Source organism: Dyella sp. 01N448 (genome assembly GCF_056399225.1).
This window is the reverse complement of record NZ_JBFTQX010000008.1, coordinates 56575-114245: the sequence shown is the minus strand read 5'-3', so window position 1 is coordinate 114245 and position 57671 is coordinate 56575. Positions and strand designations below refer to the sequence as shown.

The following is a 57671-nucleotide window of genomic DNA, read 5'->3' as shown; positions in this document are numbered from 1 at the left end:
GCACGTAGACGCGGTCTTCCAGCAACTCGGTATGCAGTTCGGCGGCCAGATCGCCTTCGCTGTCCGGACGCGGTTCCAGCAGGCGGCGCATCCAGGCGATCTTCGCCTCGAACTCGCTGTCGCCGGCGCCGCCTTCCTTGTAGCGCCAGTGCGCGGCCACGCCAAGCTCGTTGATGCGGTGCATCTCGTGCGTGCGGATCTGCACTTCCAGCGTCTTGCCGCGCGGCCCGATCACCGCCGTATGCAGCGAGCGATAGTCGTTGCCCTTGGGGCGCGCGATGTAATCGTCGAACTCGCCCGGCAGGTGCGGCCACAGCGTATGCACCACGCCGAGCGCGCCGTAGCAATCGCCAACCGAATCCACCAGCACGCGAATGGCGCGGATGTCGTAGAGATCGGAGAACTCCAGCGCCTTACGCTGCATCTTCTTCCAGATCGAATAGATGTGTTTCGGCCGGCCGGCGAGTTCGGCGCGGATGCCGGCCGCCGCCAGCGAGCCCTGCAAGGCATCCAGCGATTCTCGGATGAAGTCTTCGCGATCGACGCGACGTTCGTCCAATAGCCGCGCAATGCGCTTGTAGGTTTCCGGTTGCAGGTAGCGGAAGCCCAGATCCTCCAGCTCCCACTTCAACTGCCAGATACCGAGGCGATTGGCCAGCGGTGCGTGGATGTCCTGCGTGAGGCGCGCCAGCTCCTGGCGCTCGTTGTCCGGCAGGCTGCTCGCCGCGCGCATGTGCGCCAGCTGGCGTGCCAGCAGGATGAACACCACGCGCAAGTCACGGATGATCGCCAGCAACAGGCGGCGCAGCCCTTCGGCGCCACGGTCGGTGCCGTGCTGGGCATGCAGCGCCCATACTTTTTCCGCGGCGAGCTGGCCGCTGACCAGCCGTTGCAGCTCGGGCGGCAGCCCGGCCTCGCGCAAGGCCCACAGGGCCGGATCGATCCGCGACACCTCGAACCAGAGGGCGGCGGCCTGGGTCTGGGCATCGCAGCCCAGCATGGCCAGCAGCTCCAGCACGTCGACGCATTCGGCCTGGTTCATGGGCAGCACCGCGCACGTGTCCAGCGCCTCGCCCAGCACGGGCGGCACGCTGCCGGCGCGTTCGTGCCACTCGGCGAGACCCGAGCTTGCATGGAGGACGGCTTGAACCATGCGGCTATTCTAGGGACGCTCTGGTCTATTGCACATGGGCGGCATGACTCCAGAGCGTGCGCAGGGTGCGAGGTGTGTCGCGGCCCAGGCTGGTTGCCTGGGCAAGACGCGCATCGCGCCCTGCGCACGCTCTGGAGATCACCCGGAGGGCCGTCTCTGTCTGCCCGCAGCTGTGCGTCGCGCCGACTCGACAGGCCACCAGCCTGCCTTCGTCGTCGCAACACCCATCTGCGGGCAGACAGAGACGGTGACGCCCATGTGCAATAGACCAGAGCGTCCCTAGTGCAGTCACCCTGGTTGCCCGGCGCCTGCATGAACCGGCGATTCATGCCGTGTATGCTGCGCCAGCAACGCTTCACCCCTTGCCCCTAGAGGACTACCCCATGCGTCTGGCCCGTTCGCTGCTGTTGCTGATGAGTGTCGCTCTCGCCGTTCCCGCCGTCGCTTTCGCTGCCGACCAGTACGTACCGCTGCAGCAGCGCATGTCGCCGGAGGAATTCAAGGCGGCGGGCCTGGACAAACTGTCGCCGGATGAACTGAGCAACCTCGACAACTGGCTGAGCGGACACGGCAAGGTCGTGACCAAGGTGGTCGACCAGAGCGGCAAGCCGGTGTTCTACCCCACCACCGAAAAAGCCGGCCCAGTGCAGGCGCATGTGCAGGGTTCGTTCACGGGCTTTACCGGCCATACCCAGGTCACCCTCGACAACAACCAGGTGTGGCAGCAGAGCGACAGCACCCGCGTGTCCTGCATGTCCAGCGAGAATCCGAAGATCGCCATCCGCCGCTCGCTGATGGGCAACTGGATGGCGGCGGTGGACGGTTGCAATGACACTGCGCCGATGAGTCGCGTGAAGTAAATCTCGCCTGTAGGAGCGCACCCTGCGCGCGATTGGCGTGGCGATGTTCACGCGTCGCGCACAGGGTGCGCTCCCACAAATGATGACTCAGGCGAGGTTTTCCAGCGCGCGCATCAGGCGCTTGGCCGAGACCGGCTCGGCCGTCTTCAACTCCTGCGCGAACAGCGACACGCGCCACTCTTCGATCAGCCAGCGCAGTTCGTCCAGCGCTTCGGTACCGGCGGCGCGATGCTTGAGGTAATCGCGCCAGAACGGCAGCACCTGCAACAGGCGTTGCTGATCCTTGGCCGGATCCTGGCGCAGGCGCTCGGCACGCAAACGCATGGCCTTGAGATAGCGCGGATAGTGCGCCAGCCGTGATGTCGGTAGATCACGCAGGAAGCCGGGCGTGAGCAGCGCATCAAGCTGTTCGCGCAGATCGTCGTAGCTGGCCCGCGCAAAACCCATCAGCGGTGGTTGCAGCCAGGGTTTCAGATCAGCCTGCGCCTCGATGATGGGCTCGGCCAACTTCAATCGCTCGACGGCTGCGCCAAACAGTTCGCGGGCTGCCTGCGTGTGCAACGCCTCGAACGCCCCGGCTGTGCGCACATTGAGCTGGTAGCGTGACAGCAGGTCCTGCAAGCCGCCTTCGACCAGATCCTCGCGCAGGCCGTCCACGCCGCCGATTGGCGCGTATTTCAATGCGAGCGGATTGCCGACCGGCAGGCGACGACGCGCCTGTTTCATGTCGGTGGCCAAGGCGTTGCGCAACAGGCGAATCACGCCTTGCACGTGCGCTTCGCGTGCCTCGTCGCTGCGCTCGAACACGCGCAGCGCCACCGCGTCGCCCAGGTCGACCAGCGCCGGGAATGCGAGCAGGCCACCGGTCGAGCGCACCTGCTGTGGAATTTCTTCGAAGTCCCAGCTGGCGATGTCTTCACGGGTGAGCTCGATATCGGTCTTGCGCGAGAACGCCTCGCGCGCCTGGCCTTCCCATTGCGCGCGGATGGCGGCGAGGTCGCGCCCGGTCGCCAGCGTCTTGCCGTTTTCGTCGTGCAGGCGATAGCGCATGCGGAAGTGCGCAGGCAGCATCACCTGTTCGAATTCGGGGGCCGATATATCGACGCCGGTGGCGCGCTTGAGGAACACAGCAAGCGCCTTGGTCAGCAACTCGTCGCGCGGCGCTTCGGCTTCCACGAAGGCGCGTGCGAAATCCGGTGCCGGCACGAAGTTCCGTCGCAAGGCTTTGGGCAGTCCTCGTATCAGCTCGGCGATTTTTTCAGCGAGCAGACCCGGTACCAGCCACTCGCAACGCGCGGCGGGCAAGGCGTTCAACATGGCCAGCGGCAGATGCAGGGTGACGCCATCTGCATCGTCACCCGGGACGAATCGGTATTCGAGACGGTATTTCTGTGGCGGCAAATCCAACGACGCAGGGAATGCCTTGGGATCAAGGCCCGCACCACCGCTCATCACATCATCAAGCGACCAGCGCAGTGCAGCCTGTTCAGCCGGACGCGCCTTGCGATACCACGCATCCAATGCCCGACTGTCGGCGATGTCCTGCGGCAGCTTGCCCTCGAAGAAGCTGACCAGCTCGTCTTCATGGCGCAGCAAGCCTTCGCGGCGTTGCTTGGCCTCGATGCCGCGCGCATCTTCCAACACCCGCTGGTTGGCGCGGATGAAGTCAGCGCGCGCGTCGATATCGCAACGGGCCAGGGCTTCGCGCAGGAAGATCTGGTGCGCGAGCGCGGGATCCTGTTTCTGGAAGGTGACCGGCCGACGCTCGACCAGGGTGAGCCCAAACAAACTCACCTGCTCGTACGCGACCACGTGGCCGCGCTTGCGCGACCAGTGCGCGTCACGGCAGGACGCGCGCAACAGATGCGCGGCCTGCTGTTCGATCCATAGCGGCTCGACGCGTGCGCACATCATGCCCCACACGCGACCGCCGACATCGAGGATTTGTCCCGCGAAGATCCAGTTGGGCGGCACTTTCGAGAGTGACGAACCAGGGAACACCTGGAAGCGGCGTTCGCGCGTGCTGCGATAGACGCCCTTCTCGTCCTTGTGGCCCACCTGGGTGGGCAGGCCGGCGAGCAGGCTGCGATGGATGGCTTCGTACTGCTTCGCGGCCTCGTCGTCGCCCTTGCTCCCTCTCCCCTCCGGGGAGAGGGTTGGGGTGAGGGGCGGGTGCTCGCCCGACCCTTTCCTGTCACTTTTCTTTTCTACGGCAACAGCCGTCGCCTTTGTCGCGCCGCGCAAGGTTGGCCCCTCACCCCGGCCGGGAGAGGGAGAAGTGATGGCTTCTCGCGACGTCACTGCATCCAGCTTCCACCCCAGCTCCTGCACCACCAGCAACAACTGCCGGTGCAGCTCGCGCCATTCGCGCATGCGCATGAAGCTGAGGAAGTGCCGCGTACACCAGTCGCGCAGTTTGGACTGCGTGAGGTCTTCGTGCGCCTTGCCGTAGTCGCGCCACAGATTGAGCACACCAACGAAATCGGATTTCGGATCCGAAAATGCCGCATGCGCCGCATCGGCCTGCTGGCGCGCATCCGCCGGCCGCTCTCGGGGATCCTGGATGCTGAGGAAGGACACGATGGCGAGCACTTCGCGCAGGCTGTGCAACTGCTGCGCCTCCACCAGCATGCGCGCCAGCTGCACGTCGATCGGCAGCTTGGCGACGGTGCGGCCGGTGGGCGTCAGTCGCCGCGCATCGTCGATGGCGGAAATTTCCGCCAGGCGACGATAGCCGTCCGCCACTACGCGCGGATCGGGCGCTTCGAGGAACGGAAAGTCCTCCACTTCGCCCAGCTGCAGCGCCAGCATGCGCAGGATGACGTTGGCCAGCGAGGAGCGCAGCAATTCGGGATCGGTGTAGGCGGCGCGGCTCTCGAAATCGGCCTCGTCGTACAACCGGTAGCAAGTGCCGGGACCCACGCGACCGCAACGACCTTTTCGCTGGTCGGCGGCGGCCCGCGAAATCGGCTCCACGTGCAGGCGCTCTAGCTGGCTGCGCTGACTGTAACGCTTGACGCGCGCCTGGCCCGTGTCGATCACAAAGCGGATGCGGGGCACGGTGAGCGATGTTTCGGCGACGTTGGTGGCCAGCACCACGCGGCGCTTGATGCCCGGCTTGAAGACGCGATCCTGATCGCCCGCCGACAGACGCGCGTACAGCGGCATCACTTCGGTCTCGCGGTACTGGCGTCGCGAGAGCAGCAAATGCGCGTCGCGGATTTCGCGCTCGCCGGGCAGGAAGATCAACACGTCGCCGCGCGGGTCGTCATGGGTGATCTCATCGAGCACGGCGGCCACATGGTCGGCGCCACCCTGCTGCAGATCGCCCGCCCGCTGGCCACGCCGTGCGGCCACCTCGTCGACGGAGCGCCAGCGCACTTCCACCGGATAGGCGCGCCCTTCCACCGACACGATGGGCGCGCCGCTGAAGTGTTCCGCGAAACGTTCGGTATCGATGGTGGCCGAGGTGACGATGATCTTCAGCGACGGACGCTTCACCGCCAGTCGCTTCAGATATCCCAGCAGGAAATCGATGTTGAGGCTGCGTTCGTGCGCCTCGTCGATGATGATGGTGTCGTACGCGCTCAGCCACGGGTCGCCCTGCGTTTCCGCAAGCAGGATGCCGTCGGTCATGAACTTGACCAGGGTGCGATCGGACACCTGGTCGTTGAAGCGCACCTGGAAACCGACCTGCTCGCCCAGCGGGGTCGCCAGCTCTTCGGCCACGCGGCGAGCCACCGAGCGCGCTGCCAGCCGGCGCGGCTGGGTACAGCCGATCATGCCCGCTTCGCCACGTCCCGCCGCCAGGCAGAGCTTGGGCAATTGGGTGGTCTTGCCCGAACCCGTTTCGCCGGCGATCACCACCACTTGGTGCTTGCGGATCAGCTCGACGATTTCCTCGGCGCGCGCGGTGATCGGCAGCGATTCATCCAGCCGGATCGCCGGCTTGGCATCCGCACGCGCCTTGCGGCGGGCAACGGAAGCGTCGATATCGCGGGCAAGCGCAGCCAGCTTTTTCTCGTCGAACCGGCGCGACAGCTCGCGCCACCGGCTTAGCAGGCGGCCTTGGTCGCGGGTCGATACGTCGTCGAGCGCCTGGCGCAACGGACGCAGTCGCGCGTCGGTGGAGGCGGCGTTGGATGCGGTCGGGGTCATCGGACCGCAGATGATAGCCGCAGAGGGGCTAGTGCGGGACCGCTCAAAAGAACACAGCCGTCCTGCCGGTACCGGCTCGCACAGGGCGACGGACTGCGGCAGCTTGCCGCGCAAACCTCGATATGCGCCGGCGGCGACGCCAACTCCTTGCAGTAGGCCGTTCAAACAGGGTGATAGGTCAGACCTATCGCCAGCATCAGAAGGATTCATTTCCCCAACAGGTACCGGCTCACTAACCTGAGTCCAGCTTCCCTCCCATCACCCTCTCAAGGAGCACGACATGGCCATTTCCATCGGTATCGCCAAGAAGGACCGGGAACAGATTGGTGAGCAGCTGTCCAAGCTGCTGGCCGATACGTATTCGCTGTATCTGAAGACGCACAGCTTCCACTGGAACATCACCGGCCCGCAGTTCAACAGCCTGCACACCATGTTCGAGACGCAGTACAACGAACTTTGGCTGGCCGCCGACGAAGTGGCCGAGCGCATCCGCACGCTGGATGTATTCGCGCCGGGCTCTTATAGCCAGTTCGGCAAGCTCACCTCGATCAAGGAAGAAGCCGGCGTGCCGGACTGGAAGGAGATGGTGAGCCAGCTGGTTGATGGCCACGAGATCGCCGCCCACACCGCACGGCAAGTGATCAAGGTGGCCGATGGCGCAGGCGATGAAGGCACGGCCGATATCGTCACCGGTCGCCTGAAGGAACACGAGAAAACCGCCTGGATGCTGCGCTCGCTGCTGAAGTAAGCCGCCTCGACACCCTCGCTTTCAAAGCGAGGGTGTGTCGCGGTCCGCAGGCATCACGCTCAGGGCCGCGCCTCCAGCACGATGTTGAACGGCGTCTCCGCAGCACGCCGGAAGCGCTGGAAGCCGCCGCCGTCCACCACCACTTCGCGCAATTTCGCTTCACCCGCCTGGGCGCCCAGGGCGGGGCCGTGCCGCGCCAGCGACACCGGCACGCAGATCTGCGCCGATGCGCCGAAATAGACACGCCCCACTGGGTTGAGGTTGTCCTGCACGTGGTTGCCGGCGAACGGCTCGACGATCATGCAGTTGCCATCGGCCTTGAGCGCATCGCGCGCGTGCTTGGCGACACCTACCGGGTCGCCCATGTCGTGCAGGCAGTCGAAGAAGGCGATCAGGTCGAAATCCTTGCCTTTGTAGCCGGTGGCGTCGGCCACTTCGAATGAGGCGTTGACCACTCCCGCTTCGGCGGCACGTTCACGCGCTACGTCGATGGATGGTGCGTGATAGTCATAGCCCACGAACTGCGAGGTGGGAAAGGACTTGGCCATCAGAATGGTGCTTGCCCCATGTCCACAACCGACGTCGGCGGCCCGTCCGCCCTTACGCAATTTGTCCACTACGCCATCGAGGGCCGGCAGCCAGGCGCCGATCAGGTTGGCGTTGTAGCCGGCCCGGAAAAAGCGCTCGGTGCCATGGAACAGGCAGGGATGATGCTCGCCCCACTCCATGCCCTCACCATTGCGGAAGTGTTCCAGGGTGCGGCTCTTGGCATGGAACAGCGCCTCCACGATGGAATAAGCGCCTGGCACATCCACCGGACCGTGCGGGTCGGCCAGGCACAAGGCCTGCTCCTCGTTCAAGCCGTAGCGGCCGGAGGCTTCGTCGAATTCCACATAGCCGCCCGCGGCCTGGTTGCCCAGCCACTCGCGCACGTAGCGCTCGTAGGTGCCGGTGCGCTCGGCCAGCTCCGTCGGGGTCAGGCGTTCTTTCGCCAGCGCCTTGTAGAAGCCCAGCTCGTCGCCGATCTGGATCAGCGTGGCACTGATGGCGGCCCCCAGATCGCCAACGGCTCGTCCCAGGAAAGCGTGAAGTCTTTGTTCATCGATCGCCATGACAGTGCTCCGCGACACCGCCCTTGAGGGCAGTGGAGTAGGATGGAACTTCCTGGATACGCTGGCCGTGGCGAATGCGCCTGTCCCATACCGGACAGCGCGAAAGGACTAGGCCGGTGGCAGGAGCACGACATGCCACGCCCGTTGGGACACCTATCCGCAGGGGAATCGCAGGCGCCGTTGGCACCTGGCGCGGGTGTGCGCGTAGCCCTGTTGCAGCAGTTGCTCGACCAGCTGCTGATCGGCGTGATCCTGGTGGACGCGCAGGCCCAGCCCTCCTTTCTCAACCACCAGGCCCACGACCTGCTGGCGCGACGTGACGGCCTGCTGGTGGGCCCTGCCGGCCTGAAGGCGGCCAGCGCGGCGGACACGCGGCGGCTGCGGCACGCCATCGCCCTGACCGCCGCATCCGTGCGCAGCGACGGGCGCCCCTCGCGGCCCCATTACCTGGCTCTGCGGCGCCGCTCCCGTCGTGCCGCGCCCTGGCTGCTGCGTTTGTCGCCCCTGCCGGGCCCGCCGCCGGAAGTGGTGGTGCTCGTCACAACCCCTGAACATCTACGGCCGTTGCCGCCAGAAGCGCTGGCGGTGGCGTTCGGCCTGACCCCGCGTGAGGCGGCCCTGGCCGGCATGCTGGCCGATGGTCACGAGCTGCGCGACTGCGCCCGCCTGTTGGCCATGGCCGAGGGCACGGCGCGCAACCACCTCAAGCATGTCTTTGAAAAAACCGTCCAGCACAGCCAGGCCACTCTGGTCGCAGCACTGTGCCGGATGGCTGTTCCGTGCCGATGACAGCAGCCGGCCCAACCGCGGCCTGAGCTTACGCTGACCATCCCGGTCCATTTCGATTGAGACAAAAGCCCCGCATGGTTAAGCTTCCAATGCTTTTCGGCCTCGTGTGAGGCAGCCACGGGGATCGTTTTGAGCGCCAGTACGAGTCTGTTTTCATATTCCAAGTACCTCGCGTTGCGCTCGAGCGGCCGCCAGGCGGCAGTGCGTGGCGCAGCGCCTGCCTGGCTGGCAGGTCAAGCCGCGCGCTGCCGCCTGGCGGCCGCTCGAGCGCAACCCTTCGGGCCGGGTCTGTTTGCCCCCAGGGCCGCGTCATCACTCAGTCGTGTATCGACATACACTCCTTCGTTCTTCCTCGCCCTGCGGGCAAACAGCTCCCGGCGCGAGGCACTTGGAATATGAAAACAGACTCGACCAACCACGACAGCAAGCACCCCCTGCTCGCAGCCATATTGCTTGCCCTGATCGTGGCGGCCATGAACATCGGCCTCTGGTGGTGGAGCAACCTGCCGCACGGCCCGGAAAACTGGAATGGCCCGATCGGTGGCTTTGCCCTGTCCGCTTTCCAGCGCTACCAGAATCCGCTGAAGAACGATTTCCCGTCGGACGAGGAGATCGACAGCGACCTGAAGCTGCTCAAGCGCTACACATCGCGCATCCGCACGTATTCGACGCTGCAGAATCCACAGGTCTATCGCCTGGCGGAGAAGGACGGCCTGCAGGTCATGGCCGGCGCGTGGATCGACCGGCGCCTGGACAACAACGAAAACGAAGTCGAGACGCTGATTGCGCAGGCGCGTCGCTACCCCAACTCGATCAACCGCGTGATCGTGGGCAACGAGGTGCTGTTTCGCAACGATGTCCCGCCGGAACAGCTGATGGCGTATGCCGACCGCGTGCGTGCGGCGATCCATCAGCCGGTATCCATCGCCGAGCCGGAACATATCTGGATCAAATATCCGGAGCTGGTTGAGCACGTCGACTTCATCACGGTGCACCTGTTCCCTTATTGGAACGGAATCGACCGCAGCGCTGCCGTGGGCGCCGCCCTGGGCAGCTATGACAACCTGCACAAGCTGTACCCCAACAAGCCGATCGTGATCGGCGAAATCGGCTGGCCCTCCAACGGCGATCGCTACAAGTACGCCGACCCGTCGGTGTCCAATGAAGCGATCTTCCTGCGCACGTGGTTCAACGAAGCGAAGAAACGCAACATCGACTACTACGTGATGGAAGCGTTCGACCAGCCCTGGAAAGAAGCGCTGTCGGGTCGCACCGAAGCGTACTGGGGCATGTTCAACGCCGATCGCCAGCCCAAGTTCCCGTTCACCGGACCGGTGACCGAGGACACCGCGTGGCCGTGGAAGGCGCTGGGCGCCAGCCTGCTCGCGCTGGTTCCTATGATCTGGTTCGCCCGCCGCTATAGCCGTTTCAAGCTCACCGGCCGGTTCTTCTTCTGCGCGCTGATCCAGCTGGCCTGCGGCCTGGTCACCTGGTCGGCCACGCTGCCGTTCAATTTCTATCTGAGCTGGATCGACTGGACCATGCTGGTGCTGTTGTTCCCGGCCCAGATCGCGATCCTCGCCATCCTGCTGATCAACGGCTTTGAGTTCACCGAAGTGCTGTGGCGCCGCGGCTGGGTGCGTCATGCGGGACTGCTGCCGCCCGATCCGGTGGAGAAGCAGCCGTTCGTGTCGATCCACCTGGCCTGCTACAACGAGCCGCCGGAAATGGTGTTCGTCACGCTCGATTCGCTGGCCGAGCTCAAATACGAGAACTACGAAGTCCTGGTGATCGACAACAACACCAAGGACCCGGCGATCTGGAAGCCGGTGCAGGAATACTGCGAAAAGCTCGGCAGCAAGTTCCGCTTCTTCCATCTGGAACCGTGGCCGGGCTTCAAGGCCGGCGCGCTGAATTTCGGCCTGAAGGAAACCGATCCTCGTGCAGACGTGGTGGCAGTGATCGATGCCGACTACGTGGTGCGCGAAGACTGGCTCTCCTCGCTCACCGGTTACTTCCACGACCCCAAGGTGGCCGTGGTGCAGTGCCCGCAGGCGCATCGCGACTATGAGCACAACCGCTTCCGCCGCATGACCGCGTGGGAATACGACGGCTTCTTCCGCATCGGCATGCACCATCGCAACGAGCGCAACGCGATCATCCAGCACGGCACCATGACCATGGTGCGCCGCTCGGCGCTGGAAGGCACCGGCGGCTGGTCCGAATGGACCATCTGCGAAGACGCGGAGCTTGGCTTGCGCCTGATGCATGCCGGCTACGAGCTGGTCTACGTCGACGAACTGATGGGCAAGGGCCTCACCCCGGCGGACTTCAAGGCGTACAAGAGCCAGCGTTACCGCTGGGCTTTCGGCGCCATGCAGATCCTCAAGGGCCGCTGGAACTGGATGACCCAGAAGGGTCCGCTCAGCGCGGGCCAGCGCTTCCACTTCCTGACCGGCTGGTTCAGCTGGTTTGCCGATGCGCTGCACCTGATCTTCACCATGATGGCGATCTTCTGGACCGCGGGCATGGTGGCCTTCCCCACCATCTTCAACTTGCCGATGCAGTTGTTCCTGATCCCGGTGATCGGCTTCTTCTTTGCCAAGGCGATCTTCGGCATCGTGCTGTACCGCGTGCGCGTACCCTGCAGCTGGTACGACACCTTGATGGCGTCGCTGGCCAGCATGAGCCTGTCGCACGCGATCGCGCGCGGCATCCTGCATGGCCTGACGCGGGAGAAGACCTCGTTCGTGGTGACGGCCAAGAGCCGCCGCCTGGGCGGCAGCAATTTCGCCGCGTTTGCGCCGGTGCGCGAGGAATTCCTCATGGCCATCGCGCTGGTCGGCTGTATCGTCGGCATGGGCATGCGCTTTGGCACGCACTACGTCGAAGGCACGTTGTGGATGTTCATCCTCGCGGCACAGGCGATTCCGTACGTATCGGCGGTGATTGGCGCGTGGATTGCGCACAAGGCGGGCGACAAGGCGGGTTGATCTACCCGACTGTCGCCCGGTGCGCAGCTGGCTCACGAATGGAATGCGGGTATGTCGACGATACGTTGGTTCGAAACGCAAACGGCATGGATTGACGCGGCTCAACGCGCGCAGGCCGATATCGCGCGTGAAGTCGGGCTGCTGGGCGAACAGCGTTCGTACCCGGGTTATTGCATCGCCTGCGACGGCCAGACCACCTTCCGTCTCGACGCTGCGCGTGCAACCCATCCCAACCTGCGGGAAAACCTGTGCTGCGTCCGCTGCCGCCTGAATACCCGGCAGCGCCTGATGCTTGCGGCCATGCTCGCCGACGGCGGCAAGCAAGGCCATGCCGGCACCCAGGGTGCGTTGCTCGAGAAGACCACGCGACTGTATGCGCAGTCCCACGCGCGCATGCCTTGGCTGCGTGGATCGGAGTTTCTCGGCGAAGATCGCCAATCAGGCCGTCACTACTGGTGGTCCACTCGCTGGTGGCGATGGCGCTATACACGGCACGAATCGATCACCTCGCTTTCCTACGGGAACGCTACGCTGGACTTCCTGGCGCATAGCGATGTGCTGGAGCATGTCTACGACACCGCGGCGGCGCTGCGCGAGTCGGCTCGCGTGCTGAAGCCCGGCGGCGTCATGCTGTTCACGGTTCCGTTTTTCATCGGCAACGCCCGGTCGATACTCCGCGGTCGCCCGAATGCATCCGGTGACATCGAGCACCTGCAGCCGCCGGAGTACCATGGCGACGGACTCAACCGCGGTGGCATCTACACTTTCCACAACTTCGGGTGGGACATCCTCGATCAGATTCGCGACGCCGGCTTCAGCCGTGCGGAAGCTGGGTTCTGTTACGCCCCGCGCGAAGGATTCCATGTCGATGATGCGAGTTCGGCCGAATCGTGGAAGATGCTGCCGAATATTCTCAAAGCTACTCGATAGCAAGGTTCTTGATTCATCGCAGACATTCCAGCTGCTAGATAATCACGGCAAGTCTGCCCTCCAATAACGGATGGGGTGGCGAGGACGGATCCGGAAGCATGCATATAGTCCAACGCCTTGCCGCGCTACTTCTATGCATACCGATGCTGGCGCACGCAGGTGTCCAGCTGGTGGTGGATGGCGTGGACGATCCGTTGAAGCTGGCGGTGAGTTCGGGCGTCGATCTTTCGCAGTACGCCAATCGCGACGTGACCGAGGCGCAGGTGCGCCGCCTGTACGAACAGTCGCTGGACCAGGCCAAGACGGCCTTGGAGCCGTATGGCTACTACGAGGCCAAGGTGCAGGGGCAACTCGATCCGGTGGGCACCGACTGGCGCGTGACGCTGCATGTCACCCCCGGATCGCCCGTCACCGTCACCGAGGTGGATCTCAAACTCGACGCCACGGCATCGAAAATCCCGGCGATTCGACGGGCGCAACGCGCCATCGAAAACCTCAAGGGCCGGACGCTGAACCATGGCGAGTATGACTCCGCTCGCGATGCGCTGAGCGGCGCGCTCACCGCCAACGGCTTCCTCGATGCGCGCCTGACCACGCATCGGGTGGACGTCAATCGCGCTGAGCGCAGCGCCGTCGTCCATCTCGCCTGGGAGGCGGGCCAGCGCTACAAGTTTGGCGACGTCCATTTCGAAGGCTCGCAGTTCAAGGAGGGCTTCCTGCAGCGCTACGTGCCCTTCAAGTCAGGCGAATATTTTGCGCAGGACAAGCTGTTGCAGCTGCAGCAGGCGCTCAACGGCGCGGATTATTTCTCGGTCGTGAACGTGCTGCCCGACGTGGACGACAAGAAAAACGGCGTGGTCGATGTGAAGGTGGAACTCTCGCCGGCCAAGCGCACGGTCTACACCGGCGGCCCCTTCATCGGCACGGACACGGGCTTTGGCGTGCGCGCAGGCATGGAGCGGCGCTGGGTGAACGCCAGCGGCCACAAGTGGAAGAACGAGCTGATCCTCGCGCAGAAACTCAAGACGCTGTCGACGTTGTACACGGTGCCCCTGCCCGGCCCCAACCAGCGCAGCTTCAACTACGGCGCCACCTACCGCGACTCCAATACCGACACGTCCAAATCCAAGACGCTGGAACTGGTGGCCAACGAGACGCGCGAGTGGCATGGATGGGTGCGCACCATCGGCATTCATGCGCTGGACGGCACCTTCACCGTGGGCCAGAAACCCGGCGAAGCGGACAACGTGGAGGGGCTGGAACACGGCCAGAGCAACCTGTTTTATCCGGAGGTGTCGCTGTCGCGCAAATCGGGCGACAACCCGATCTTTGTGCGCAATGGCTGGTCGCTGGTGTTGACGGCACGCTCCACGGTGGGCTCGCTGCTCTCCGACGCGAGCTTCAGCCAGGTCACGGCCGACGGCAAATGGATTACCTCGTTCTGGGGCAACAACCGCTTCATCGTGCGCGGTTCGGCCGGCGCCACCTGGACCAATAATTTCGACGACTTGCCGCCGCAGCTGCGTTTCTTCGCGGGCGGCGACCGTTCGGTGCGCGGCTACAGCTATCAGAGCATCGGCCCCAAGAATTCGTTTGGCCGCGTGATCGGTGGCGAGAACCTGCTGGTCGGCAGCACCGAGGTGGAGCACTACTTCACGCGCCAATGGGGCATGGCTGCGTTCGTCGATGCGGGCAACGCATTCACCGGCACGGATTATCGCCCCAAGATCGGCGCAGGCCTGGGCGTACGCTGGCTCTCCCCGGTGGGTATGATCCGGGTGGACCTGGGTACGCCGGTGCACAACCCGGATGAGCACGGTGTGGAACTGCACGTCGTGATCGGCCCGGATCTGTGAGCAGCGATGTGATGACTGAGACGACCGCCTCCGCTCCCGCGCCTCGCCCACGCCGCCACTGGCTGCGCTGGACGCTGCTGTCCGTGCTCGCGTTGGTGCTGGTGCTGCTTGCGTTCATCGCATGGGTGATCGGCACAGCGCCGGGCCTGCGCTTCGCCTTGGCGCGTGCGGAAGGCTTCACGGATGGCCAGCTCACTGTGCAATCGGCACAGGGCCGTCTCGTCGGGCCGCTTGATCTGGTGGGCTTGCGTTATGCCGATGGCAAAGGGCTCGACGTCAAGGTCGCCAAGGCGCACCTGGATCTGCGCGTGCCTGCTCTCTCCCGCAAACGGCTGCATGTGCTCGATCTCGACGCCGACGGTGTCGAGGTGGCGCTGCCTCCCAGTGAACCCCAATCGCCCGAGAGCCAGAGCAGCTCATGGTGGAAGCCGCCGTTCGATATGCTGCTCGATCGTGCGCACATCGGCTCAGTGAAGATCACGCAGGCGGGACAACCGTTGTTCGCCTCTGATTCGCTCGACGTCGCGGGCAGCTGGACCGGCAGTCGCGGCATCGAACTTCGCCAGCTCAAGCTGCGCGCGCCCGAAGGCCATGCGGATCTGACCGGCCGCCTGGTGGTGGGCAGCAAATACCAGGGCGACAGCAAGGCGAGCTTTGCCTGGACCGTGAGCGGCACCGAATATGCCGGTGAACTGATCGCAAGCGGCGACGGCAAGCAGGCGCACGCCGATCTGCAACTCACGCAGCCCACGGCTGTGCGATTTCAATTGGCGCTGGCGCAAGGCGGCGACTATGCATGGACGGCGACGCTCGATGCGCCGCGCTTCGATCCCAAGCCTTTGCTCGGCGAGAGCTCGCTCACCGGCCTCGCCGTAGCGCTCACCGGCAAGGGCGACCGCCGCAGCGGCACGCTCACCGGCCAACTGGGCCTCAACGACTACCAGCTGCACTTGCAGCCGCTTACCGCGCGCTTCAGCGACGATCTCAACACCTTGACGATCGAACAGCTGGGCATCACCTCGCCGCAGTTCAAGGGTGGCGTCGGTGTGCATGGCGTCGCGCAGCTGGCGGCCAAACCACTGGCAGCCGACCTCACCGTCGAGTGGAAGGACGTGGTGCTGCCCGAGCAGATGGCCGGCCAGACACTGCTGAGCCATGGCAGCCTCACGGCCAAGGGCACTACCGAACAATTCCACGCGGAAAGCACCCTGGCCATCGGCCCGGCAGGCAAGCTGGCCGATGTCACACTCGTGCTCGACGGCACGCCGCAACTCATCAACCTGCATGCGCTCACGGTCAAACAGCCGCAAGGCGATCTGCAGGCCAAGGGAACGCTGAATCTGCAACCGACGTTCGGCTGGCAGATGGAAGCGATCGCCCACCGTTTCGACCCGGGTCATGTGCTGGCGAAATGGAACGGCTCGCTGGATTTCGACATCGCCTCGCAAGGCACGCTGCCGCAGGACCATCCCGACGTCACACTCGAGATCAAGAAATTCGATGGTCGTCTGCGCGATCGCACCGTGCACGGCGACGGCAAGCTGCACCTGCCGCCCGAAGGCGTGATCGACGGCCAGCTGCATCTGATCTCCGGCGGCAGCGATGCGCGGATCGACGCGAAGCCGGGCAACACCAACGACATCACGATCAAGCTGGCGGTCGCCTCGCTGGGCGATTGGCTGCCCGAGTCTGCCGGACGTCTCCAGGGCACCATCCAAGTGCGCGGCAAGCATCCCAGGCTCGCGGTCGAAGCCAATCTGCAAGGCAGCGCACTCAGTTATGCGGGCCAACAGGTCAACGCGTTGCGGCTGGTCGCCAACGTGCCCGACATCAGTCATCCCGGCGGCAAGCTCGATCTGCAGACCAGTGGCGTGAACGCCGGCGGCCTCGCCTTCACCCAAGTCAACGTACGCGGCGATGGCACGGCCGAACGCCACAGCCTCACGCTCACCGCGCATGGCTCGCCGCTGTCGACGGATCTGGCGCTAAGTGGCAGCCTCAGGGGCTCGGCATGGAATGGCACGCTTTCCACGCTCAATGTGGATTTTGCCGGCCTGCCGCCGTGGCGACTGCAGCAGTCGACGCAGCTCTCCTATAACGATGGTGCGCTCAATCTTTCCGAGCTTTGCCTCACCGCAGGCGAACCTCTGCTGTGTGCCGCCGCCAAACAGGACAAGGCCGGCAATCTCGATGCGAGCTATCGACTGCACGGTCTGCCCATCGCGCTGATCATGAGCGCGGTGAGCACCAGCAAGCAGCCCATGCGCGTGGAAGGCACACTCGAGGGCAGCGGCAGTCTGCGCCGCAATACAGCGGGCGCCCTGACGGGCAACGCGTCGATTACTTCGCCGCGCGGCTCCGTAGCCTATGCCGATCGCGCCGACCAGCCGCTGGTGACCTACGACAACCTCGCGCTTAACGCGCAGCTCAGCCCCGCGAGCCAGCAGCTGGTGTTGCATGCGGGCCTGACCAACAACGGACGCATCGACGGCCAGGTGAATATCACGGGTGCGCAGCAATCGCTCGGTGGCCATGTCGGCATCCATGTGAGCAATCTCAAGCTGCTGGAAATCTTCACCACCGAGGTCGTCAATCCCAAGGGCGCCATGAATGGCGACTTCAATCTCGCAGACACGCTGGCGCAGCCGGCCATCAGCGGACAGGCCAACCTCACCGACTTCTCCGCGGAAATTCCCGGCATGGGCCTCAAGCTCAACCAGGGACGCATCGCCATCGGCACGACGGATGCGCGACATTTCCGCATCGACGGCACGCTGCATTCGGGCGACGGCAGCGTCGTGCTCGCAGGCACGGCGGCACTGGGCGCCGATGCGCAGAGCGTGCTGTCGGTAAAGGGCAGCAACTTCAAGGCAGTCGACCTCCCCGCCGCCAAGGTGGCGATATCACCCGATCTGGCCGTGCGCCACGACGACAAAGGTCTGGACATCACCGGCAACGTGACGCTCGACAGCGCCGACGTGAATCTCGACAAATTACCCGGCGCGGGAGCCACCAAAGCGTCGCCCGACGTGGTCGTGGTGGACGAGAAGCAGCAGGAGCAAACGGCAAGCCAGATGCCGATATCCGCCACCGTCACCGTGAACCTGGGCAAAAAGGCCCACCTCGTCGGCATGGGCCTCGATGGCACTTTGCGCGGCCAGCTCGTGGTCAGCGAACGACCCGGCCGCGCCACCACCGGCCAGGGTCAGATCGACGTGGCAGGCACCTATAAGGCCTACGGCCAGAACCTGCAGATCGCCCGCGGTCAGCTGCTGTTTGCGAGCACGCCCATCGATAACCCGGGCCTCAATATCCGCGCCGTCCGCAAGCTCAATCCCAACGCCACCATCGACGACGGCCAGCAGGTGGGCCTCAACATCGCGGGCACTGCGCAACGACCCGTGCTCACGGTGTTCTCGCAGCCGCCGATGGAACAGTCCGACGCCCTCTCCTACCTGATCACCGGCAAGCCGCTGTCCCAGGTGAAGGGTGGTGAAGGCAATATGGTGGGTGCGGCGGCGCAAGCGCTGGGCTCGGCCACGGGCAACCTGCTGGCCAAGAGCATCGGCTCGCGCCTGGGCGTGGACGACATCGGCGTCAGCAGCAATGACGCACTCAACGGCGGGTCTGCATTTACCGTGGGCAAGTACCTCTCGCCGCGCCTCTACATCAGTTATGGCGTGGGCTTGTTCGACCCCGGCCAGGTCATCACGTTGCGCTACCACTTCAACAGCCGCTGGAATTTCGAAGCGCAAACCGCGACTGACTTCAATCGCGCCTCCCTGAACTACCGCATCGAGCGCTGACACTCGCTTGCAGGAGCACACCCGTGCGCGACTGCGGCGTAGTGATGTGCAAGGTCGCGCACGCGTGCGCTCCTGCAAGGAGGCGACGCGCCCTGCCCCTAGCCCAAAAGTCATGCCCCCAACAGGGAGATGACGGACTATCGTTACCGCTTTCCCGCTCAGGAGACCGCTCATGCGCCAGCTTCGTTGGATTTTCACGGCCGCAGCGATGACCACCACCTGCGCCATGGCGGCCACCGCCACCCCGCCGGCGCCGGCTCATGCCGCCGCTCGCAGCGCCAGCGGCATCGACCTGGCCGGCATCGACCACAGCGTGCAGCCGGGCAACGATTTCGATAACTACGCCAATGGCAACTGGAAGAAGACCGCTGAGATTCCGGCGGATCGCTCCAGCACCGGCAACTTCCCGGAAGTGTTCCAGAAGACCGAGAAGCGCAATGCCGAGCTGATCCAGGCGGCAGGCAAGGGCAATCCGGCTGCGGGCAGCAACACGCGCAAGATCGCCGATTACTACGCTGCGTTCATGGACGAGGCCGGCATCGAGAAGCGCGGTCTCGAACCGCTGCAGCCCGAGCTGCATCAGATCGACGCGATCCAAAGCAAGGCCGATCTCGCCCGCGTGCTGGGCGATGGCCTGCGCGCCGACGTGGACCCGGTGAACGCCACCAATTTCCAGACGGAGCACTTGTTCGGTCTGTTCGTATCGCACGGCCTGCAGGACGCCACGCGCAATATCCCATACCTGCTGCAAGGCGGCCTTGGCATGCCTACGCGCGACTACTACCTGTCCGACGACAAGGCGATGGTGGAAACGCGCGGCAAATATCAGGCGTATATCGCTGCGCTGCTGAAGCAGGCAAACATCGCCGATGCCGACGCAAAGGCCAAGGCCATCCTCGAGCTGGAAACCAAGATCGCCAAGGCGCAGGTCGACATGGTCGACAGCCAGGACATCCACAAGGCCAATAACCCGTGGGCGATGGACGCGTTCGCCAGGAACGCGCCGGGCCTGGATTGGAATGCTTATTTCAAGGCTGCGGGCCTGGATCAGCAGAAGACCGTCGACGTGTGGCAGGTGCCGGCCATCAAGGCGCTTTCCGCGCTGACGGCCAGCGAGCCGTTGCAGACCTGGAAGGACTACCTGACCTTCCACGCGCTCAACCAAAGCGCCTCGTTGCTGCCCAAGGCGTATGCCGACCTCAGCTTCGGCTTCTACGGCCAGACCCTGTCCGGCACGCCCCAGCAACGCGATCGCTGGAAGCGCGGCGTGGCCAGCACCAATGTCGCGCTCGGCGATGCGGTCGGCCAGATTTACGTGAAGGAGTATTTCCCGGCCTCGTCCAAGCAGCAGGTCGAGCAGATGGTGAAGAACATCCTCGCCGCGTTCAACGAGCGCGTGGATCATCTGGACTGGATGACGCCGGCGACGCGCGAGAAAGCCAAAGCCAAGATCGCCAGCATCCGCGTGAGCGTGGGCTATCCGGAACATTGGCGTGACTACAGCAAGCTCGATATTCGTGCCGACGACGCGCTGGGCAACAAGCAGCGCGCCGAGAAATACGAGTACGATCATCAAGTCGCCAAGTTGGGCCAGCCGGTGGATCGCGGCGAGTGGTGGATGACCCCGCAGATGGTCAACGCGGTCAACCTGCCGCTGCAGAATGCATTGAATTTCCCGGCCGCGATACTCGAAGCGCCGTTCTTCGATCCGAAGGTCGACGCCGCCGCCAACTATGGCTCCATTGGCGCCGTGATCGGTCACGAAATCAGCCACAGCTTCGACAACCTTGGCGCCGAGTTCGATGCGCAGGGCAACCTCGCCAACTGGTGGACGCCGGAAGATCAGGCGCACTTCAAGGCTGCAGGCCAGAAACTTGTCGAGCAGTACAACGCGTATGAAGCACTGCCGGGCCTGCACATCAATGGCCAGCAGACGCTGGGCGAAAACATCGCGGACGTGTCCGGACTTACGATTGCCTACGTGGCGTATCACAAGTCGCTCGGCGGCAAGCCGGCGCCCGTGGTTGACGGCCTTACCGGTGACCAGCGCTTCTTCCTGGCCTTTGCCCAGACCTGGCGCGAGAAGATCCGCGATGCCGCGATGCGCCAGCGAGTGATCGGCAACGAACATGCGCCGGGCCGCTTCCGTGCGCAGGTCGTGCGCAATCTGGACGGCTGGTACGACGCGTTCCAGCCCAAGCCGGGCGAAACACTGTACCTGGCGCCGGCCGATCGCGTGAAGATCTGGTAACGCGCCTGCTGGGATAAAAACCTGGGCCACGTCTTGCGAAAGACGTGGCCTTTTCGTTCAAGCCACCCGCGCAGCCGTGCTGCGTGGCGTAAGCAAACCCAGCACGATGGCTACGATAAACAGCGCCGGCACGTCACCCAGCAGATGCCCCATATGCATGGGATGCATGAACGACTGCGCCGCCATGATCGCGCCGTGCGCGACGCTGGACCACACGGCGAACCAGATCAGGCTGAGATTGGCCAAGGGATCGCGGGCCGCGCGTATCAGGAACACTCCGAGCGTCGCGTAGACGCCCACGATCATCAGCGGGTAGTCGGAATAACCCTCGTGCCACACCCAGCCCGAAGGCCACAGTTGCATCAGCGGATAGATGAGCAGGAAGACGACGCCCAGCAAGACCAGGACGATGCGAAGAAGCTTGAGACGTTGTAAGTCGCTCACGGCTCACCTCAGCTGCTTTTGGCGAGGGAGGCAGTCTATGCCCGGGCGCCGGCTGGTGATGTCGGACGAACGGTCTAGATCTTCGCGTAGGGCCGGTGCGCGGGATGCTTCGGCAAGGCTAGTCGCGGTCAGAGCGTTCGCGTCATGAACACGCTGAAGGAATCGTCCACGTAATCACCGAACGGGCCACAGAGCGTGAAGCCAAAGCGCGCATACAACTGTCGTGCCGGCTCGAACGCGGCGGGCGAACCCGTTTCCAGGCTCAAGCGGCGATAGCCACGGCGCGAGGCCTCCTTGAGGATGTGCCTGAGCACACATGCCGCCACGCCCTTGCGACGATGGCGCCTGGACGTGCGCATGGATTTGATTTCGGCATGCTCGTCGTCAAGCTTGCGGATGGCACCGCAACCTACCAGCTCAGCCCCTTCCCACACGGTCCAGAAGGTGATCTGTGGCGCGCGCAGCCTGTCCAGGTCGAGCGCATGGATGCTTTCGGGTGGCGACCACTTCGCCATGTCGTCGAGGTGTTCCTGCAGCAATGCGCCGATCTCCGGGCCACGCAGGTCATCGATGCGGATATCGAACGTCATCGCCAGGGCTTCCTCAGTGAATACCCAGACCTTCGATGCCGATGATGTCATGGGCATCGAAACCGGCCATCTCGGCAAAGTGTCGACCTCGGTCGGCGTAATCGTGGAACTGGTCGAAGCTGGGTGCGCCAGGAGAAAGCAGGATGGTACCGCCGTCAGGCGTCACTGCCCGGGCGCGCTGGACCGCGTCTGGCAGACCTGGCGCTTCTTCCACGGCGATACCTGCTTCACGCAATGCCTGCGCAATACGCGGGCCGTTGGCGCCCTGGGCGACAATGGCGTGCGGTGCATGCGTTCTCGCAGCGACGACAAAATCACTCCAGTCCAGGCCACGATCATGGCCACCCACGATGACCGTCACGGCGCGGCCTTCCAGACTGTTCAACGCCGCGAGCGTGGCCTGGGGCGTGGTGCTGATGGAATCGTTGACCCACTGGAAACCGTCGTGCTCACCCAGCGGCTGCAAGCGATGTGGCAAGGGCCTGAACGTTGCGAGTGAGGGCGCGGCCTTGAGTGCATCAAAACCCATGAACTCCAGCGCAGCGAGCGCGGCGCAGGCGTTGAGCGCATTGTGTTCGCCGGGTGCGCGCAGGTTGGCGATCTCAAACACCGGTTCGGCACCGTGGCGAATGAAGCCACCGGCGACATGCCACCCTTGCGCGTCGCCAAACACGATGCGGTGCGGATGTTGCGCCGTGCGCTCCAACAGCGATGGCTGCGTGGCGTTGACCAGCAGCTGTTTCGACACGCCGGCAAGCTTGAGCTTGTCTTCGATGTAGCGCTCGCGCGAGCCATGCCAGTCGAGGTGTTCCTCGTAAAGGCTGGTGATGACGCCAAGCTCGACCGGCCCTGCTTCCCCGGTCTGAAAACTGGAAAGCTCGATGGCCCAGAGCTCGGCCGACTCATCGAGCAGTTCGAGCAACGGCATGCCGATGTTGCCGGCCAGCGCCGTGCGCACGCCAAGACTGCGGGCAAGATGCGCGAGCAAAGCGGTGGTGGTGCTTTTGCCCTTGGTGCCGGTGACGGCAACAACGCGTGCCGTGGGCTTTTCGGCAAACCACAGGGCCGTACCCGACGTCACGCGGATACCCGCCTCATGGGCGGCCAGCAGCGCCGGCTTGTAGGCCGAAATGCCAGGCGACTTCACCACCACGTCGAACCTGGCGAGCGCCGTGGCATCCGGTTCCTGCCCGTGCACCGTGAGCGTGGCATCGAACGCTTTGGCCGCGGTGATTTCCGCATCGCTGCAGAACAGCGTGAGCGCAAGCTCGGGCAAACGCGCACGAATGGCTGCGATGGCCGCCTTGCCCTCCCGTCCGAAGCCCCAGATCGCCACTCGCTTGTTGGCAAGATCGGCGATGCGCAGCGGCGGCAAGGTGGTCACGCGAAGAACGCCAACGCCGGCAGGAGACGCTTGGGAATGCGCTGTTCGCCGGACGGCTGCAGCCAGGGTTCCAGCGCCAGTTCGCTCACGTCGAGCTGCGGCAGGATTTCGCGGATGAAACGTGCGACTAGGGCGTCTTCCTGCCATTCCGAACGCTGGCTCAACGCCAGCATCGCTGCGCGTGCTTCCGCACCCTCGCCCACGCACTCGAACGGCTTGTGGTCCTGGTATTCCAGCAGCGCATCGAAACCCGGCGCGAGGTTTTCATCGTCCAGCAGATTGCGCCCGAAGATGGACAGCAGACGCGGCTTGGGCAGGAACGGCGCCAGCGCCAGGAACACGAAGTGGCACTTCGGACACTGACCGCACCAGCGATCCGCCGGCTTGGGGCCAAGGATCTTGAAGTTGCGGTTGCAGCTGGAAAACACGTCGAAATAGGGCGTGAGCTTGGCGAACGCGCGCGTCACCGCCAGCTCGGAATACGGCCGCAGCAGCGAGCAATAGTCGAGATCGGCCGCCACGTGCTGGTGCAGCCAGTCGCCGAGCAACTGCTCGAACGCATAGCCCTTGCTCCACTGGTGATTCACCTGCTGGCCGTCGTACTCCAGCGTGGCAGCCGAGGCGGAGCGCTCATTGGCGAACGCGATGCTGTCGAAGCCATAGAGGATGGCCGCCACGGCGAGGATCGCGGAGTTCACCGCCGTCACCGGGATATGGCCGTTCCACGCACCCAGGCGATTGAGTTCGAACAGGCCCGGCGCGAGTTCGCGCTGGATATTGAGCATGGGCAGGCCGGTGCGTTCGGCGCACGCGGCGATCAAGGGCGAATTGCCGACCCATACGGCCGTGGCGTCACCACCGATGGATTTGATCGCTTCCACGGCAACAAGTGAGTCTTTGCCGCCGCCGATCGGCACCAGGGTGCGATGCGGCAGGCCCAGCGCCTTGGCTTCCGGCTGCTTCGCGCCGCCGCGGGGGAAGTTGATGCGACCACGCAGATCCAACCCGTTGCGATAGGCAAACTCGGCCAGTCCATGCAGATAAAGCGCGTCGAGCAGGTCCGCCGTGCTGTCGTCCAGCGGGCCACCCGCGACCTCGATGCGCGGCGGCACGCCGGCCTTGTAGTAGCTGACGCCCGCGATGAGATGCAGCATCTTCAGCGCCTGCTCGAAGGCGGCCTGATGGTTCGCGGGAATGGCTGGCGCATTCGGGAAGCGCACGCGCTCGACCAGTTCGTCACCGTGATCGAACGCATACACCAGCTCGGCTACGCCGTCGGCATAGCTGCAGCGCAGGTAGCGGAATACCTGGGTCAGGCGAGGATTGATGTTGGTGGTCACGCCTCAGTCTCCATTGCATGCTCCCTCGCCCCTCCGGGGAGAGGGTTGGGGTGAGGGGCCGGGGCTGGCCAAAGCCTCGAAAATGACCTCAAGCACGCTTTCAGTGTTCGTCAGTACTTCATTGTTCCAGAAACGCAGCACGCGGTAGCCCTCTTCCCCAAGCTTTCGTGTTCGCGCTTCGTCATAAATCAGCTGATCGCCATGTTGGCCGCCGTCGAGCTCCACGATCAGGCCCGCATCCGGACAGACAAAATCAACGACGTATGGTCCGATCTCGTTCTGGCGGCGGAATTTCCAGCCTTGCAGGCGGCGATTTCGCAGGTGATACCAGAGCAACTGCTCGGCGTCTGTCTGACCGACGCGCAGGCTGCGTGCTCCATCTACGTTTAAACGCTTCATCCGTGAGCGTCCGTGATTGGAAAGTCACCGCGAGCACCCGCCCCTCACCCCAGCCCTCTCCCCTCCGGAGAGAGGGAGAAGTGTGGGACCGAGGGTTACTCGAGGATGATCTCCTCCGCCTCATCCCGCAGGTTATACGGCGAGGACATCACCTTGCCGTACGCCCCCGCTTGCGCCACCAGCACCACGTCGCCTTCCTGCGGCTCGGGCAGGCGGCGGTCGGTGCCGAGTACGTCGCCGCTCTCGCAGATCGGGCCGACCACCTGGAACAAGGCCGTGGCCGGCTCGTCCAGCCGCGTGAGGTTGACGATCTCGTGCCAGGCCTCGTACAGCGCCGGACGGATCAGGCTGTTCATGCCGGTATCGACACCGAGATAACGGATCTGGCCATGGCCCTTGCCCTTGGTCTGGGTGACCTTGGTGATCAGCACGCCCGCGTCGGCGACAAGGTAACGACCCGGCTCCATCCACAGTTTGTAATGTGGATAAGCGGCCTTTACGTCGCGCAGCACCTTGTCGAGCGCGGCGATATCCAAGCGCGCCTCTCCCGGATGGGACGGCACGCCAAGGCCGCCGCCGATATCCAGGAAGGTGACGCTGCCGATGCGCTCGGCCAGGCTCGCCAGCTGGCCGTACACCTCGCCCCAATGGCCATCGTCGAGGATGCCCGAGCCCAGATGCGCATGCAGGCCGCGCACGATGGCACCATGCGTATCGGCAAGACGAAGGAACGCATCGAGCTGCTCCACCGGCAAACCGAACTTGCTGCCACTGCCGCCCGTGCGCACTTTCTCGTGATGACCCAGGCCGCGGCCCAGATCAAGACGCAGCACCACTTCGCGACCGCGGAAAAGCTCGCCCCAGTTTTCCAGCTGATAGAGCGAGTCCAGCGACAGCGTGGCGCGCGTGGTGAGCGCCCACTCGTAGTCTTCGCGCGGCGCGAAGTTGGGCGTGAACAGCAGCGGCGCCGTTTCCGGCACCACCGCCATCACCGCCTTCAATTCGCCCGGTGACACGCATTCGAAGCCGAAACCCTCTTCGGCAAGCGCCTTCAGAATGGTCGGATGCGTATTGGCTTTGACCGCGTAATGCAGGCGATCCACCGCACCCAGCGTCTTCAGCTCGCGCGCCTGCTGGCGCACCGTCGGCAAGTGGTAGACGTAGCGCGGCGTCGCGCCCGCACCGATCTTGAGCAGCTCAGCGCGACGCTCCTCGCGCCACCACGAAGCCGCCGGCGGCAACACGTCGCCCGTGCCATACAACGCCTGCCAGCTCGGGCCGAACAAGGCACTGTCGTCGGTACGCAAGGCGCCCGCGGTGATCAGCAGTTCGTGCAGATGCGGCAGCAATTCGTCGACGACGTTTTCATCCACCACAAAGGTGAGATTCAAGTTGTTGGACGACTGCGAGATCATGTGCACGCGCAGCTGACCAAACTCCGCCAGCACGCTGGACAGCGTATGCAGCATCGAACGCATGCCGCGACCCACCAGGGTAATCGCCGCGCACGGCGCAATCACCTTCACGCGGCAGACCTTGGCCAGATCGCTGGCCAGGGCGGCGAGCGCATCGGAATCGAGCAGATTTTCCGTAGGGTCCAGCGACACGGTGACGTTGGTCTCGGCCGAACCAATCATGTCCACCGACAGACCGTGCTGCTTGAACTGCGCGAACACGTCGGCAAGAAAGCCGACCTGCTGCCACATGCCGACCGACTCCATCGACACCAGGGTGATGCCTTTGCGTGCGCTGATGGCCTTGACGCTGGGTGCATGCTCGCGCACCTCGGGGCCGATCAAGGTGCCTTCCAGTTCCGGGCGATTGGTGTCCTTGATCAGCAAAGGCACACGCGGCTCGCGCAACGGCGACAGGCAGCGCGGATGCAGCACCTTGGCGCCGGTGGAAGCGATTTCCTGGGCTTCTTCGTAATCCAGGCGCTGCAACAGGCGCGCGCTGGGAACCTGGCGTGGATTGGCGGTGAACATGCCGGCCACGTCGGTCCAGATTTCCACTCGCTGCGCTTTCAGCAGCGCACCGAAGTACGAGGCCGACGTATCGGATCCACCGCGGCCGAGCAGCACCGTGCGGCCCTGCGCCTCGCGCGCGATGAAACCCTGGGTGATAAACACCTCGCCCAGCTCGGCAAGTCGCGCATTGAGCGCCGGATCGGGCCGCGTTTCCACCATTGCCGAGAGCAGTTTGGTGCGCTCGTTCTGGTTGGGCAGCGCAATGGCGGCAAGGCAATCGCGCGCGTCGACCCATTGCGTGTCCAGACCGCTATGGCTGAGAAACGCCGAGCCCAGCGCGCTGGACATCAGCTCGCCATGCGCCTGCACGCGTGCCGACCAGGCCAGCTCGCCCAGCAGCGACGGGCCGTCTTCGGCCAGCTGCGCCAGTTCGGCGAGTCGGGCGCCGAGGGTGTCCGGAACCGCCAGCTGCATGTGATCGAGCAGGTCGTAGTGACGCTGTGCGATCGCCTTGGCAGCCTCGATGCGTTTGCCCTTGTCTTCCTGTGCGCACAGTTGTTTGAGTGCGTCGGTGATGCCGGAGAGTGCCGAAACGACAACCAGCACACGTGCGCCTTCGGCGCGACGGCTGGCTACCAGCTCCAGAATATTCTGCCAGCGCGGCAGGGTGGCGACACTGGTGCCGCCAAACTTCATCACGATCCAGGGAGCGTCGTTGGTGAGCGACGCGGGGCTTTGCGGGTTCACGGTTACCTTCGGTGGTGGTGGGGAAGACAATCTGGTGAGTGTTGCGCCGCAGCAGGAGGAATGCAACCTCTCGAAACAGTAGGCGTTTGGATGGCTAAATGCGGAGATGATTGGAAGTGCCGCAGTCAGCTCCCTCTCCCCTCCGGGGAGAGGGTTGGGGCGAGGGGCCAATCTAGCCTCAGTTTCTAGCCGAGCGAGAGCTCACGTTAGCAACGTTCGGGCAAGCACCCGCCCCTCATCCCGGCCTTCTCCCCGACGGGGAGAAGGAGAAGTGTGGTGTTACGCAACGACCACGGGAATCTTGCCAATGCGCCCCTGCCACTCCTTCGGCCCCGTCTGATGCACGGACGTACCAGCGGAATCCACGGCCACGGTCACCGGCATGTCCTCAACGGTGAACTCGTAGATCGCTTCCATACCCAGGTCAGCGAAGCCGACCACGCGCGATGCCTTGATCGCCTTGGACACCAGATAAGCGGCGCCGCCCACGGCCATCAAATACACCGACTGGTGCTGCTTGATCGCCTCGATCGCAGCCGGGCCACGCTCGGCCTTGCCGACCATGCCCAAGAGTCCGGTCTGGGCCAGCACCTGCTCAGTGAACTTGTCCATGCGCGTGGCGGTGGTCGGGCCGGCCGGGCCCACCACTTCGTCGCGCACCGGATCGACCGGGCCCACGTAGTAAATGAATCGATTCTTGAAATCGACCGGCAGCGGCTCGCCCTTGTTGAGCATGTCGACCATGCGCTTGTGCGCGGCGTCGCGGCCGGTCAGCAGCTTGCCGTTGAGCAGCAGCACTTCGCCCGGCTTCCAGCTGGCAACTTCTTCGCGGGTGACCGTATCCAGATTCACGCGGCGACCCTTGCTCGAGTCGTAGGTCAGCTTGGGCCAGTCTTCCAGCGACGGCGGATCGAGCGCGACCGGGCCCGAGCCATCCAGGGTGAAATGCGCATGGCGCGTGGCGGCGCAGTTGGGGATCAACGCCACCGGCAGGTTTGCCGCGTGGGTCGGGTAATCCTTGATCTTGATATCGAGCACGGTGGTCAGACCACCCAGGCCTTGCGCGCCGATGCCCAGCGCATTGACCTTCTCGTACAGCTCCACGCGCAGTTCCTCGATGCGGTTCTGCGGGCCGCGCGCGATCAGCTCCTGGATGTCGATGTGTTCCATCAACGATTCCTTCGCCAGCAACATCGCCTTCTCGGCGGTGCCGCCGATGCCGATGCCCAGCATGCCCGGCGGGCACCAGCCGGCGCCCATGGTCGGCACGGTCTTGAGCACCCAGTCCACGATGGAATCGGACGGATTGAGCATGGCGAACTTGGACTTGGCCTCGGAACCGCCGCCCTTGGCCGCGACGATCACCTCGACGGTGTCGCCAGGCACGATGGAGACGTTGATCACCGCCGGCGTGTTGTCCTTGGTGTTGCTGCGCTTGCCGGCCGGATCGGCCAGCACGCTGGCGCGCAGCTTGTTGTCCGGATCGTTATAGGCGCGGCGCACGCCCTCGTTCACCATGTCGTCAAGCGACATCGTGGCGTCCCAGCGCACATTCATGCCCACTTTCAGAAACACCGTGACGATGCCGGTGTCCTGGCACAGCGGGCGATGGCCTTCGGCGGCCATGCGCGAGTTGATCAGGATCTGGGCCATCGCGTCTTTGGCGGCCGGCGACTCTTCGCGCTCATAGGCAGCGGCGAGGTTCTTGATGTAGTCGACGGGGTGGTAGTAGCTGATGTACTGCAGGGCGTCGGCGACGGACTGGATCAAATCGTCTTGCTTGATGGTGGTCATGGCGGCTGCTTCGACTCCGGGGGATCAGGGCGCCGAAAACAGGGATGTCCGCGACGCACAACCCTTCTATTGTGCCGCAAATGGCTCCTGGGCTTGAAAAATACCCGCAAGCCGTTCTTTTTCCGGTCAAATGCTCGGCCAAAGGGCCAGCCGACTAGGCCATAGGTTGTAGGCGCAATAACTTGCGGTCGCAAATCAAGCAACTGCCTCGTTGTCGAAATTTATTACGCACCGGCGTTCACTTCCAGGATGCCCTGGTCAGCGCTAGCTTCGCCGCACCAGCGCGAGTGTCACTCCAGGGGGCGGGCTGGGATTTTGGGGAAAGCGATTACGTCCGTTTTACGGCCTCGCTGAAGGGCGCGGCGGCGCGCAGGGGCGTCGTCGATGCGCAGCGTCGGCTGTATCTACCCTGGAGAAACAACATGCTCTCGACGTTGCATCGCAAGTCGCTCGCGGTCTCTCTCGGCCTTCTGCTCTTCGGTGGCGCTACTTCGGTAGCGATGGCTGCCGGCAGTTCGTCACCGGCCGATCTCGGCCCAAGCAACACCAGCCAGAAAGTGAACGTTACGCTCGTACTGGGCCTTCGAAACCAGGCGGCGCTGGAGAGTCTGGTTTACAGCACGGTGACCCAGGGTAACCCCTCGTACCACCGCTTCCTCACCACCGATCAGTTTGCCGACCGCTTCGGCGCCTCGGCCAGCGACATCGCCAAGGTGCAGGCGTTCGTCAAGCAGCAGGGGCTCACGCAAGTGGAACTGCTGCCCAATCATCTCGCCATCAAGGTGAGCGGCACGGTCGGCCAATTCAATAAAGCCTTCCAGACGTCCATCCACGATTACCAGAGCGCGGATGGCACGACCTTCCATCGGCCGAGCAATCAACCCACCCTGCCCTCGTCGCTGTCGGGCACGCTGATTGTTGCATCGGGCCTGAGCACCGAGGCACGTTATCGCTCGCATCGCGTGTCGGCCTTCGAGCCCGTCGCGCCCGCTTCGGCATCGACGATGAGCCCGGCGGCCAGAACCGCTGCGGCGGCGCCTGCTGCGCCGCCCTGCACCGGCAATCCCACCGCCACCTGCACGCCCGGTGAGTTCACCGTGGGCGATGTAGCCAATCGCTACAACATCAATCCGCTCTACAAGGCGGGCGTGAACGGCAAGGGCTCGACCATCGGCATCGCCACGCTGGCGGATTTCCTGCCGGCCGACGCGTATAGCTACTGGAGCGCCATCGGCTTGTCGGTCAAGCCCAACCGCATCACCCAGGTGCATGTGGACGGCGGCGGACCGCTGAGCGGCCCGGCCGGTTCCGGCGAAACGTCGCTTGACGTAGAGCAATCCGGCGGCCTCGCACCGTGGGCAGACATCATCGTCTATGACGCGCCCAATACCGATGCCGGTTTCTTCGACGTGTTCAATCAGGCGGTGTCCGACAACAAGGTCGACAGTCTGTCGGTAAGCTGGGGTTCGCCGGAAATCCTGTATTTCCCGCAGACCGAAGGCGGCGTGGATTTCACTGATGAGCTGCGCGCCTTCCATCAGGTGTTTCTGGAAGCCGCGGTGCAAGGCATCTCGATGTTCGCCACCTCGGGCGACTCCGGCGCCTATGACACCGTACGCGGCTTTGGCGGCTCGCTGACCGATCCGGTACCGCCGCCGCTGACGGCGGACGCCCCGGGATCCGATCCGTTCATCACCACCGCGGGCGGCACCACGGTGCCCTTCAGTTACAGCTTCCGCGGCGGTCCGGTCGAATCGATCACCAAGGAAGGTGTCTGGGGCTGGGATTACATCCAGACCTATTTCAAGAAGAACCTGGGCCTCAACGTTGCCGTGTTCTCGGTGGGCGGTGGTGGCGGCGTGAGCGTGTTCTGGCCGGTGCCGCTGTACCAGGCGTTCACGCCCGGGATCAAGAAGAGCGAGAAAAACCAGCGCTGGCTGTTCCCTGAGTTCGGCATCGATTACACGCTGCCGGCCAACTACAAGGGCCGCAATGAGCCGGACATCTCGCTCAACGCCGACCCGGAAACCGGCTACAGCCTGGTCTCCTCGCTGGATGGCCCGGGCCTGCTCACCGGCTCAGGCGGCACCAGCTTCGTCGCACCGCAGCTCAACGGCATCAGCGCGCTGCTCAAGCAGGCCACGCGCGGTCGCCAGGGCTTGTGGAACCCGCAGATTTATCCGCTGCAGAACATCTTCGGCTACGGCGCTTTCTCGCCGTTCAACGACATCAAGTCCGGAGACAACTGGTTCTACAAGGGCGTGGGCGGGTATGAACCCGGTGCCGGCATCGGCACGCTCAACGTGACCAACCTGGCGCTGTTCATGACGGTGTTCTAAGCACCAGCGCCTGATCGTCGACGAAGGGCCGGCCTGTGCCGGCCCTTCTCTTTACTGCCCGGCCGGCCTGTGCCGGCCCTTCTCTTTTGCCGGCCCGACGGACGTCGAGGGCTTGCCGATACCGGCCCCAGTTGCGATGCTCGCTGCACTTTCCCGCAGCGAAGCCTTCATGACCGACACCTCGACGTCCGGCGGTTACGTCCGCCGCCTCCGACCGTGGGACGCGGCCATGATCGTGGTCGGCGGCATCATCGGCGGCGGTATCTTCCTCAATCCGTACGTCGTGGCGATGCGCACATCGTCCGGTCTGTCGCTGCTGCTGATGTGGATCGGCGCCGGCTTGCTGACCCTGATCGGCGCACTCTGCTATGCGGAACTCGGAGCGCGTCGTCCTCATGCGGGCGGCAGCTACGTGTACCTGCGCGAAGCGTTTGGCCCGCTGGCCGGTTTCCTGTTCGGCTGGAGCATGTTGCTGGTGATCTATTCCGGATCGACCGCAGCGGTGGCCACCATCTTTGCCAGCTACGCAGCCTCCCTGTTCGGCCTGCCCGCCAGCGCCGCCACCAGTCTGGCCATCGGCGCGCTGGTCTTTGTGGCACTGATCAACCTGTTCGGCCTGCGCCTGGGTGCCCAGGTGCAGAACCTGTTTACTTTGCTCAAGCTGCTGGCCGTGGCGGTGCTGGTGGTTTGCGGCCTGTTCCTGGCCGGCGTGAGCGGCCACGGCATGCTGGCCACCGACCCGCAAACGGCCGACGTGGGTTTCATGGGCGCCGCGCTGCCGGTGCTGTTTGCCTATTCCGGATTCACCTATCTCAACAACCTGGCCGGTGAGGTCAGCGAGCCGCAACGCACCCTGCCACGCGCCCTGTTCATCGGCATGCTGCTGGTGATCGCGGCTTATGCCCTGGTCAACCTCGCCTATCTCGCGGTGCTCGGCCACGCCGGCCTCGCCGCCAGCCGCGCGCCCGCGGCCGATGTGATGCAGCGGGTCTTTGGCACGGCAGGGGCAAAACTGATCGCGGTGGGCGTGGCGATTTCCGCGCTGGGCTTCTGCAATATCACCCTGGTGGCGGGTGCCCGCGTGCTGCAGGTGATGGGCGAAGACGGCCTGTTCTTCCGCAGCGTGGCCCGCCTGCATCCGAAGCACCACACGCCCAATGTCGCGCTGTTGCTGCTCTCTGGCTGGGCCATCGTGCTGGTGTGGTCCGGCAGTTACGGCCAACTGCTCGATTACGCGACCTTTGGCGACTGGCTCGCCTGCGCCTTTGGCGTCGGCACCTTGTTCTGGTATCGCCGCCGGGAAGGCGATCAAGCCAGCTTCCGCGTACCCGGTTACCCGCTGCTGCCGCTGATCTTCATCGCCACCATCGGCCTGGTGATGGTGCAAAGCCTGCGTAGCAGCCCCCTGAACACGGGCATCGGCCTGCTGATCATGGCCGCCGGCATCCCGGTCTACCTGGTCTGGCGACGCCTGTTCAGCCGGGTTACCTCCTAAGCATCGCGCTCCGATGCCACAATAAGTAGATATCCAAGGAGTTCTGTACCGATGGCGCAGTCGCAAGACCAGTTACCGACACCCGGAACAAGCAACACCATCGTGGCCGAGAAGGTGCGCGAGGGAGTCGATCTGGAGATCAATGGCAGGAGCTATCGCCACACCGGTGACGATCAGATGCCCCTGCTGTGGTATCTGCGCGACGTGCTGCGCCTTACCGGCACCAAGTACAGCGGCGAGCACGGCGAAGGCGGCTACGACCTGGTGCTGGTCGACGGCAAGCTCGCCTCGGCCACCACCCTGCCCGTGGCCAAACTGGCCGGCAAGGCCGTGACCACCGTCGAGGGACTGGCCGCGGCCGACGGCAAACTTCATCCGCTGCAGCAGGCCTTCGTCGACGAAGACGCCATTGGCTGTGGCTATTGCACCCCGGGTTGGCTGATGGCTTCGATCGATTTGCTGACGCGCCATCCGCAACCGAGCGACAACGACATCGACCAGTTGCCCAATCTTTGCCGCTGCGGCTGCCAGACCCACGTGCGCCTCGCCATCAAGCGCGTCGCCAAGGGAGCGCACGCATGAGCCGCGCGAACGACCACACGCCGCAGCTCTCGCGTCGACGTTTCCTGCAGGTGCTGGCCGGTAGCGCCGGCGCCTTGATCATCGGCATTCCGTTCGCGGACGCCGCCGACGCGCCGGTGCCCGCCGCCATGCTGGGCGACACGCTGTATGGCCTGGGCGCCTACGTGCGCATCGATGCGGACGGCAACATCGTGATCGGCGTGCGCGATCCGGACACCGGCACCGGCACGTCCACCTCGCTGGCGCGCATCATCGCCGACGAACTCGATGCCGACTGGACGCGCGTGAGCGTGGTCTCGCTCGGCCTCGGCGTGGAAGACGACAACGGCCAGCCGCGCTGGATCTACGGACACCAGACCAGCGGGCTGGGCGATTCCATTCCCGCTGCGTGGGCCGATCTTCGTGGCGCCGGCGCGCTCGCGCGCTGGCTGCTGCTGCAGGCCGCGGCGCGACGCCTTGGCGTTCCCGCCGACCGCCTGCGCTGCGAAGAGGGCAGCGTCATCGCACCCGATGGTCGTCGCTTCGGCTACGGCTCGCTCGCCGATGCCGCCGCCAAGATCGCCCCGCCCGCCACGCCGGTGCCGCCGAAGTCGCCCGAGCATTACAGCCTGATCGGCCAACCGGCCGGTGATATCGACGCGCGAGCTATCGTCACCGGCCAGGCGCCGTATGCGCTGGATACCTATCCGGCCGAAGCGCTGATCGCCGTGCTGACGCACTGCCCCTGGCCTGACGGCAGCGTGGAGAGCCTGGACACGACCGACACCATGGCGGTGAAGGGTGTCGTCAAGGTCGTGCAGATCAAACCGGAGGCGGGCATTCCGCTTGGCCAGACGGTGCGTTCGCCCGCCGTGGCCGTACTCGCTGAAAACACCTGGGCCGCCCTGCAGGGTCGAGCGAAACTCAAGTTGCAGTGGAAGGCCGGCGCACAAAGCGAAAGCAGCGCCTGGTTCGAACAGCAGGCCAGCGACGTTCTCAATGACAAGAACGCCCAGCCAGCCGCACGCGTGCGCAACGACGGCGACGTCGACGCCGTCGCCAAGAAGGCCGCCCGCCGGATGGAAGCGACCTACGTGCAACCGTGGCTGGCGCACGCCACGCCGGAACCGATGAATTGCGTGGTCCGCATCGACAAGGACGGCGCCGTGCTGGTGGTGCCGACGCAGGCGCCGCAGAAGGCTTGGAAAGTCGTGCAGCGACTCACTGGCCTCGCCCCTGCGCAGATCGAAATCCGTGTACCGCGCGTGGGCGGCGGCTACGGCCGTCGCCTCGATCACGATTACGTCGCCGAAGCCGTGATGCTCGCCAAGGCAGTCGAGAAGCCGGTCAAGCTGATGTGGACGCGCGACGAAGACCTTACGCAGGATTTCTATCGCTCGGCCACCGTGCACAAGTTCAGCGCCACGCTGGACGGCAAGCGCCAGGTCACCAGCTGGAACCAGCGCATGGCCAGCGCCTCGGCGCTGGCGCAGCGCGGCGTGGCCGACAACCGCCTATGGACGTCCGAACTGGATGCCCATCAGTTGCCGGCGGGCCTGGTGACCAACTTGCGCAGTGACTGGTATTCGCTGCCGTCGGCGATGTTGCGCGGCCCTTCGCGCGGCATGCCGAACGTCAACAATGCATTCGCCGTCGAGAGCTTCGTCGACGAGATCGCGCAATCGCTCAAGGAAGATCCGCTGGTCACGCGCCTGCGCCTGATCGGCGAGCCGCGCGTCATCCCGCTCGGCGACAACCGCACGCTGGACACCTCCCGCCTGATCAATGTGCTCAAGCTGGTGGCCGACCGCATCGAGTGGAAGAACTGGCTGCGCACCGTCAATGGCCTGGGCATCGCCTGCTGGCACGTGGACGGTGCCTATGTGGCGCACGCGATCGAGACGTCCCTCCAAGGCAATAAGCTCAACATCGAACGCGTGGTCTGCGCGGTCGACGTGGGCCGCGTGATCAACCCCACCGGACTGGAAGGCCAGGTCGCAGGCGCCACGCTCGATGCGCTGTCCACCGCGTTGAATCTGTCGATCAGCTACAAGGACAGTCAGGTGCAGCAGCGCAGCTGGAAGGACTACCCGCTGGCGAACATGGCCCAGTTGCCGGACACCACCGAAGTGATCATCGTGCCGGGCGATCGCGATCCCACCGGTGCGAGCTTCCTGGGCATGCCCACGGCAGCGCCGGCCTTGGCCAATGCAGTGTTCCGCGTGAGCGCCGTGCGCGTGCGTCGCTTGCCGCTGCTGAAAGAAATGCTGCGCATGCTGTAACGGTCAGGGAGCCGCCCGGCTCCCGCGTCCTGACGAGTAGCCTCACGCGAGAGCGCAGGCTACCGGGCACGGAAAGCTTTGTGACGAAACCGTGCACGAAAACCCGCAAGATGACAGACGCATTTGAGTAATTTCACGGACGCGCGCCGCGAAATTCTGCCCTAGGATGCCTTCACTCGGCGCTACTCAAAGTAACGCCGTTTGCGTGCCTGGGGGTAAGAATGCGTCGACGCGTTGGCTTGTTCCTCTTGCTCTGCCTGTGTGCCGTGCTGCCCGTCTGGGCGCAATCCGCACCGCCTCCTGCGTCGGGCCGATGCATCGGCTTGGTGCTTGGCGGTGGCGGCGCGCGCGGCGCGGCGCACATCGGCGTGCTTGAAGTACTCGAGCGCGAGCACATCCCGGTCTGCCGTATTTCCGGCACCAGCATGGGCTCCATCGTGGGAGGCATGTACGCGGCCGGTTATTCGCCACAGGAAATGCACGAGATCATCACCTCGCTCGACTGGGACGACCTGTTTTCAGACAACCCCGCGCGCGGCGAACTGCCGATGCGCCGCAAGGATGCCGATTACCGCTATCTGCTCAATTTCGAAGTGGGCTACAAGAACGGCCACATCATCACGCCGGCCGGCGTGGTGCAGGGCCAGAAGCTGTTGCTGTTGCTGCGCCGCCTGCTGATTTCCACCTGGAACGTGCACGACTTCGATCAATTGCCCATACCGTTCCGCGCGATCGCCACCGACATCGTGGCAGGCAAGGCGGTGGTGTTCGGTTCGGGCGATCTGGCGCTGTCGATCCGCTCCAGCATGTCCGTGCCCGGCGCCTTCGCGCCCACCAATGTCGATGATCTGCTGCTGGTCGATGGCGGCCTGATGGACAACGTGCCGATCGATGTTGCGCGCAGCATGGGCGCCACGCAATTGATCGTGGTGAACGTCGGTTCGCCGCTGGCCAAGCGCGAGCAACTGAGCAATCCGCTGGCCGTGCTCAACCAGATGGTGAGCGCGTTGATGGAAGACAAAACCCGGCAGCAGCTCGCCACATTGGGCAGCAACGACATCCTGATCACGCCGGCGCTCGGCGACATGAGCGCCGCGGAATTCAATCGCGGCACCCAGGCCATCGCCATTGGTCGCGCCGCCGCCGAAGCGGCGCTGCCTCGGCTGAAGGCGCTGTCCGTGGGTCCGGAGGAATGGGCGAGCTACACCGCACAACACCGGCAACGAGAGTTCGACCCTGGACTGGTCGCCTTCCTCAAGGTGGACGCCGCGCACACGGACACGGCTCAGTATGTCGACGAGCGCCTCAGCAAGGACGTCGGCAAGCCGTTCGATCCGAACAAGCTGGAAGAACAAATTGGCAGCATCTACGGCCGCGGCAACTACCAGCAGATCGACTACCGCCTGCAGCAGCAGGGCAATGATCGCGGGCTGTTGATCATTCCACGCGACAAGCCCTGGGGTCCGCTGTACGGCAAGCTCGGTTTCGAGTTGAACGATGATTTTGCCGGTCGCAGCGAGTACCTGATTTCCGCGGAAATCACCGCGACCAACCTCAATCGCCTCGGTGCCGAATGGCGCAGCACCTTGTGGGCCGGGCGCATCGGCGGTGTGGCCACCGAGTTCTATCAACCGTTCGGCCAAGGCGCATCGACTTATGTGATGCCTTATGGCCTGCTGCGCAACGAAGACTTCCCGGTCTTCACCTCCGATGGCGACAGGCAGCTGGCGGAATACCGGATCAAGCGCAGCTATCTGGGCTTCGAAACAGGATGGTCGCCGTTCTCCTATTGGCGCGTGCTGGCCGCCTATACGCGTGGACGCGACAAAGGCGATTTGCGCATTGGCGACCCCGGGGATTTTTTCAACGCGCAGCAGGACTATAGCCAGGCCAAGGTGGGGTTGGATTGGGACAGCCTGGACAACGCGCAATTTCCGTCCAAGGGTGCGCATATCAACCTGTCCTATGACATGTACCGGCCGTGGCTGGGCGGCAATCAGACCGGCGACGTGGCGCAATTGAACGCGGACTGGGTCCCCGATTTCGGACTGGCGCAGTCCCGCTATCACCTGCTGCTGGGTCTGCGCGCCACCAGTGCCCTCTCGCATGACGCGCAGATGGACCGGTTCTTCGAGGCGCAGCAGTTTCTGGGCGGCTTCCTGAATCTTTCCGGCTTCGCGGAGCGCTCGCTGCATGGCGACCAGGCCGTGCTCGGTCGCGCCGTGGTGTACCGGCGCACCGGCCAGATGGACGCGCTCTTTTCGACGCCGATCTATATCGGCGCAAGCCTGGAAGCGGGCAATGCCTGGCAGAGCCGCAGCCAGGTCGACCTGGGTTCGCTGATCTATGCCGGCAGCATGTTCCTGGGCGTACAAACGCCCCTGGGGCCATTGTTCCTCGGCTATGGCTACGCCCAGGGCGGCCACAATTCGGTCTATCTCACTTTCGGTTCGCTGCTGCGACCCTCGCCATGAGAGTGGGCGTCAATTATCGCGAAGTCTCCACGAACCCCACCGCACAATCGCTTTGCCACCCGCCCGTTGGACGGGCCTTCCAGGAGCCATCGCCATGAAAGCGTTGCGTCTGCTCGTGATCGTCGCCGGCCTTGTGCTGAGCGCGTGTTCCAACGTCAGCATCACCAGCCAGTGGCGCGATCCGTCGTGGCCGGGACCGCCTGCAACCAACGTGGTGGTCGTGGGCATCTCGCGCAGCGACACCATGCGCCACGTCTTTGAGGACACCTTCTCGCAGCAGCTGCAGGCCGCAGGCATCCAGGCCGCCCCCAGCTATACGCAGATACCCGCAGGCACCACCGGTGCGATTGGTCTGCGCGACCTGGTCAAGTCCAGCGGCGCCCAGGCCGTGCTGGTGACGCGCGTGCAACGCGTGGAGCAAAGGGTCAGCGTCACGCCGAGCGGCCCGATGTATGGCGGCTTCTATGGCTGGTACGGCGGCGCGTGGGCATCGACCCCCGACGTGCAGCAATACGACGTGGTGACGCTGGAAACGAGCGTGTGGGATCCGCGTTCGGAGAAATTGATCTGGACGGTCACTACCCAGGGGATCGGCATCAACGACATTCCCAAGGCGACCACACAGCTTGCGCAAGCGCTGATTCCCAAGCTGAAAACCGACGGCATCCTGCGCTAAACGCGCGATGCATGGGTGAGTGACGGCACTGCGCCGGACCCCACCACGCCAAGCGGGCGCCGCCGACGTGATGGCCCCAGCGATCAGTGGAACTGGTCGCTCGCGGGTACCCACGTCGTGCTGCTGCGCGCTGGACCTGCCGGCAGGGTCACTTCAGTCGGACAGCCTGGCGGCATGGGGCCACCGGCCACGCGCGCCGCGGCGCATTGGGCGCTGTTGTCGAGCTTCACGGTCGCCATTGTTGGCGCGGCGGCGCCCGGTGCAGGCGGAACCAGCGGATGGGTCGGCGCCAATTTCATCTTGTCGTAGACCACGTCGTCCACCGGCTTTGGCGGCGGATTGCCGTCGCCGCAACCAAACAGCGCCATCGGGAACAGCGGCATCACCACGCATTCCACGCGCACGCCGCGCGGCAGGTTGAAGGTGTGGCGCATGGTGGTTTTCTCGACCGCGCGGCGCAGTGCCGTGTCGATCGAGCTTTCCCCTTCGGGCGTCCAATCCTTTTCGAACCGCGTGGGCGTATAGCCGATGCTAGGCGTGCCGTGCGACATGATCTCGGTATTGCCGTGCGGCTTGAGCTGGACATAGGTGCCCACGGCGCCTTCCTGCTCGCCCTGCCCTTTGCCGCCCTGACCGTTGCTGGTTCCGTTGCCCTTGCCGGGCGGCAAGCCGAGATTGAGCCCCTTGCCACCGGCGACGTTGGGCGACTGGTCGACGCCGTTGGCCTGACCTGGCGTACCCGTGCGGCTGCCCTGCGGCGTCGCGTTGGGCGCACTGCTCTGGCCGCTTTCGCTGGACGATCGGCTCGACTCGTTGCTGGCGGTGTTGGACTGCGCGCTGGATGCGCTTTGCGTCGATGCGTTGGCTGCCGACGACGGCGCGGCATTCTGAGTGGGCGCCGCCTCCGCTGGAGTCTCCGATAGCTGCGGTCGCTCGATCGACGGCTGGTTGTCCAGCGCGATGGCCTTGGGTGCCGCGACGTCCAGGTGCGGCGCCTGCGGATGTTCCAGCGACGGCTGCGGATTAGGTGGCAACGGCACGGCTTCCAGCTGCGGCTCTTCCGCCACGCGGATCGCCGGCGATTCGATCGTCGGCTGTTCGCGCGGCACCACCGGCGCCACCGGGCTCGGCTGCGGCTGCAGGTTCACGGTAGGCGCCGCCTGCGCCGGCAGCGGCACAGCCTGCAACTCCGGTTCGGGCGGCGAAGCGGGGGCTTCGGGTCGGGGCACGGCCGCAATGCTCGGCGGCGTGGTGACCGGCACCGCTTTTTCCAGCGCGACGGTCGGTGGGGTGACCACCGGCGCCGATTGCGGCGGCACCTCAGGTAGCGCGAGCGAGGCCGGCGGTTGCACCGGCTGGTTGCCTTCCGCCTGCGGTTTGCGAATGGGCTCGGGCTGGAATTTCGGCGGCACCGGCTTCTCTATGGCCGGCGTTTCCAACGCGACCTGCGGCGGCTCCGGCGCCGTGGGCACCGGTTGCAGCTGTTCGGCAGGCGCCGGCTTGGGCAACGTCACCGGCGGCAGTGGCGCAGCGGTGATTTCCGGCTTGGGCGCGGTGGCCTTGGGCACATCGGTGACCACCGGCGTCTGCATGGCCGGCACCGGTACGGGCGAAAGATCGTTATTGGTGCGCGTGGACGAGCTGCTGCGGCGCGCCGTGCGCGGCGCATTGCTCGCGTTGCCCCGATGCACCGGACCCACCTGCTTGGGCGGCGTGCCGCGCACCGGCGGCGGCGGTGGCGGTTCTTCCTTGGCTTTCTCGATCAGGCGCACCACCAGCGGCGGCGTTTCGTCGTTGAGTTCATCCAGCTCGTAGGCAGGCCCCAGGATGATGCCGACCAGAAAAGCGAGATGGACGAACAGCGCGCCGACGAAGGCGATGATGCGCAACCAGCGGTCGCGCGGACGTTCCGCGCGGCGCCGACGATAGACGCCCGCGCTCTCCGCCGCCGACTTGGGCGATGGAAGCGTCACTGTCAGCCGGCCCGCGGATTCCCTGTCCATGGGCGAAGTGTAATGGGCAGTGACGAGGTTCTGAGCAGTCCCCTGCTCAACCGCCGTCCTGCGTCGATGGATGCGACGCCCGTTCCTGCATCTCGGCGTCGACCGAGCGCGTCGGCGTGTCGACCGGACAGCCCTGCGGCAGCGGTTTCTCCGCGCGATAGATGGCGATGCATTCGGCCACGCTGATGGTCTTGGGCGGCGGCGAACCGGGCGCCAGCTGGTTGGCCGGCGCCATGTTCATGCGCATGTCGCCGTCATTGGATGGCGGAGGCGGCGGCGGGTCGCCACCGCAGCCGCCACCCAAGGCCAGCAGCGAAACGGAGCAATGGATGCGCACGCCGGGTGCGATGTGGAAGGTGTGCGAGACGGTGCTCTTGTCCACGCCTTTTTTGAGCGCGTCATCGACCGAGCTGCCACCGCCCTTCTGCCAGTCCTTCTCGAAGCGGGTGGCCTTGTACGGCACGGTGGTCGTGTGCTGCATGATCTTCGCATCGCCCTGCGGCATCTGGCGCACATAGTCGCCCTCGGGCGCGGGAGCGGCCGTGCTTGCCGTGGCAGGCAGCGCGGCCTGACCGGCAAGATCCGGCTGCGGCGAGGGCGGGCTGGAACTGGCAGGCGCCGGCGGCTCGGGCGGCAGACTTACTGTCATGGCGTTCTTCGCCGGCGGCTCGTGCACCACCGGCTTGTTGACCGGACGTGGTGGTGATGCCGGCTCCGGCGGCGGTGGCGGTGCCAGCTCGGGTGCGGCGACTGGTCCCGGCGGCGTGGTCGCGCGAGGTATCAACCGCACCAGCAGCGCACCCGTGCGCTCCTGCTGGGCCCGCGCGGCCGCCTTGCCCACTTGCATCTCGTGCCAGGTCAGCCAGCCAAACAGCACGTGCAGCACCAGCACGATGCCCAGCGCCAGCCAGCGACGCCCGCGGTTGGGCGGAGGCTTTCGCCAGCGCAGCTGATGCAGCATCGCGCGCGTGGGTCCGTCGAGAGGCGCCAGCCCACGCGTTGGCGGGCCCGGGGGCGTCCAGCGATGGTGTTCGACCTGCTCGGTGTGCTCGATGGGGAATCTCTTCTGGACTGCGGGGGCTGCCGGCCGGCCATCCGGGGCGGCCATGCGGGGATGGGGACTTCTGCTGACCCGCGCAAGCGCCGAGGGTTCCCCGTTGACGCCGTTTGGCGGGTTCATCGCACTGCAACTTGACCCGGGCGGCCATTGGCGAAAATCTACACAAACGGCCAACCCGGCCGTACCCGCCATGACCGCCCCCGCGTCCTGCACGCCTGGACGACCATGACGGCCCGCCATCGTCAGCCGCTCGCGCGGCTTCGTGCGGCGCCGCAGGTCACGTCGGCACGAACCCGCGCCCAGCCATGGGAGGGTCGCATCGTGTCGTACAACACGGAAAACATCCGCAACATCGCGCTTGCCGGACATGCCGGCGCCGGCAAGACCACGCTGTTCGAAGCCCTGCTGCACGCCGGCGGCGTGATCCAGAACCAAGGGTCGGTAGAGCGCGGCACGACCCAGTCCGATACGGACGAACAGGAAAAAGCGCGCGGGCATTCGATCGATACCGCCATTGCCAGCATCCCGTTCGGACAGAGCCATATCAACCTGATCGACACGGCGGGCTACGCCGATTTTCGCGGGCCTACGCTGTCGGCATTCGCCGCGGTGGAAACCGTGGCCATCGTGGTCAATGCCTCCAACGGCATCGAATACGGCACGCGCCGCATCATGGAGCGCGCGGGCGAACGCAAACTGGCGCGCGTGCTGGTGATCAACAAGATCGATTGCGACGTGGCCAAGCTCGCGCCACTGGTGGATGCGCTGCGCGAGGAATTCGGCACGCAATGCCTGCCCGTGAATCTTCCGGCCGAAGGCGGCACGAAGGTGCTCGACTGCTTTTTCCACAGTGATGGCGCCACCGACTTCTCGTCGCTGGCCGAAGCGCACCAGCGCATTCTCGACCAGGTGGTGGAAGTCAACGAAACCGTGATGGGCCACTATCTCGATGCGGGTGAAGGCGACCTCACGCCGCAGGAATTGCACGACGCGTTCGAGCAATGCCTGCGCGAAGGGCATCTGGTGCCGATCTGCTTCGTCAGCACGCGTACCGGCGCCGGCCTCAAGGAATTCCTGGAACTGGCCGAACGCCTGCTGCCCAATCCGGCCGAAGGCAATCCGCCGCCGTTTCTCAATAGCGACGACGAAACGATTACCGTCAACGCCGATCCCAGGGCGCACGTGATCGCCGACGTCTTCAAGATCGTCAACGATCCGTTTGTGGGCAAGCTTGGCGTGTTCCGCGTCTGGCAAGGCACGGTCAAGCGCGACACGCAGCTGTTCATCGACGACAGCAAGAAACCCTTCAAGGTGGGACACCTGTTCCGCTTGCGCGGCAAGTCGCACGAGGAGATCGAACAGGCGATACCCGGCGACATCGTGGCCGTGGCGAAAATCGAGGAAATCCATTTCGACGCCGTGCTGCACGATTCGCACGACGAAGACCGCATCCATCTCGCGCCAATGCGTTTTCCGCAGCCCATGTTCGGCCTGGCGCTCGAACCCAAACACAAGGGACAGGAACAGAAACTCTCCCAGGCCATCAGCCGCCTCGCCGAAGAAGATCCGTGCTTCCGCGTGGAGCATCACAAGGAACTCAACGAGACGGTGGTGCGCGGACTTTCCGACCTGCATCTGAAGGTGATGCTGGAGCGCATGAAGGAGCGTTACAGCGTCGAAGTGACCACGCATCCGCCGCGCATCGCCTACCGCGAAACCATTGCCGGGCGTGCGGAAGGCCATCATCGGCACAAGAAGCAAACCGGTGGCGCCGGCCAGTTCGGCGAGGTGTTTCTGCGCGTCGAACCGCTCGATCGCGGTGCCGGTTTCGAGTTCGTCGATGCGATCAAAGGCGGCGTGATTCCGGGGCAGTTTCTCCCCGCCATCGAGAAAGGCGTGCGCCAGGCGCTGGAAACCGGCGCCATCGCGGGCTATCCGATCCAGGACGTGCGCGTCACCGTCTACGACGGCAAATACCACGCGGTGGACTCCAAGGAAGTGGCCTTCATCAGCGCCGGCAAAAAGGCATTTCTCGATGCGATCGGCAAGGCCCGGCCGATCGTGCTCGAACCCATCGTGGACGTGGAAGTGGCCATCCCGGAAGCCAACGTGGGTGACGTGACTGGCGGACTAGCCGGCAAGCGCGCGCGCATCATGGGCACCGATTCCTTGCGCGGCGGCGAGCTGGTGATCAAGGCGCAGGCGCCTCTGGCCGAACTCACCGACTACCCCACCGAGCTGAAGGCGATGACGGGTGGCCGCGGCCGCTACAGCCTGGATCTCAGTCACTACGAACCGGTGCCGATGCCGGTACAGAAACAGCTGGCCGAGGCGTGGAAGCCGCACGTGGACGACGACTGACCCCGTAGCAAGGCCTGAACGGGCGCGACCGGCGTCGCGCTCGTGCGCCTCCCCAGCTTGAGGCGCCGCAAATACGCCGCATGTGTTTAATGGAGACGCGCCGAAATGGACGGCGCTGGAGGCATGCGATGAGCCGCTCCTTCGTGAAGGATGCGGACGAGTCCGTCGGCGAACGGCTGCCGGATATCCCGCTGAGCGAACACCCCAATGTTGTGACGAAGCGTGGACTGGCGCTGCTGCGTGCACGGCTGGTCGCCATGCGCGAACGGCGCGACGCGCTGCGCGCTGCCGCCGACACCTTGCCGCAGCAGCGCGAGCTGGCCGAGGTGGAGCGCGAACTGCGCTGGCTCAATACGCGGGTCGGCAGCGCGATCGAAATCGACCTGGCGCAACAGCCACGCGACCGCGTGGCGTTCGGCGCGCTGGTGACAGTGGACAGCGACGAGGGCGAAGTACGCTACCGCATCGTCGGCGAAGACGAGGCCGACGTGGAACACGGCCTGGTGAGTCACGTCTCGCCGCTGGCCAAGGCCCTGCTGGGCGCCCGCGTGGGTGATGAGGTGACGTGGCAGCGGCCGGCGGGGGACTTGGTGATCGAGGTGATCCGGATCGAGTATCCGAAAGACCCCCAGGCCACCTCACCCTTGTAGGAGCGCACTTGTGCGCGACCGGCGTCCGCGAGGACGCCCGCCGCTGGTGCGTGTGTCGCTAAGAGCGTGTACTGAGGTGAGTTGCGATTCCGCGGTCGCGCACAAGTGCGCTCCTACAAGGGGATCGCAGGGCTTCAGCGCTTGGCCTTCAACAACGTGCCGCTGCACTTGGGCGAGCCGCACAGGCACTGCCACAGCTTCTTCAGGCGCGCGGTATGGGGCACGTCCAGGGTGATGCCGTAGTCGTAGGTGAGTTCTTCGCCGGGCTTGATGTTGCGGATCGCCTCGATCAGCACGCGATCTTTGCGAGCGTCGCCGTTCGCGCTTTCCTCGATCACGGCCTGGCAATTGGGATCGCAGCTGTGGTTGATCCAGCGTGCCGTGTTGCCCTTGCGATTGGCATCGATCAGCCATTCGTCGTTGAGCGTGAACAGGAACGTATGCCCGGTTTCGCCACCATCGCCGTAGAGCCCATCGGCCTCGGCATGGCTCATCAGCGTGCCCTTGTACTCGACGACTTCCTCGCCCTTCTTGATCGGAGCGACGGCGAACACGCCATTGCCATGGATGGGGGAGCGGCGGGCAACGATACGTCGGGTCATGGGCAGGAGGCAGTGGGGGATGAGCCGGAGATGATGCCTGCTGCGTTGCGCAATGGGAACCTCTGGCGCGTTGGTCACGACGACGTAATCGCATTCGCGCTGAGATGAATCCCGGACAGCGGAACCCCGTGGACAGACCACGAGGTCCTCCTGCTAAGATTCAAACAATCGTTTGAGGTGCATCCATGAAACGACTGCTCGGTTGGGTAGTGCTGCTCGTGTTGGTGGCTGGTCTGGTGGCCTGTGGGCCGCCCAAGAAGAGCGTGTTTCCGCCGACGGTGAGCATCCAGGAGATGCGCACCCAGCCCAACGGCGAATGGCGCGTGACGTTGCGCATCCAGAACAACAGCTACGGTTCGATGGATTTCACCTCGCTCGATGGCCAGCTGCAGGTGGCCGAACTGGTGCCCGTCCGCCTGCATACGGCGTTCGATCTGGACATTCCCCCCTTCGCCGCCGACGTCACCCAGATCAACCTGCTGCCTACGCCGGAGATGACCGCCGCGCTCAAGGCCGCCGCCGTCAAAGGCAGTGCGGGCAGCGTGCCCTACAACGTGACCGGCACGGCGAACGCCAAGCCCGAGCAGGAAAAAGAAGCTCGCGATTTCAGTTTCCACGGCAATGACTGGCTGTCGCCGGTGCCGGGGATCCCCAACACCTGGCGCTGATGTCGGCGCCTGCATGACCCACGAAGGAACTCTGCCATGACGATCTACAAGGCCCCTCTCGACGACCAGCGCTACACCCTCTTTGACGTGCTCGGGGCCGAAGCCGTGCTCACCAAGCTGGAGGGCGGCGAGGGTCACACGCGCGATCTGCTGGACGCCGTGCTGGAGGAAGCCGGCCGCCTGAGCGAAGCGGTGCTGGCGCCGTACAACGCCAGCGGCGATGAGGAAGGCTGCCACTTCGACAAGGCCACCCACACGGTGACCACGCCGAAGGGTTTCAAGGAAGCCTTCAAGGCGTTTGCCGAAGGCGGCTGGACCGGCCTGATCCAGGCCGAACGCTTCGGCGGCCAGGGCCTGCCCAATGTGATGGGCACCGCCACCAGCGAGATCTTCCAGGGCGGCAACCTGGCGTGGAGCCTGTACCCGCTGCTGTCCGAAGGCGCCTGCCATGCGATGGAGATGCACGGCACCCAGGATCAGCAGGACACCTACCTCAAGCCGATCGTCGAAGGCCGCTGGACCGGCACCATGTGCCTGACCGAGCCCCAGGCCGGCTCGGATCTTGGCCTGCTCAAGACCCGCGCCGAACCCGGCGACAACGGCAGCTACAAGATCACCGGCACCAAGATCTTCATCAGCGCCGGCGAGCATGACCTGGCGCAGAACATCGTCCATCTCGTGCTGGCCCGCCTGCCCGATGCACCGGCCGGCAGCCGCGGCATTTCGATGTTCATCGTGCCCAAGTTCAAGGTGAATGCCGATGGCTCGCTGGGCGAGCGCAACAGCGTTGCCGCCGGCGCCATCGAGCACAAGATGGGCCTGCGCGGTTCGGCCACCTGTGTGATGAATTTCGACGCGGCCGAAGGTTTCCTGATCGGCGCGCCGCACAAGGGTCTGGCCGCCATGTTCACCATGATGAATGCCGCCCGCCTCGGCGTGGGTGTGCAGGGTTTGGCGCTGTCCGAGCGTGCGCTGCAGAACAGCACCAACTACGCGCGCGAGCGCCTGCAGGGCCGCGCCCTGTCCGGCCCGAAGTTCCCGGACAAGCCGGCCGACAATCTGATGGTGCAGCCGGACGTGCGCCGCATGCTGCTCACCCAGCGCTCCCTGGTGGAAGCCTCGCGCGCGCTGCTGCTGTACACCTCGCTGCAGACCGACGTGGAAGCCCGCGGCGCCGACGAAGCCACGCGCAAGCAGGCCAGCGACCTGGTCGCGTTCCTGATCCCGATCGCCAAGGGCGTGGTCACCGAGCTCGCGCAGGAGTGCACCAAGGAAGCGCTGCAGGTGTACGGCGGCCACGGCTACATCGCCGAAAACGGCGTGGAGCAGTTCGTGCGCGATGCCCGCATCATCACCTTGTACGAAGGCACCACCGGCATCCAGGCGGCCGACCTGCTGGGCCGCAAGATCCTCCAGCTGCAGGGCACCGGCTTCAAGCTGTTCCTGCAGGAGATCCTGGCGTTCTGCCAGCAGCACGCACAGGATGCTTCGCTCGCCGGGCTGATCGGTCCGCTCGCCAAGCACGCCAAGGAATGGGCCGACCTCACCCTGACCCTCGCCCAGCGCGTGCAGGCCAACCCGGAAGAGCTGGGCGCCTCGGCGATGGATTACCTGTATTACTCCGGCTACATCACGCTGGCCTATATGTCGGCACGCGGCGCCGCCGCGCTGGCCAACAGCAGCCAGCAGGAAGCGTTCAAGCAGGCCAAGCGTGACAACGCGACCTTCTACTTCGCCCGCATCCTGCCGCGCAGCCTGACCCACAAGGCCGCCATCGAGGCCGGCGTGGATACCATCCCCGCCATCGCCTGATGTGATGCACCCAAGGCCCCTCCATCACGGAGGGGCCTTTTTCTTTGTGTGGGAGCGCACCCTGTGCGCGACAGGCCACGAACCACACGAGTGCCTCTTCACATTTTCAGGACTACCGTCTAGACGTCCGTAGGTGTAGAAAACGCTCTACTTTCGCGAATCCGGTTGTTCCCGCATGAGCGACACCAGCTATCTGATCCGTCTGGCCGAGGACGACGACGACTTCATCCTTGGCCTGGTGCCTCGTTTCGTGGACTTCAGCCTGCCGCCATGGCGGCGGCGCCACGAATGCATCGAAGGCATCCGCAAGGACCTCAGCCGTCATCTGGATGAGCAGCCGGCCAACAGCTTTTTGTTTGTGGCCGAAGACAGCGACGGCGTGGCGGTCGGCTTCATCCATCTGCAGAAAACGCAGGATTACTTCACCGGCCGCAGCAACTGCCACATCTCCGATCTTGCCGTGGCCGCCCAGCACGAAGGCCGCGGGGTGGGACGCGCACTGCTCGATCACGCCGAAAACTGGGCTCGCGAACATCGCTGCCAGCTAGTGACGCTGGCAGTGTTCCCCGGCAATGAACGCGCGCGCGCCGTCTACGAAAACGCAGGCTACGCCGCCGACCTGCTGCGCCTGGCCAAGCCCGTGCGTTGAGCGATGGTCGGCGCCCAGGGCGCCATGCCGGCAGTCACCGCACGACGGGAGACAGTCATGACCGACACACTGCACACCGTTCGATTCCCCGGCGAAAGCCCTGCCTATCGGGTCGCCCGTGATCGCCTGCTGAGGGCGGAAATGGAGCTGCGGCGGCAGACCGAAGCGACCGCCGCGCTGCGCCGTGCACTGCCGCTGGGCGGCACGGTTCCGGTGGACTATGCCTTCGACGACGAAGGCGACACGCCGATCGATACCGATATCGAACGCCAGACGCGCCTGTCCGATCTGTTTGCCGATGGCAAGGACACGCTGGCGATCTACAGCTTCATGTTCGGGCCGGCGATGTCGGCGCCTTGTCCCTCGTGCTCGTCGATACTCGATGCGCTCGACGGCGAGATGCCGCATCTTCGGCAGCGCGTGAATGTGGCGGTGGTAGCGAAGTCGCCGATCCAGCGCATCCGCCATTTCGCGCGCGATCGCGGCTGGCGCCATCTGCATCTGCTGTCCTCCGCGCACAATACGTACAGCGCCGACTACCACGGCGAAAGCGCCGATGGCAGGCAGATGCCCGCGCTCAATATTTTTCTCAGGCGCGATGGCCAGGTGCATCACACCTGGTGCAGCGAGTTGATGTTCGTGACGCCAGAGCCGGGGCAGGATCCGCGTCACGTCGATGCGATCTGGCCGCTATGGAACCTGCTCGACTGCCTGCCCGAAGGACGCGGCGCCGACTGGCGGCCCAGCCTTACCTATGGCGTCTGAAGGCGATACTCACGGCGGAGGCAAGCTCATCTGCGCGAACATCGACGCCGTGTCACGCACGCCCCAGCGGCGTTCGATGTGGCCTTCCTTCACCACGAACCATTCCATCGCCAGCACTTCGTAATCCTTGCCGGTGACCGGGCCACCGCGGAACGATTGCACCGAACGACCGCGCTCGGTGTAGCGCACCACGACAGTGTCGCCTTCGGCCACCACCGCATCCACTTCGAGGCTCATCTGGAAGCAGCGCATCAGTTGCTCCCACACCGGGCGCGCCATCTCCAGGCCTCCCCAGCCCAGCGCGCCATGGATCAAGGCATCGGGCGCGAACAACGCGCACACGCCATCGAGGTCGCCGCGGTTGAACGCGTCGACGTACGACATCACCACGCGCTTGTTCTGCTCGGACATGCCCGCCCCGTTCTGGGGATCGCGTCGGCGGCGCCACGCAGCCCCGTTCGGCCCAAGCATATCGCCCGGCCCTGCTTGAATGGCGTGAGGATGCCGGACCTTGCCGGGATAAAGCACAGTTCAGCCGCAACGCCTTGCACGCCGCGGACAAGGTCGCGGCGCCCGCAGGCGCCGCGACGCGAGTTGCATCAGTTCTTCAGCGCGGAGGAAGCAGCCAGTTCGGCCTGCTCGCGCTCGCTGAGGCGCTGGGACACGCGGTCGATATTGCCCAGCGACACCAGGTGCGCATAGATCCAACCGAACACGCCTTCACGCAGGAACTCGAGCGCGGTCTGCTCGTCGAGCTGGCGCAGCTTCTCTTCATTGACCACGAACAAGCCGTTGAGGTTGATGGACTTGCCATCCTTCTCCAGACGGATGTTGCGCGGCTCGAGCAGCTTGTGCTTGCGCAGCTGCTCCATAAACCACTGCGTGCGCGATACGTGCTGCTGGAACTCGCCGAGGAAACGCACGGCGTTGTTCAGCACTTCGCTCTCGCTGCCGTCGTCCTTGAACAGGACTTCGCCCTCGGTGGTGTTGAAGCCTTCGTAGGCTTCGTCGAGGAACACGGTGAAGTCGTCGCCTTCGGCGCCCACCGGCTTTTCGGCCAGCACGAACGGATAGCGGCGGATGAAGGCCGGGATATAGGTGTTGGGCACCCAGTGCCCCTGTTCGTTGATGAACAGGTTCTCGTTCTCGCGCAGGCCCAGCAGGGCCATCGGGCCGGCGTCTTCGACGGTCACGCCGCCAAACAGGATCGGCAGGTCGCGCGCGGCTGCGGGAAATTCCACGCCGGTCAGCGGCACCGAGTGCACCGAGCCGGCGAACTTGCGGTTGGGGATCGGCTTGATGCGCAGATCCTTGTGTTCAGTGCGGTTGAGCGGAACAGGACGCTCGTAGAAAAGAACTTCAGCCACGTTAATACCTCTCCCCAGCCGTGCCGGGGTCGCCACCCAGGCTCCCCCTCCCAAACCCGGCCTCGGGTCTACAAATGAACGGACACTATATCAGCGCTTCCGCCGACACGAGAACACCCGTCGGGCATGCCTTCCCCTGCCCTGACAACCATTTGCGTGTGTTCTGTCATGGATTTGGTCTATCCTCGGCCACATACGAGCATCTTTGCGGCACCCGAACGTTCATTCCCCTGGGTTGAAGGACGGTTTTGCATGCTGATGGAAGTACCTGGCCGCGTTGTCGATCTTCATTCGACCCGCGTGCTGTCATTGGACGCCGCCGGCAGAATTCTCGACTGGATCAGCTGGCAGGAGGCCGTTTGCCTCTATGTTCGCGACGCCGTGGCCTGGACGCTGGGCGACCCTTGCCTGACGGTGCATGGCGGCCATAACCGCCTCAGCGGGCTGCAGAGCACGCTGTCCCTGCATCCCATCATTGCCAGCACCGGTCACTGCCGCGATCACGCCATCGATCCCTCGCCGGCGCTCACCAATACCGCGCTGTTCGCCCGCGACCGCTATCTGTGCATGTATTGCGGCCAGCGCTACAGCCGCGGCGAACTGACCCGCGATCATGTGCTGCCGATCTCCAAGCAAGGCAAGGACAGCTGGGAAAACGTGGTCAGCGCCTGCCTGGCGTGCAACCTGCGCAAGAGCAACCGCACACCGCAGCAGGCCAATATGCCGCTGCTGGCGGTGCCGTACCGCCCGAGTTGGGTGGAGCATCTGATCCTGTCCAACCGCAACATCCTGGCCGACCAGATGGAATTCCTGGTCAACCATCTGCCGCGCGATCGTCGCGAGCACATGGTTTAAGGCGTTTCGCTTTCGGCTTCGAACGGGTCGTCCTCGTCCTCGATGCGCTGCAGCTCATTGCGCGCCAGCTCGGCCAGCCGGCAGTAGCTGCGCCGGATGCGGTCGAGGGTTTGCTCGTCGAGCTCTTCCAGGTTGAGCAAGGCGTTGTGCGCCTGTGAGCTGCGGATCAACTCGTCCAGCTTGATCTGCACGGCGGTCGAATCGCGGTTTTGGGTGTTCTGGATCAGGAACACCATCAGAAAAGTCACGATGGTGGTGCCGGTATTGATGACCAGCTGCCAGGTGTCGCCGAAGCCGAACATCGGCCCGGTGACGGCCCAGGCCACCACCACCAGCACGGCCAGGACAAAGGTGACCGGGCGACCGGAATAATGGGCGACGGATCCGGCGAACCGCTGGAAAGCCTTGCGTGTGCTCATGGGAGGGCCCTGGCTGAATGACTGCGCCGGAGCCTCGCCCCTGCCGTGTCAGCGCCGTGTGGAGGCGCAGCCCGCAAGAATTCACCCGGCTGCCCTTGCCCCGCCTCCCCGCTGGGCCAACAATACGCCAATGAACGACCTGTCCCGCTACCCCCATCTGGCGCCCATCGAGACGCCGGCCGACCTGCGCAAAGTGTCCGACGACGAGCTGCCTCTCGTCGCCGACGAGCTGCGCCAATACCTGATTGAAGCCGTGGCGAGCTCTGGCGGCCATTTCGGCGCTGGCCTGGGCGTGGTGGAACTGACCGTCGCGCTGCACCACGTGTTCGACACGCCGAACGATCGCCTGGTGTGGGACGTCGGCCACCAGTGCTATCCGCACAAGATTCTCACTGGCCGTCGCGACCGCATCACCACGATCAAGAAGAAGGACGGCCTCGCTCCGTTCCCGCGTCGCGAGGAAAGCGAGTACGACACCTTCGGCGTGGGCCACTCGTCCACCTCCATCTCGGCAGCGCTGGGCATGGCCATCGCCGCGCAGCGCAAGGGTGATCAGCGCAAGGTCGTCGCCGTGATCGGCGATGGCGCGATGACCGCCGGCATGGCCTTCGAAGCGCTTAACCACGGCGGTGACGTGGAGCCGAACATGCTGGTCGTGTTCAACGACAACGGCATGTCGATCAGCGAGAACGTCGGAGCGCTGACCAAGATGGCGGCGCGCGCCATGAGCAGCCGTCGCTTGAATGCGCTGCGCGAGCGGGCCAAGCGCGCCATTCCGAAGCAGTCGTTCTTCGGCCGCTTCTTCAAGCGCTGGGAAGAGCACGCCAAGGGCATGTTCGTGCCCAGCACGCTGTTCGAGGAACTGGGCTTCCACTACACCGGCCCGATCGATGGCCACAACATCCCGCAGCTGCTTACTGCGCTGCGCACGGTGAAGAACCTGCCCGGCCCGCAGCTGCTGCACGTGATCACCACCAAGGGCAAGGGCTACGCGCCGGCGGAACAGGCGCAGATCGAATACCACGCCGTGGGTCCGTTCGATCCGCAGGCGGGACTGGTCAAGAAAGCCGGCCCGTCCAAGCCCTCTTACACCGACATTTTCAGCGACTGGCTGTGCGACATGGCCGCCGCCGACGAGCGCCTGCTGGGCATCACGCCCGCCATGCGCGAAGGCTCGGGCCTGGTGCGTTTTTCCAGGGAATACCCGCAGCGCTACTTCGACGTGGCGATTGCCGAGCAGCACGCGGTGACGCTGGCCGCCGGCATGGCTTGCGAAGGCGCCAAGCCGGTGGTGGCGATCTACTCCACCTTCCTGCAGCGTGCGTTCGACCAGGCCATCCACGACGTGTCGATCCAGAACCTCGACGTGACCTACGCGATCGATCGCGCCGGTGTGGTCGGCCCCGATGGCGCCACGCACTCGGGCAGCTTCGATCTGTCGTTCCTGCGTTGCCTGCCGAATATGGTGGTGATGGCGCCGGCGGACGAAAACGAATGCCGCATGATGCTCACCACGGGCTTCCAGTATCACGGCCCCGCCGCGATCCGTTACCCGCGTGGCACGGGGCCGGGTGTGCCGCTGCAGCAGGAGCTGGAAACGCTGCCGATCGGCAAGGCGGAACTGCGTCGTCGCGGCCATGGGCTGGCACTGCTCAGCTTCGGCGCGATGCTGGCGCCGGCGGCGGAGATTGCCGCCGAAATGGACGCCACGCTGGTGAACATGCGCTTCGTCAAACCGCTGGACGAGGCGATGATCCTGGAACTGGCTCGCACCCACGATGCGTTCGTGACGCTGGAAGACAACGCGATTGCCGGCGGTGCGGGCAGCGGCGTGGCCGAGTGCCTGGCCGCGCATGGCATCGTCAAGCCGATCCTGCACCTGGGCCTGCCGGACGCCTACCTGGAACACGGCAGCCGTGAAGAAGTGCTGACCATGGCTGGCCTCGACCTGCCGAGCATCCGCCGTGCGATCCGCGCCCGCTTTCCGCAGGTGGGCTCGCGCAGCCAGGTCACGGCCTGATCGGTTCGATCACCGAAGTTCGATGAAAACGCCGCGCACTGCGCGGCGTTTTCATTTGGACGTCCATCAGGCTCCGGGCCAGATCCCGCCGCTGACGCGATCGCGCTGTTCCAGATCCTGCTCGGTGAATACATCGCGGTAGCCCGCGGCGGACAACACCTCGCGCACCGCCGGCCCCTGGTTCCAGCCGTGTTCCATCAACAGCGCACCGCCGGGCTCGAGATGGTCGCGCGACTGCGCCACGATCTGGCGAATGTCGTCGAGGCCATCGGCCCCGGCAGCCAGCGCCGACGACGGTTCGAAACGCAGATCGCCTTGCGCGAGATGTGGATCGCTCGCTTCGATGTACGGCGGATTGGAGACGATCAGTTCGAAGCGCTGGTCCGCCAGCGCCGCCAGCCAGTTGCCATGTGCAAAACGAACGTTGCCTATGCCGTGCCTGGCGGCATTGCGCGTGGCCACGGCAAGCGCGTCGGCGCTCGCATCCGTCGCCACCACCGACGCCGTCGGGCACTCACGCGCAAGGGCCAGCGCAATCGCGCCGCTGCCGGTGCCCAGATCCGCCACTCGCGTGGCCGAGGTCATGCGCGCGAGGGCAAGCTCCACCAGCAATTCGGTTTCCGGCCGCGGAATCAGCGTGGCCGGCGTGACTTCCAGGTTCAGGGTCCAGAATCCACGATGGCCCGTGATGTATGCCACCGGCTCGCCATCGCGCCGGCGCTGCACCAGCGTGTCGAACGCCTTGATCTGGGTGTCGTCGAGTTCGTCGTCGGCATGGGCGATCAGCCAGCTGCGAGGCTTGCCGAGCACGTGCAACAACAACAACTCGGCCTCGAGTCGCTCGCCGAGCGCATCGGCGGCATCGGCGACGATTGCACGCACTTCAGCCACGATGACGGCTCCGGTCGAATGCAGGGAAATGACTGACGATCGACCAGGCCGACATGGCGGGCTTCCAACACGAAGGAAGCCACAGTGTAGAGCCTGTACCGCCTCAGACCGCCGTGGGCGACAGATAACGATGCACCGCCTGGATCACCACCGAGCCCTCGCCCACGCCAGACGCCACCCGCTTCACCGACCCCGAGCGCACATCGCCAACGGCGAAGATGCCGGCCTTGGTCGTTGCGTACGGTGATTCAAGGATATGGCCCTGGTCGCAACGACCGGTAAGCACGAAGCCCTTGCTGTCGAGCGCCAGGCAATCCTTGAGCCAGTCGGTGTTGGGTTCGGCGCCGATCATCACAAACACATTGCTGCAAGGGCGCGTCGTGGACTCGCCGCTCTCGCGTTGCTGCCAGGTCACGCGATGAAGACGACCCTCCCCTTCAAGCCCTACGATTTCGCAATGCGTATGCAGGGTGATCGACGAAGACTGCAGGATGCGCTGCACCAGATAATCGGACATGGTGGCGGCCAGGCCCGACGAGCGCACCAGCACGTGCACGTGCGAGGCGATGCGCGAGAGGAATACCGCGGCCTGTCCGGCGGAATTACCGCCACCGACGACGATGACTTCCTCGTTCTTGCACAGCTGCCCTTCCATCGCGGTGCAGGCGTAATGGATGCCTGCTCCCTCAAAATGCTCATAGCCCGGCACATCGAGTTTGCGATAGCGCGCGCCGGTGGCCACGATCACCGCGCGTGCCTGCACGCTCTGGCCGTCATCGAGCAACAGGCGATACGGATGCACCGAACAATCGATGCCTGCGGCCTGCCGCGAGATCGCCAGGCGGGCGCCGAACTTCTGCGCCTGCGCCTGCGCTCGACCGGCCAACGCCTGTCCCGAAATGCCGGTGGGAAAGCCCAGGTAGTTCTCGATCTTTGACGAGGTACCGGCCTGGCCGCCCGGTGCCACCCCTTCCACCACGATGGTGGAAAGACCTTCCGACGCGGCGTACACGGCGGCAGCCAAACCAGCGGGGCCCGCGCCGGCCACAGCGACGTCGTAGACGAAATCGGGATCGATGGTCTCGGTAAGCCCCAGTTCGTCGGCCAGCTCGGCGGTGCTCGGGTTCTGCAGGAAGCAACGCTCCGGGCAGATCACCACCGGCAGCTGGTCGAGCGTGAGCTGGAAGCACTCGATAAAACCGCCCGCGTCGGGGTCGGTCTCCGAATCGATCAGGCGATGCGGATAGCCGTTGCGCACCAGGAAGCGTTCGAGCCGCAAGGTATCGGCGCTATGCCCCGGCCCCACCAGGATCACGCCGCCGAAACCGGCCCGGATCAGGCCTACGCGCCGCAAAATGAAGGCACGCATGATGATCTCGCTGATGTCCGCTTCGGCGGCCACCATGCGACGGAAATCGTCCGCGTGAACGCGCAGCACGCGGCTATCCATCGCCACGCGGGCCGATGCAACCACGGCGCGGCGGTTGAACATGTTCATTTCGCCACTGAACTGGCGCGCCGCATACATGGTGAATACGCTGGACTGACCGTGCTGATCCACATCGAGGATCTCGACCAGGCCATCGAGCACGAGGAAGAAATCCACGCCGCGCTCACCGCGCTGGAACAGCATGGTGCCGGCGGCTACGTTTTCCTCGCGACCATAGGCTGCGATGCGCCGGACCATGGATGGATCCAGCCGCGGAAACATCTGCTCCTTGCGGTTCATCGGATCGGTCGGGTCGTAAACGACCTCGGGTGCTGGCGACTGCTCGGACATGCAAGACACCTCGTCGTGGGGGCGGCCCGGCAGCCAGCTGCCAGGCTCGTCCTTGGGTTATTTCAGCGCGTATGGCGGGGACCGCGCGGCGCTGCTACCTGCATCCTGCGCCGCAACCAAGTCGCTCGCAAGTCATTACGGCGACGCCTGCATGGCGGCCGTGATCGACTTGACGAGGCGTTCACGAAACCATCGATGCGCCTGGTCGCTGTCCTTGGAATCGTGCCAGTAGGCGAGGATCGGGATGGCCTTGATGCGCACCGGCAGCGGCTGCATGGCGATGGGCAGGAGCACGGCGAGGTGATCGGCGTACGCCTTGGGCACGGTCAGCAACAGGTCGCTGGCCGCCGTGATCTGGCATGCCGAAAAGTAGTGCTGCGCCACCATGCGCACTTCACGGAACATCCCGTTCTGGCCCAGCAAGGTATCCAGCGCGCTTGCCTCGCCCAGCGGAGAGACGGTGACGTGCTGCGCGGCGAGATAGTCCGCGCGGCGCAGCGAGCGCGACGACGGATGGTCGCGACGCATCACCACCACCAGCGTCTCATCGAGCAGGCGTCGGTGGGAAATATGCTCGCCAGCGCGCAAGGGGCGATCCACCGCCAGATCCAGTGCGCCGGT

The 57671-nt window shown here is 64.8% G+C and carries 41 protein-coding genes (2 of these 41 only partly in view); 22 read left to right on the top strand and 19 right to left on the bottom strand.

What is annotated here, in order from left to right; translation table 11 throughout:
* On the bottom strand, positions 1 to 1153 hold the 5' portion of the coding sequence (locus AC1DKY_RS15180; RefSeq protein ID WP_441603070.1) for a RelA/SpoT family protein. Its footprint begins 983 nt before the window's first position; only the first 1153 of its 2136 coding nucleotides appear in the window; it begins with the start codon at positions 1151 to 1153; the stop codon falls past the left edge of the window.
* A 383-nt stretch (positions 1154 to 1536) separates the two neighbouring features.
* On the opposite strand from AC1DKY_RS15180, the gene AC1DKY_RS15175 reads away from it, so the two are divergent.
* On the top strand, positions 1537 to 2013 hold the full coding sequence (locus AC1DKY_RS15175) for a hypothetical protein (RefSeq protein ID WP_441603071.1): 477 nt from the start codon (positions 1537 to 1539) through the stop codon (positions 2011 to 2013).
* An 87-nt stretch (positions 2014 to 2100) separates the two neighbouring features.
* Here AC1DKY_RS15175 and hrpA read toward each other — a convergent pair whose 3' ends face one another.
* A complete protein-coding gene (gene hrpA / locus AC1DKY_RS15170; protein ID WP_441603072.1) occupies positions 2101 to 6171 on the bottom strand; it encodes an ATP-dependent RNA helicase HrpA in 4071 nt (1356 codons plus the stop codon).
* 280 nt (positions 6172 to 6451) lie between these two features.
* Here hrpA and AC1DKY_RS15165 point away from each other — a divergent pair, with 280 nt between their 5' ends.
* The gene (locus tag AC1DKY_RS15165; protein WP_441603073.1) at positions 6452 to 6919 is read left to right on the top strand and encodes a Dps family protein; all 468 of its coding nucleotides are present in this window, start codon (positions 6452 to 6454) and stop codon (positions 6917 to 6919) included.
* A gap of 59 nt (positions 6920 to 6978) precedes the next feature.
* On the opposite strand, the gene AC1DKY_RS15160 is transcribed toward AC1DKY_RS15165, so the two are convergent.
* The gene (locus tag AC1DKY_RS15160; protein ID WP_441603074.1) at positions 6979 to 8031 is read right to left on the bottom strand and encodes a class I SAM-dependent methyltransferase; all 1053 of its coding nucleotides are present in this window, start codon (positions 8029 to 8031) and stop codon (positions 6979 to 6981) included.
* A 132-nt stretch (positions 8032 to 8163) separates the two neighbouring features.
* Here AC1DKY_RS15160 and AC1DKY_RS15155 point away from each other — a divergent pair, with 132 nt between their 5' ends.
* The 6 genes from AC1DKY_RS15155 to AC1DKY_RS15130 all read left to right on the top strand — a co-directional run bounded on the left by AC1DKY_RS15155 (position 8164) and on the right by AC1DKY_RS15130 (position 20656).
* On the top strand, positions 8164 to 8820 hold the full coding sequence (locus tag AC1DKY_RS15155) for a helix-turn-helix transcriptional regulator (RefSeq protein ID WP_441603075.1): 657 nt from the start codon (positions 8164 to 8166) through the stop codon (positions 8818 to 8820).
* A 395-nt stretch (positions 8821 to 9215) separates the two neighbouring features.
* Positions 9216 to 11813: a glycosyltransferase family 2 protein gene (locus AC1DKY_RS15150; protein ID WP_441603076.1), complete on the top strand. Its 2598-nt coding sequence runs from the start codon at positions 9216 to 9218 to the stop codon at positions 11811 to 11813.
* Positions 11814 to 11864: 51 nt separating this feature from the next.
* Positions 11865 to 12743 carry a class I SAM-dependent methyltransferase gene (locus AC1DKY_RS15145; protein WP_441603077.1) on the top strand — a complete coding sequence of 293 codons (879 nt, stop codon included), beginning with the start codon at positions 11865 to 11867 and terminating at the stop codon, positions 12741 to 12743.
* A 98-nt stretch (positions 12744 to 12841) separates the two neighbouring features.
* On the top strand, positions 12842 to 14599 hold the full coding sequence (locus tag AC1DKY_RS15140) for an autotransporter assembly complex protein TamA (protein ID WP_441603078.1): 1758 nt from the start codon (positions 12842 to 12844) through the stop codon (positions 14597 to 14599).
* A gap of 11 nt (positions 14600 to 14610) precedes the next feature.
* On the top strand, positions 14611 to 18405 hold the full coding sequence (locus AC1DKY_RS15135; RefSeq protein ID WP_441603079.1) for a translocation/assembly module TamB domain-containing protein: 3795 nt from the start codon (positions 14611 to 14613) through the stop codon (positions 18403 to 18405).
* 172 nt (positions 18406 to 18577) lie between these two features.
* A complete protein-coding gene (locus AC1DKY_RS15130) occupies positions 18578 to 20656 on the top strand; it encodes a M13 family metallopeptidase (protein ID WP_441603080.1) in 2079 nt (692 codons plus the stop codon).
* Between the two features lie 57 nt (positions 20657 to 20713).
* On the opposite strand, the gene AC1DKY_RS15125 is transcribed toward AC1DKY_RS15130, so the two are convergent.
* The 7 genes from AC1DKY_RS15125 to AC1DKY_RS15095 all read right to left on the bottom strand — a co-directional run bounded on the left by AC1DKY_RS15125 (position 20714) and on the right by AC1DKY_RS15095 (position 29321).
* Complete coding sequence (locus AC1DKY_RS15125) at positions 20714 to 21100, bottom strand: DUF6632 domain-containing protein (RefSeq protein WP_441603081.1); 387 nt, start codon at positions 21098 to 21100, stop codon at positions 20714 to 20716.
* Between the two features lie 128 nt (positions 21101 to 21228).
* The gene (locus tag AC1DKY_RS15120; RefSeq protein WP_441603082.1) at positions 21229 to 21741 is read right to left on the bottom strand and encodes a GNAT family N-acetyltransferase; all 513 of its coding nucleotides are present in this window, start codon (positions 21739 to 21741) and stop codon (positions 21229 to 21231) included.
* Positions 21704 to 23056, bottom strand: coding sequence for a UDP-N-acetylmuramoyl-L-alanine--D-glutamate ligase (murD, locus tag AC1DKY_RS15115; protein WP_441603159.1), 1353 nt, complete (start codon positions 23054 to 23056; stop codon positions 21704 to 21706). Before murD ends, AC1DKY_RS15120 begins: the two co-directional genes overlap by 38 nt.
* A gap of 14 nt (positions 23057 to 23070) precedes the next feature.
* The gene (gene murL / locus AC1DKY_RS15110; protein ID WP_441603083.1) at positions 23071 to 24414 is read right to left on the bottom strand and encodes a UDP-N-acetyl-alpha-D-muramoyl-L-alanyl-L-glutamate epimerase; all 1344 of its coding nucleotides are present in this window, start codon (positions 24412 to 24414) and stop codon (positions 23071 to 23073) included.
* 3 nt (positions 24415 to 24417) lie between these two features.
* Positions 24418 to 24813, bottom strand: coding sequence for an endonuclease domain-containing protein (locus tag AC1DKY_RS15105; protein WP_441603084.1), 396 nt, complete (start codon positions 24811 to 24813; stop codon positions 24418 to 24420).
* Positions 24814 to 24908: 95 nt separating this feature from the next.
* Positions 24909 to 27527: a bifunctional aspartate kinase/diaminopimelate decarboxylase gene (locus AC1DKY_RS15100; protein ID WP_441611269.1), complete on the bottom strand. Its 2619-nt coding sequence runs from the start codon at positions 27525 to 27527 to the stop codon at positions 24909 to 24911.
* A 279-nt stretch (positions 27528 to 27806) separates the two neighbouring features.
* Entirely contained in the window at positions 27807 to 29321 is a 1515-nt protein-coding gene (locus AC1DKY_RS15095; protein WP_441603086.1) for a fumarate hydratase, read from the bottom strand.
* Between the two features lie 422 nt (positions 29322 to 29743).
* On the opposite strand from AC1DKY_RS15095, the gene AC1DKY_RS15090 reads away from it, so the two are divergent.
* The 6 genes from AC1DKY_RS15090 (at position 29744) to AC1DKY_RS15065 (ending at position 39148) form a co-directional block, all read left to right on the top strand.
* Complete coding sequence (locus AC1DKY_RS15090; RefSeq protein WP_441603087.1) at positions 29744 to 31660, top strand: S53 family peptidase; 1917 nt, start codon at positions 29744 to 29746, stop codon at positions 31658 to 31660.
* A gap of 169 nt (positions 31661 to 31829) precedes the next feature.
* Positions 31830 to 33155, top strand: a complete 1326-nt coding sequence (locus AC1DKY_RS15085; protein WP_441603088.1) for an APC family permease — start codon at positions 31830 to 31832, stop codon at positions 33153 to 33155.
* Positions 33156 to 33206: 51 nt separating this feature from the next.
* A complete protein-coding gene (locus AC1DKY_RS15080; RefSeq protein WP_441603089.1) occupies positions 33207 to 33737 on the top strand; it encodes a (2Fe-2S)-binding protein in 531 nt (176 codons plus the stop codon).
* Complete coding sequence (locus tag AC1DKY_RS15075) at positions 33734 to 35998, top strand: xanthine dehydrogenase family protein molybdopterin-binding subunit (RefSeq protein WP_477179990.1); 2265 nt, start codon at positions 33734 to 33736, stop codon at positions 35996 to 35998. Before AC1DKY_RS15080 ends, AC1DKY_RS15075 begins: the two co-directional genes overlap by 4 nt.
* Before the next feature lie 221 nt (positions 35999 to 36219).
* Positions 36220 to 38472, top strand: coding sequence for a patatin-like phospholipase family protein (locus tag AC1DKY_RS15070; RefSeq protein ID WP_441603091.1), 2253 nt, complete (start codon positions 36220 to 36222; stop codon positions 38470 to 38472).
* Positions 38473 to 38566: 94 nt separating this feature from the next.
* Positions 38567 to 39148, top strand: a complete 582-nt coding sequence (locus tag AC1DKY_RS15065; protein ID WP_441603092.1) for a DUF4136 domain-containing protein — start codon at positions 38567 to 38569, stop codon at positions 39146 to 39148.
* An 83-nt stretch (positions 39149 to 39231) separates the two neighbouring features.
* On the opposite strand, the gene AC1DKY_RS15060 is transcribed toward AC1DKY_RS15065, so the two are convergent.
* On the bottom strand, positions 39232 to 41151 hold the full coding sequence (locus AC1DKY_RS15060) for a hypothetical protein (RefSeq protein ID WP_441603093.1): 1920 nt from the start codon (positions 41149 to 41151) through the stop codon (positions 39232 to 39234).
* 46 nt (positions 41152 to 41197) lie between these two features.
* Entirely contained in the window at positions 41198 to 42112 is a 915-nt protein-coding gene (locus AC1DKY_RS15055; protein ID WP_441603094.1) for a hypothetical protein, read from the bottom strand.
* Positions 42113 to 42532: 420 nt separating this feature from the next.
* Between AC1DKY_RS15055 and fusA the strand changes: the two genes are divergently transcribed.
* Together fusA and AC1DKY_RS15045 are read left to right on the top strand one after the other, a co-directional pair.
* Positions 42533 to 44572: an elongation factor G gene (gene fusA, locus AC1DKY_RS15050; protein ID WP_441603160.1), complete on the top strand. Its 2040-nt coding sequence runs from the start codon at positions 42533 to 42535 to the stop codon at positions 44570 to 44572.
* A gap of 128 nt (positions 44573 to 44700) precedes the next feature.
* Entirely contained in the window at positions 44701 to 45222 is a 522-nt protein-coding gene (locus AC1DKY_RS15045) for a GreA/GreB family elongation factor (RefSeq protein ID WP_441603095.1), read from the top strand.
* Between the two features lie 134 nt (positions 45223 to 45356).
* Here the strand turns inward: AC1DKY_RS15045 and AC1DKY_RS15040 are convergent, their stop codons facing one another.
* Positions 45357 to 45824: an SET domain-containing protein gene (locus AC1DKY_RS15040; RefSeq protein ID WP_441603096.1), complete on the bottom strand. Its 468-nt coding sequence runs from the start codon at positions 45822 to 45824 to the stop codon at positions 45357 to 45359.
* A gap of 185 nt (positions 45825 to 46009) precedes the next feature.
* Between AC1DKY_RS15040 and AC1DKY_RS15035 the strand changes: the two genes are divergently transcribed.
* The 4 genes from AC1DKY_RS15035 to AC1DKY_RS15020 all read left to right on the top strand — a co-directional run bounded on the left by AC1DKY_RS15035 (position 46010) and on the right by AC1DKY_RS15020 (position 49718).
* Positions 46010 to 46492, top strand: a complete 483-nt coding sequence (locus tag AC1DKY_RS15035; protein WP_441603097.1) for a hypothetical protein — start codon at positions 46010 to 46012, stop codon at positions 46490 to 46492.
* A gap of 36 nt (positions 46493 to 46528) precedes the next feature.
* A complete protein-coding gene (locus AC1DKY_RS15030) occupies positions 46529 to 48304 on the top strand; it encodes an acyl-CoA dehydrogenase C-terminal domain-containing protein (protein ID WP_441603098.1) in 1776 nt (591 codons plus the stop codon).
* Positions 48305 to 48479: 175 nt separating this feature from the next.
* Positions 48480 to 48953, top strand: coding sequence for a GNAT family N-acetyltransferase (locus tag AC1DKY_RS15025; RefSeq protein ID WP_441603099.1), 474 nt, complete (start codon positions 48480 to 48482; stop codon positions 48951 to 48953).
* 57 nt (positions 48954 to 49010) lie between these two features.
* Positions 49011 to 49718 (top strand): DUF899 family protein, encoded by a 708-nt coding sequence (locus AC1DKY_RS15020; protein WP_441603100.1) that lies wholly within the window; start codon positions 49011 to 49013, stop codon positions 49716 to 49718.
* Positions 49719 to 49727: 9 nt separating this feature from the next.
* On the opposite strand, the gene AC1DKY_RS15015 is transcribed toward AC1DKY_RS15020, so the two are convergent.
* Both AC1DKY_RS15015 and AC1DKY_RS15010 read right to left on the bottom strand, forming a co-directional pair.
* A complete protein-coding gene (locus AC1DKY_RS15015) occupies positions 49728 to 50129 on the bottom strand; it encodes an ester cyclase (RefSeq protein WP_441603101.1) in 402 nt (133 codons plus the stop codon).
* A gap of 188 nt (positions 50130 to 50317) precedes the next feature.
* Entirely contained in the window at positions 50318 to 51085 is a 768-nt protein-coding gene (locus AC1DKY_RS15010; protein WP_477179989.1) for a SapC family protein, read from the bottom strand.
* Positions 51086 to 51337: 252 nt separating this feature from the next.
* Here AC1DKY_RS15010 and AC1DKY_RS15005 point away from each other — a divergent pair, with 252 nt between their 5' ends.
* Complete coding sequence (locus tag AC1DKY_RS15005) at positions 51338 to 51940, top strand: HNH endonuclease (protein ID WP_046971024.1); 603 nt, start codon at positions 51338 to 51340, stop codon at positions 51938 to 51940.
* Here the strand turns inward: AC1DKY_RS15005 and AC1DKY_RS15000 are convergent.
* Complete coding sequence (locus AC1DKY_RS15000) at positions 51937 to 52359, bottom strand: low affinity iron permease family protein (protein WP_441603103.1); 423 nt, start codon at positions 52357 to 52359, stop codon at positions 51937 to 51939. The two genes, AC1DKY_RS15005 and AC1DKY_RS15000, sit on opposite strands and share 4 nt — an antisense overlap.
* A 130-nt stretch (positions 52360 to 52489) precedes the next feature.
* Between AC1DKY_RS15000 and dxs the strand changes: the two genes are divergently transcribed.
* Positions 52490 to 54379 carry a 1-deoxy-D-xylulose-5-phosphate synthase gene (dxs, locus tag AC1DKY_RS14995; protein ID WP_441603104.1) on the top strand — a complete coding sequence of 630 codons (1890 nt, stop codon included), beginning with the start codon at positions 52490 to 52492 and terminating at the stop codon, positions 54377 to 54379.
* A gap of 66 nt (positions 54380 to 54445) precedes the next feature.
* Here the strand turns inward: dxs and prmC are convergent, their stop codons facing one another.
* The 3 genes from prmC to AC1DKY_RS14980 form a co-directional block, all read right to left on the bottom strand.
* Entirely contained in the window at positions 54446 to 55270 is an 825-nt protein-coding gene (gene prmC, locus AC1DKY_RS14990) for a peptide chain release factor N(5)-glutamine methyltransferase (protein WP_441603105.1), read from the bottom strand.
* Positions 55271 to 55373: 103 nt separating this feature from the next.
* The gene (locus AC1DKY_RS14985; RefSeq protein ID WP_441603106.1) at positions 55374 to 57050 is read right to left on the bottom strand and encodes an FAD-dependent oxidoreductase; all 1677 of its coding nucleotides are present in this window, start codon (positions 57048 to 57050) and stop codon (positions 55374 to 55376) included.
* 135 nt (positions 57051 to 57185) lie between these two features.
* Positions 57186 to 57671, bottom strand: partial view of a LysR family transcriptional regulator gene (locus tag AC1DKY_RS14980; protein ID WP_441603107.1) — the 3' portion only. Its footprint extends 432 nt past the window's final position; the window shows 486 of its 918 coding nt (coding positions 433-918); its start codon lies off the right edge, out of view; its stop codon occupies positions 57186 to 57188.

Coding starts and splice junctions, on each gene's coding strand:
- AC1DKY_RS15175 (WP_441603071.1), top strand. CDS start 1,537: ATGCGTCTGGCCCGTTCGCTGCTGTTGCTGATGAGTGTCGCTCTCGCC.
- hrpA (WP_441603072.1), bottom strand. CDS start 6,171: ATGACCCCGACCGCATCCAACGCCGCCTCCACCGACGCGCGACTGCGT.
- AC1DKY_RS15165 (WP_441603073.1), top strand. CDS start 6,452: ATGGCCATTTCCATCGGTATCGCCAAGAAGGACCGGGAACAGATTGGT.
- AC1DKY_RS15160 (WP_441603074.1), bottom strand. CDS start 8,031: ATGGCGATCGATGAACAAAGACTTCACGCTTTCCTGGGACGAGCCGTT.
- AC1DKY_RS15155 (WP_441603075.1), top strand. CDS start 8,164: ATGCCACGCCCGTTGGGACACCTATCCGCAGGGGAATCGCAGGCGCCG.
- AC1DKY_RS15150 (WP_441603076.1), top strand. CDS start 9,216: ATGAAAACAGACTCGACCAACCACGACAGCAAGCACCCCCTGCTCGCA.
- AC1DKY_RS15145 (WP_441603077.1), top strand. CDS start 11,865: ATGTCGACGATACGTTGGTTCGAAACGCAAACGGCATGGATTGACGCG.
- AC1DKY_RS15140 (WP_441603078.1), top strand. CDS start 12,842: ATGCATATAGTCCAACGCCTTGCCGCGCTACTTCTATGCATACCGATG.
- AC1DKY_RS15135 (WP_441603079.1), top strand. CDS start 14,611: ATGACTGAGACGACCGCCTCCGCTCCCGCGCCTCGCCCACGCCGCCAC.
- AC1DKY_RS15130 (WP_441603080.1), top strand. CDS start 18,578: ATGCGCCAGCTTCGTTGGATTTTCACGGCCGCAGCGATGACCACCACC.
- AC1DKY_RS15120 (WP_441603082.1), bottom strand. CDS start 21,741: ATGACATCATCGGCATCGAAGGTCTGGGTATTCACTGAGGAAGCCCTG.
- AC1DKY_RS15105 (WP_441603084.1), bottom strand. CDS start 24,813: ATGAAGCGTTTAAACGTAGATGGAGCACGCAGCCTGCGCGTCGGTCAG.
- AC1DKY_RS15095 (WP_441603086.1), bottom strand. CDS start 29,321: ATGACCACCATCAAGCAAGACGATTTGATCCAGTCCGTCGCCGACGCC.
- AC1DKY_RS15090 (WP_441603087.1), top strand. CDS start 29,744: ATGCTCTCGACGTTGCATCGCAAGTCGCTCGCGGTCTCTCTCGGCCTT.
- AC1DKY_RS15085 (WP_441603088.1), top strand. CDS start 31,830: ATGACCGACACCTCGACGTCCGGCGGTTACGTCCGCCGCCTCCGACCG.
- AC1DKY_RS15080 (WP_441603089.1), top strand. CDS start 33,207: ATGGCGCAGTCGCAAGACCAGTTACCGACACCCGGAACAAGCAACACC.
- AC1DKY_RS15075 (WP_477179990.1), top strand. CDS start 33,734: ATGAGCCGCGCGAACGACCACACGCCGCAGCTCTCGCGTCGACGTTTC.
- AC1DKY_RS15070 (WP_441603091.1), top strand. CDS start 36,220: ATGCGTCGACGCGTTGGCTTGTTCCTCTTGCTCTGCCTGTGTGCCGTG.
- AC1DKY_RS15065 (WP_441603092.1), top strand. CDS start 38,567: ATGAAAGCGTTGCGTCTGCTCGTGATCGTCGCCGGCCTTGTGCTGAGC.
- AC1DKY_RS15060 (WP_441603093.1), bottom strand. CDS start 41,151: ATGGACAGGGAATCCGCGGGCCGGCTGACAGTGACGCTTCCATCGCCC.
- AC1DKY_RS15055 (WP_441603094.1), bottom strand. CDS start 42,112: ATGCTGCATCAGCTGCGCTGGCGAAAGCCTCCGCCCAACCGCGGGCGT.
- AC1DKY_RS15045 (WP_441603095.1), top strand. CDS start 44,701: ATGAGCCGCTCCTTCGTGAAGGATGCGGACGAGTCCGTCGGCGAACGG.
- AC1DKY_RS15040 (WP_441603096.1), bottom strand. CDS start 45,824: ATGACCCGACGTATCGTTGCCCGCCGCTCCCCCATCCATGGCAATGGC.
- AC1DKY_RS15035 (WP_441603097.1), top strand. CDS start 46,010: ATGAAACGACTGCTCGGTTGGGTAGTGCTGCTCGTGTTGGTGGCTGGT.
- AC1DKY_RS15030 (WP_441603098.1), top strand. CDS start 46,529: ATGACGATCTACAAGGCCCCTCTCGACGACCAGCGCTACACCCTCTTT.
- AC1DKY_RS15025 (WP_441603099.1), top strand. CDS start 48,480: ATGAGCGACACCAGCTATCTGATCCGTCTGGCCGAGGACGACGACGAC.
- AC1DKY_RS15020 (WP_441603100.1), top strand. CDS start 49,011: ATGACCGACACACTGCACACCGTTCGATTCCCCGGCGAAAGCCCTGCC.
- AC1DKY_RS15015 (WP_441603101.1), bottom strand. CDS start 50,129: ATGTCCGAGCAGAACAAGCGCGTGGTGATGTCGTACGTCGACGCGTTC.
- AC1DKY_RS15005 (WP_046971024.1), top strand. CDS start 51,338: ATGCTGATGGAAGTACCTGGCCGCGTTGTCGATCTTCATTCGACCCGC.
- AC1DKY_RS15000 (WP_441603103.1), bottom strand. CDS start 52,359: ATGAGCACACGCAAGGCTTTCCAGCGGTTCGCCGGATCCGTCGCCCAT.
- dxs (WP_441603104.1), top strand. CDS start 52,490: ATGAACGACCTGTCCCGCTACCCCCATCTGGCGCCCATCGAGACGCCG.
- AC1DKY_RS14985 (WP_441603106.1), bottom strand. CDS start 57,050: ATGTCCGAGCAGTCGCCAGCACCCGAGGTCGTTTACGACCCGACCGAT.